Source organism: Haloprofundus salinisoli (assembly GCF_020097815.1).
GTDB lineage: Archaea > Halobacteriota > Halobacteria > Halobacteriales > Haloferacaceae > Haloprofundus > Haloprofundus salinisoli.
The window spans coordinates 1,641,667-1,695,411 of the sequence record NZ_CP083663.1 but is presented as its reverse complement, the minus strand read 5'-3'; the positions used below and the strand labels follow the sequence as shown (position 1 = coordinate 1,695,411).

Annotated in this window: 62 protein-coding genes and 2 tRNA genes (2 of these 64 cut by a window edge); 24 read left to right on the top strand and 40 right to left on the bottom strand. The window is 66.6% G+C overall.

Annotation, left to right across the window (positions count from 1 at the left end; translation table 11 throughout):
- Positions 1-262: the 3' portion of a M28 family peptidase gene (locus LAQ73_RS09045; protein WP_224267958.1), read on the top strand. 1,121 nt of this gene lie to the left of the window's left edge; 262 of the gene's 1,383 nt are visible here — the last part of the coding sequence; its start codon lies off the left edge, out of view; its stop codon occupies positions 260-262.
- On the opposite strand, the gene truA is transcribed toward LAQ73_RS09045, so the two are convergent.
- The 6 genes from truA to LAQ73_RS09015 form a co-directional block, all read right to left on the bottom strand.
- Positions 263-1,108 carry a tRNA pseudouridine(38-40) synthase TruA gene (gene truA, locus LAQ73_RS09040; protein WP_224267957.1) on the bottom strand — a complete coding sequence of 282 codons (846 nt, stop codon included), beginning with the start codon at positions 1,106-1,108 and terminating at the stop codon, positions 263-265.
- A 25-nt stretch (positions 1,109-1,133) separates the two neighbouring features.
- Positions 1,134-1,592: a universal stress protein gene (locus LAQ73_RS09035; RefSeq protein ID WP_224267956.1), complete on the bottom strand. Its 459-nt coding sequence runs from the start codon at positions 1,590-1,592 to the stop codon at positions 1,134-1,136.
- A gap of 72 nt (positions 1,593-1,664) precedes the next feature.
- Positions 1,665-2,195 (bottom strand): DUF7965 family protein, encoded by a 531-nt coding sequence (locus LAQ73_RS09030; RefSeq protein ID WP_224267955.1) that lies wholly within the window; start codon positions 2,193-2,195, stop codon positions 1,665-1,667.
- Positions 2,188-2,652, bottom strand: coding sequence for a hypothetical protein (locus LAQ73_RS09025; RefSeq protein ID WP_224267954.1), 465 nt, complete (start codon positions 2,650-2,652; stop codon positions 2,188-2,190). Before LAQ73_RS09025 ends, LAQ73_RS09030 begins: the two co-directional genes overlap by 8 nt.
- Before the next feature lie 99 nt (positions 2,653-2,751).
- The gene (gene hisS / locus LAQ73_RS09020; RefSeq protein ID WP_224267953.1) at positions 2,752-4,047 is read right to left on the bottom strand and encodes a histidine--tRNA ligase; all 1,296 of its coding nucleotides are present in this window, start codon (positions 4,045-4,047) and stop codon (positions 2,752-2,754) included.
- Positions 4,048-4,260: 213 nt separating this feature from the next.
- Complete coding sequence (locus tag LAQ73_RS09015; protein WP_224267952.1) at positions 4,261-5,178, bottom strand: DMT family transporter; 918 nt, start codon at positions 5,176-5,178, stop codon at positions 4,261-4,263.
- 123 nt (positions 5,179-5,301) lie between these two features.
- Here LAQ73_RS09015 and LAQ73_RS09010 point away from each other — a divergent pair, with 123 nt between their 5' ends.
- Positions 5,302-5,463: a DUF1059 domain-containing protein gene (locus LAQ73_RS09010; protein ID WP_224267951.1), complete on the top strand. Its 162-nt coding sequence runs from the start codon at positions 5,302-5,304 to the stop codon at positions 5,461-5,463.
- A 50-nt stretch (positions 5,464-5,513) separates the two neighbouring features.
- Here LAQ73_RS09010 and LAQ73_RS09005 read toward each other — a convergent pair whose 3' ends face one another.
- From LAQ73_RS09005 to LAQ73_RS08990, 4 genes are all read right to left on the bottom strand, one after another.
- Positions 5,514-6,107, bottom strand: a complete 594-nt coding sequence (locus LAQ73_RS09005) for a DUF7411 family protein (protein ID WP_224267950.1) — start codon at positions 6,105-6,107, stop codon at positions 5,514-5,516.
- Positions 6,107-6,469, bottom strand: a complete 363-nt coding sequence (locus LAQ73_RS09000) for a DNA-binding protein (protein ID WP_224267949.1) — start codon at positions 6,467-6,469, stop codon at positions 6,107-6,109. The genes LAQ73_RS09005 and LAQ73_RS09000 overlap by 1 nt, the downstream gene beginning before the upstream one ends.
- Positions 6,470-6,556: 87 nt before the next feature.
- Entirely contained in the window at positions 6,557-7,012 is a 456-nt protein-coding gene (locus LAQ73_RS08995; protein WP_224267948.1) for a 30S ribosomal protein S19e, read from the bottom strand.
- A gap of 93 nt (positions 7,013-7,105) precedes the next feature.
- Entirely contained in the window at positions 7,106-8,131 is a 1,026-nt protein-coding gene (locus tag LAQ73_RS08990) for a lysylphosphatidylglycerol synthase transmembrane domain-containing protein (protein ID WP_224267947.1), read from the bottom strand.
- A 173-nt stretch (positions 8,132-8,304) separates the two neighbouring features.
- Between LAQ73_RS08990 and thiL the strand changes: the two genes are divergently transcribed.
- Positions 8,305-9,186: a thiamine-phosphate kinase gene (thiL, locus tag LAQ73_RS08985; RefSeq protein ID WP_224267946.1), complete on the top strand. Its 882-nt coding sequence runs from the start codon at positions 8,305-8,307 to the stop codon at positions 9,184-9,186.
- Positions 9,187-9,209: 23 nt separating this feature from the next.
- On the opposite strand, the gene LAQ73_RS08980 is transcribed toward thiL, so the two are convergent.
- The 3 genes from LAQ73_RS08980 to LAQ73_RS08970 all read right to left on the bottom strand — a co-directional run bounded on the left by LAQ73_RS08980 (position 9,210) and on the right by LAQ73_RS08970 (position 11,949).
- Positions 9,210-10,370, bottom strand: coding sequence for a site-2 protease family protein (locus LAQ73_RS08980; RefSeq protein ID WP_224267945.1), 1,161 nt, complete (start codon positions 10,368-10,370; stop codon positions 9,210-9,212).
- 232 nt (positions 10,371-10,602) lie between these two features.
- Positions 10,603-10,851, bottom strand: coding sequence for a DUF7123 family protein (locus LAQ73_RS08975; RefSeq protein ID WP_117595281.1), 249 nt, complete (start codon positions 10,849-10,851; stop codon positions 10,603-10,605).
- A 300-nt stretch (positions 10,852-11,151) separates the two neighbouring features.
- On the bottom strand, positions 11,152-11,949 hold the full coding sequence (locus tag LAQ73_RS08970) for a molybdopterin synthase (RefSeq protein WP_224267944.1): 798 nt from the start codon (positions 11,947-11,949) through the stop codon (positions 11,152-11,154).
- Positions 11,950-12,107: 158 nt separating this feature from the next.
- Between LAQ73_RS08970 and pyrH the strand changes: the two genes are divergently transcribed.
- On the top strand, positions 12,108-12,827 hold the full coding sequence (gene pyrH, locus LAQ73_RS08965; protein WP_224267943.1) for a UMP kinase: 720 nt from the start codon (positions 12,108-12,110) through the stop codon (positions 12,825-12,827).
- Positions 12,824-14,494: a lysine--tRNA ligase gene (gene lysS / locus LAQ73_RS08960; RefSeq protein WP_224267942.1), complete on the top strand. Its 1,671-nt coding sequence runs from the start codon at positions 12,824-12,826 to the stop codon at positions 14,492-14,494. Before pyrH ends, lysS begins: the two co-directional genes overlap by 4 nt.
- 204 nt (positions 14,495-14,698) lie before the next feature.
- Here the strand turns inward: lysS and LAQ73_RS08955 are convergent, their stop codons facing one another.
- The gene (locus tag LAQ73_RS08955; protein ID WP_224267941.1) at positions 14,699-15,247 is read right to left on the bottom strand and encodes an LURP-one-related family protein; all 549 of its coding nucleotides are present in this window, start codon (positions 15,245-15,247) and stop codon (positions 14,699-14,701) included.
- Positions 15,248-15,453: 206 nt separating this feature from the next.
- Here LAQ73_RS08955 and LAQ73_RS08950 point away from each other — a divergent pair, with 206 nt between their 5' ends.
- Positions 15,454-17,241, top strand: a complete 1,788-nt coding sequence (locus tag LAQ73_RS08950) for a site-2 protease family protein (RefSeq protein ID WP_224267940.1) — start codon at positions 15,454-15,456, stop codon at positions 17,239-17,241.
- A 57-nt stretch (positions 17,242-17,298) separates the two neighbouring features.
- Here the strand turns inward: LAQ73_RS08950 and LAQ73_RS08945 are convergent, their stop codons facing one another.
- Both LAQ73_RS08945 and LAQ73_RS08940 read right to left on the bottom strand, forming a co-directional pair.
- The gene (locus LAQ73_RS08945; RefSeq protein ID WP_224267939.1) at positions 17,299-17,820 is read right to left on the bottom strand and encodes a PadR family transcriptional regulator; all 522 of its coding nucleotides are present in this window, start codon (positions 17,818-17,820) and stop codon (positions 17,299-17,301) included.
- Between the two features lie 96 nt (positions 17,821-17,916).
- A complete protein-coding gene (locus tag LAQ73_RS08940; protein WP_224267938.1) occupies positions 17,917-18,786 on the bottom strand; it encodes a formate/nitrite transporter family protein in 870 nt (289 codons plus the stop codon).
- 110 nt (positions 18,787-18,896) lie between these two features.
- Between LAQ73_RS08940 and LAQ73_RS08935 the strand changes: the two genes are divergently transcribed.
- The gene (locus tag LAQ73_RS08935; protein WP_224267937.1) at positions 18,897-20,447 is read left to right on the top strand and encodes a heme-binding protein; all 1,551 of its coding nucleotides are present in this window, start codon (positions 18,897-18,899) and stop codon (positions 20,445-20,447) included.
- A gap of 9 nt (positions 20,448-20,456) precedes the next feature.
- On the opposite strand, the gene LAQ73_RS17805 is transcribed toward LAQ73_RS08935, so the two are convergent.
- From LAQ73_RS17805 to LAQ73_RS08915, 4 genes are all read right to left on the bottom strand, one after another.
- Positions 20,457-20,885 carry an HVO_2922 family protein gene (locus tag LAQ73_RS17805; RefSeq protein WP_317988501.1) on the bottom strand — a complete coding sequence of 143 codons (429 nt, stop codon included), beginning with the start codon at positions 20,883-20,885 and terminating at the stop codon, positions 20,457-20,459.
- Positions 20,886-21,042: 157 nt separating this feature from the next.
- A complete protein-coding gene (locus LAQ73_RS08925; RefSeq protein WP_224267936.1) occupies positions 21,043-21,381 on the bottom strand; it encodes a DUF7344 domain-containing protein in 339 nt (112 codons plus the stop codon).
- A gap of 264 nt (positions 21,382-21,645) precedes the next feature.
- Positions 21,646-21,990: a helix-turn-helix domain-containing protein gene (locus LAQ73_RS08920; protein ID WP_224267935.1), complete on the bottom strand. Its 345-nt coding sequence runs from the start codon at positions 21,988-21,990 to the stop codon at positions 21,646-21,648.
- Positions 21,991-22,091: 101 nt separating this feature from the next.
- A complete protein-coding gene (locus LAQ73_RS08915; protein ID WP_224267934.1) occupies positions 22,092-23,144 on the bottom strand; it encodes an aldo/keto reductase in 1,053 nt (350 codons plus the stop codon).
- 244 nt (positions 23,145-23,388) lie between these two features.
- Here LAQ73_RS08915 and LAQ73_RS08910 point away from each other — a divergent pair, with 244 nt between their 5' ends.
- A complete protein-coding gene (locus LAQ73_RS08910; protein WP_224267933.1) occupies positions 23,389-25,536 on the top strand; it encodes a glycoside hydrolase family 32 protein in 2,148 nt (715 codons plus the stop codon).
- Positions 25,537-25,554: 18 nt separating this feature from the next.
- On the opposite strand, the gene LAQ73_RS08905 is transcribed toward LAQ73_RS08910, so the two are convergent.
- Complete coding sequence (locus LAQ73_RS08905) at positions 25,555-26,874, bottom strand: glycoside hydrolase family 68 protein (RefSeq protein WP_224267932.1); 1,320 nt, start codon at positions 26,872-26,874, stop codon at positions 25,555-25,557.
- 54 nt (positions 26,875-26,928) lie between these two features.
- Positions 26,929-27,144, bottom strand: a complete 216-nt coding sequence (locus LAQ73_RS08900; RefSeq protein WP_224267931.1) for a hypothetical protein — start codon at positions 27,142-27,144, stop codon at positions 26,929-26,931.
- Positions 27,145-27,253: 109 nt separating this feature from the next.
- On the opposite strand from LAQ73_RS08900, the gene LAQ73_RS08895 reads away from it, so the two are divergent.
- From LAQ73_RS08895 to LAQ73_RS08875, 5 genes are all read left to right on the top strand, one after another.
- The gene (locus tag LAQ73_RS08895) at positions 27,254-28,153 is read left to right on the top strand and encodes an acyltransferase (RefSeq protein ID WP_224267930.1); all 900 of its coding nucleotides are present in this window, start codon (positions 27,254-27,256) and stop codon (positions 28,151-28,153) included.
- 97 nt (positions 28,154-28,250) lie between these two features.
- On the top strand, positions 28,251-29,387 hold the full coding sequence (locus tag LAQ73_RS08890; RefSeq protein ID WP_224267929.1) for a PQQ-dependent sugar dehydrogenase: 1,137 nt from the start codon (positions 28,251-28,253) through the stop codon (positions 29,385-29,387).
- Between the two features lie 194 nt (positions 29,388-29,581).
- Entirely contained in the window at positions 29,582-29,914 is a 333-nt protein-coding gene (locus LAQ73_RS08885; RefSeq protein ID WP_224267928.1) for a DUF7577 domain-containing protein, read from the top strand.
- Positions 29,915-29,956: 42 nt separating this feature from the next.
- Positions 29,957-30,691, top strand: a complete 735-nt coding sequence (locus LAQ73_RS08880; RefSeq protein WP_224267927.1) for an Nmad3 family putative nucleotide modification protein — start codon at positions 29,957-29,959, stop codon at positions 30,689-30,691.
- Positions 30,679-30,837, top strand: a complete 159-nt coding sequence (locus LAQ73_RS08875; RefSeq protein WP_224267926.1) for a hypothetical protein — start codon at positions 30,679-30,681, stop codon at positions 30,835-30,837. Before LAQ73_RS08880 ends, LAQ73_RS08875 begins: the two co-directional genes overlap by 13 nt.
- 150 nt (positions 30,838-30,987) lie before the next feature.
- Here LAQ73_RS08875 and LAQ73_RS08870 read toward each other — a convergent pair.
- Positions 30,988-31,058: transfer RNA gene (locus LAQ73_RS08870), tRNA-Gly, on the bottom strand.
- Between the two features lie 130 nt (positions 31,059-31,188).
- Between LAQ73_RS08870 and LAQ73_RS08865 the strand changes: the two genes are divergently transcribed.
- Positions 31,189-32,022 carry an NAD+ synthase gene (locus LAQ73_RS08865; RefSeq protein WP_224267925.1) on the top strand — a complete coding sequence of 278 codons (834 nt, stop codon included), beginning with the start codon at positions 31,189-31,191 and terminating at the stop codon, positions 32,020-32,022.
- A gap of 2 nt (positions 32,023-32,024) precedes the next feature.
- On the opposite strand, the gene LAQ73_RS08860 is transcribed toward LAQ73_RS08865, so the two are convergent.
- Positions 32,025-32,726, bottom strand: coding sequence for an enoyl-CoA hydratase/isomerase family protein (locus LAQ73_RS08860; RefSeq protein WP_224267924.1), 702 nt, complete (start codon positions 32,724-32,726; stop codon positions 32,025-32,027).
- Positions 32,727-32,785: 59 nt separating this feature from the next.
- Between LAQ73_RS08860 and LAQ73_RS08855 the strand changes: the two genes are divergently transcribed.
- The gene (locus LAQ73_RS08855; protein WP_224267923.1) at positions 32,786-33,499 is read left to right on the top strand and encodes a DUF7114 family protein; all 714 of its coding nucleotides are present in this window, start codon (positions 32,786-32,788) and stop codon (positions 33,497-33,499) included.
- A 55-nt stretch (positions 33,500-33,554) separates the two neighbouring features.
- Positions 33,555-33,626, top strand: a tRNA-Thr gene (locus tag LAQ73_RS08850).
- Positions 33,627-33,673: 47 nt separating this feature from the next.
- Here LAQ73_RS08850 and LAQ73_RS08845 read toward each other — a convergent pair.
- Positions 33,674-34,276: a metal-dependent hydrolase gene (locus tag LAQ73_RS08845; protein WP_224267922.1), complete on the bottom strand. Its 603-nt coding sequence runs from the start codon at positions 34,274-34,276 to the stop codon at positions 33,674-33,676.
- Positions 34,277-34,489: 213 nt separating this feature from the next.
- Here LAQ73_RS08845 and LAQ73_RS08840 point away from each other — a divergent pair, with 213 nt between their 5' ends.
- The 3 genes from LAQ73_RS08840 to LAQ73_RS08830 all read left to right on the top strand — a co-directional run bounded on the left by LAQ73_RS08840 (position 34,490) and on the right by LAQ73_RS08830 (position 37,077).
- Complete coding sequence (locus LAQ73_RS08840) at positions 34,490-35,122, top strand: DUF2238 domain-containing protein (RefSeq protein WP_224267921.1); 633 nt, start codon at positions 34,490-34,492, stop codon at positions 35,120-35,122.
- A 93-nt stretch (positions 35,123-35,215) separates the two neighbouring features.
- Positions 35,216-35,890 (top strand): potassium channel family protein, encoded by a 675-nt coding sequence (locus tag LAQ73_RS08835; RefSeq protein ID WP_224267920.1) that lies wholly within the window; start codon positions 35,216-35,218, stop codon positions 35,888-35,890.
- A 329-nt stretch (positions 35,891-36,219) separates the two neighbouring features.
- The gene (locus LAQ73_RS08830) at positions 36,220-37,077 is read left to right on the top strand and encodes a dihydrodipicolinate synthase family protein (RefSeq protein WP_224267919.1); all 858 of its coding nucleotides are present in this window, start codon (positions 36,220-36,222) and stop codon (positions 37,075-37,077) included.
- Positions 37,078-37,089: 12 nt separating this feature from the next.
- On the opposite strand, the gene LAQ73_RS08825 is transcribed toward LAQ73_RS08830, so the two are convergent.
- The 4 genes from LAQ73_RS08825 to LAQ73_RS08810 are packed head-to-tail and all read right to left on the bottom strand — an operon-like array spanning position 37,090 to position 40,476.
- Entirely contained in the window at positions 37,090-37,812 is a 723-nt protein-coding gene (locus tag LAQ73_RS08825) for a TOBE domain-containing protein (protein ID WP_224267918.1), read from the bottom strand.
- 52 nt (positions 37,813-37,864) lie between these two features.
- On the bottom strand, positions 37,865-38,737 hold the full coding sequence (locus LAQ73_RS08820; RefSeq protein WP_224267917.1) for an ATP-binding cassette domain-containing protein: 873 nt from the start codon (positions 38,735-38,737) through the stop codon (positions 37,865-37,867).
- Positions 38,734-39,417, bottom strand: coding sequence for an ABC transporter permease (locus tag LAQ73_RS08815; RefSeq protein WP_224270744.1), 684 nt, complete (start codon positions 39,415-39,417; stop codon positions 38,734-38,736). Before LAQ73_RS08815 ends, LAQ73_RS08820 begins: the two co-directional genes overlap by 4 nt.
- 27 nt (positions 39,418-39,444) lie before the next feature.
- A complete protein-coding gene (locus LAQ73_RS08810; RefSeq protein WP_224267916.1) occupies positions 39,445-40,476 on the bottom strand; it encodes an ABC transporter substrate-binding protein in 1,032 nt (343 codons plus the stop codon).
- Between the two features lie 133 nt (positions 40,477-40,609).
- On the opposite strand from LAQ73_RS08810, the gene LAQ73_RS08805 reads away from it, so the two are divergent.
- Positions 40,610-41,713, top strand: coding sequence for a putative sulfate/molybdate transporter (locus tag LAQ73_RS08805; protein WP_224267915.1), 1,104 nt, complete (start codon positions 40,610-40,612; stop codon positions 41,711-41,713).
- 122 nt (positions 41,714-41,835) lie between these two features.
- Positions 41,836-42,351: a DUF7384 family protein gene (locus tag LAQ73_RS08800; protein ID WP_224267914.1), complete on the top strand. Its 516-nt coding sequence runs from the start codon at positions 41,836-41,838 to the stop codon at positions 42,349-42,351.
- A 138-nt stretch (positions 42,352-42,489) separates the two neighbouring features.
- Here the strand turns inward: LAQ73_RS08800 and LAQ73_RS08795 are convergent, their stop codons facing one another.
- Positions 42,490-43,161 (bottom strand): non-canonical purine NTP pyrophosphatase, encoded by a 672-nt coding sequence (locus LAQ73_RS08795; RefSeq protein WP_224267913.1) that lies wholly within the window; start codon positions 43,159-43,161, stop codon positions 42,490-42,492.
- A 191-nt stretch (positions 43,162-43,352) separates the two neighbouring features.
- On the opposite strand from LAQ73_RS08795, the gene LAQ73_RS08790 reads away from it, so the two are divergent.
- A complete protein-coding gene (locus LAQ73_RS08790; RefSeq protein ID WP_224267912.1) occupies positions 43,353-43,604 on the top strand; it encodes a DUF7999 family protein in 252 nt (83 codons plus the stop codon).
- A gap of 52 nt (positions 43,605-43,656) precedes the next feature.
- Here the strand turns inward: LAQ73_RS08790 and LAQ73_RS08785 are convergent, their stop codons facing one another.
- The 8 genes from LAQ73_RS08785 to LAQ73_RS08750 form a co-directional block, all read right to left on the bottom strand.
- Entirely contained in the window at positions 43,657-43,932 is a 276-nt protein-coding gene (locus LAQ73_RS08785; protein ID WP_224267911.1) for a DUF5808 domain-containing protein, read from the bottom strand.
- A gap of 96 nt (positions 43,933-44,028) precedes the next feature.
- On the bottom strand, positions 44,029-45,636 hold the full coding sequence (locus tag LAQ73_RS08780; RefSeq protein ID WP_425601130.1) for a bifunctional N(6)-L-threonylcarbamoyladenine synthase/serine/threonine protein kinase: 1,608 nt from the start codon (positions 45,634-45,636) through the stop codon (positions 44,029-44,031).
- A 56-nt stretch (positions 45,637-45,692) separates the two neighbouring features.
- On the bottom strand, positions 45,693-46,004 hold the full coding sequence (locus LAQ73_RS08775) for a 30S ribosomal protein S24e (RefSeq protein WP_224267909.1): 312 nt from the start codon (positions 46,002-46,004) through the stop codon (positions 45,693-45,695).
- A 144-nt stretch (positions 46,005-46,148) separates the two neighbouring features.
- The gene (locus tag LAQ73_RS08770; RefSeq protein ID WP_224267908.1) at positions 46,149-46,679 is read right to left on the bottom strand and encodes a GTP-dependent dephospho-CoA kinase family protein; all 531 of its coding nucleotides are present in this window, start codon (positions 46,677-46,679) and stop codon (positions 46,149-46,151) included.
- A 7-nt stretch (positions 46,680-46,686) separates the two neighbouring features.
- Positions 46,687-46,884, bottom strand: coding sequence for a transcription elongation factor subunit Spt4 (gene spt4 / locus LAQ73_RS08765; protein ID WP_224267907.1), 198 nt, complete (start codon positions 46,882-46,884; stop codon positions 46,687-46,689).
- Complete coding sequence (locus LAQ73_RS08760) at positions 46,884-47,456, bottom strand: DNA-directed RNA polymerase (protein ID WP_224267906.1); 573 nt, start codon at positions 47,454-47,456, stop codon at positions 46,884-46,886. Before LAQ73_RS08760 ends, spt4 begins: the two co-directional genes overlap by 1 nt.
- A gap of 1 nt (position 47,457) precedes the next feature.
- Positions 47,458-47,832 carry a PIN domain-containing protein gene (locus LAQ73_RS08755; protein ID WP_224267905.1) on the bottom strand — a complete coding sequence of 125 codons (375 nt, stop codon included), beginning with the start codon at positions 47,830-47,832 and terminating at the stop codon, positions 47,458-47,460.
- Between the two features lie 21 nt (positions 47,833-47,853).
- Entirely contained in the window at positions 47,854-49,083 is a 1,230-nt protein-coding gene (locus LAQ73_RS08750; protein WP_224267904.1) for a translation initiation factor IF-2 subunit gamma, read from the bottom strand.
- A 212-nt stretch (positions 49,084-49,295) separates the two neighbouring features.
- On the opposite strand from LAQ73_RS08750, the gene LAQ73_RS08745 reads away from it, so the two are divergent.
- A complete protein-coding gene (locus tag LAQ73_RS08745; RefSeq protein WP_224267903.1) occupies positions 49,296-50,258 on the top strand; it encodes a DUF5787 family protein in 963 nt (320 codons plus the stop codon).
- 25 nt (positions 50,259-50,283) lie between these two features.
- On the opposite strand, the gene LAQ73_RS08740 is transcribed toward LAQ73_RS08745, so the two are convergent.
- On the bottom strand, positions 50,284-51,108 hold the full coding sequence (locus LAQ73_RS08740) for an MBL fold metallo-hydrolase (RefSeq protein ID WP_224267902.1): 825 nt from the start codon (positions 51,106-51,108) through the stop codon (positions 50,284-50,286).
- Positions 51,108-52,523 carry an ATP-binding protein gene (locus LAQ73_RS08735; protein ID WP_224267901.1) on the bottom strand — a complete coding sequence of 472 codons (1,416 nt, stop codon included), beginning with the start codon at positions 52,521-52,523 and terminating at the stop codon, positions 51,108-51,110. Before LAQ73_RS08735 ends, LAQ73_RS08740 begins: the two co-directional genes overlap by 1 nt.
- Positions 52,524-52,903: 380 nt before the next feature.
- Between LAQ73_RS08735 and LAQ73_RS08730 the strand changes: the two genes are divergently transcribed.
- On the top strand, positions 52,904-53,745 hold the 5' portion of the coding sequence (locus LAQ73_RS08730) for a thiolase family protein (protein WP_224267900.1). It continues 292 nt past the right edge of the window; 842 of the gene's 1,134 nt are visible here — the first part of the coding sequence; its start codon is at positions 52,904-52,906; the stop codon falls past the right edge of the window.

The window sequence follows — 53,745 nt, the reverse complement described above, 5'->3', positions numbered from 1 at the left end:
CGAGGGCGTCCCGGCGTTCCAGCTCCACAGCGACAGCGGCGAGCGCGGCCGCGGGTGGGGCCACACCCACGCCGACACCCGCGACAAGGTCGACGACCGAAACATCCGCGAGCACGCCATCCTGACCGCGCTGCTCGTCGGGGACCTGGCGACGGCGGACGCCCCGCGGCTCGACCTCGACGACCTCGCCGCGACGTTCCGCGAGAACGACTTCGAGGTCGGGATGCGCGCGGCCGGACTGTGGCCCGACGGCTGGGAGTAGTTACGCTCCCGTCCCGTCGAGCACCGTCTCGCAGACCCGCGCTCTGACCGCGCCCGCCACGCGCGACGCGCCGAACACCTCGTGCACCGTCTCTATCGCGGCTTCGTCGCGCTCGAACGCGACGCCCGGATAGTCGACGCCGGTGAGGACCAACCCCGCGGCGGGCGCGGGCGGAACACCTTCGCGCCCCTCCAAAGAGTCGGCGGCGAACGCCCGGTCGATTCTCGCCATCGGAGCCCCGGAGCCGACGATGCGGACGAGCGAGACGACGCGGCGGACGAGTTCGCGGGCGAACCCCGGCGCGGAGATGGTGAAGACGAGAAACTCGCCGTCGCGCCGCAGCGACCCAGACAACTCCCGAACCGTGTTCCGGTCGTCGGGCGTGAGGTTCCGAAAGTCGTGGTCGCCGCAGAGCGCGTCGAGCGCCGCTCGTGCCCGAGCGTCGTCGACGGCAGCGTACGGCTCGGGTGTGCGATAGCCGTCTCCGTCTGATTTCGGCGCGTAGAGATGATAGGTGTACTCGCGGCGATCGGCGTCGTGAGTCGCGTGAAAGCCATCGGAAACGTCCGCCGCGGCCCACGCGCGGACCGTCCCCGGCAGTTCGCTGTTGACCGCTCGCGGCGTGCACCAGTCGGGGCAGTCGAAGGCGACGGTCTGTGCGACCGCCGAGACGCCAGCGTCGGTGCGCCCCGCGGCGGCGTAGCCGGACGGCCGGTGGCGCGTCTCGTCGTAGACGCCGAGTTTCGCCAGCGCGTCGAACAGCGCGCCCTCGACCGTCGGCACGTCGGGTTGGCGCTGGAAACCGTAGTAGGGGCGGCCGTCGTAGGCGACGCGGAACGCACGCATGACCGACGGTTCGGACGAGAGAACTTTAACGAGGGTGGCTCGTGTCGTCGCTCTCGTGCTCGCCGCCGCGGACGGTCAACACCGGAACGGGGCAGTTCCTGACGACGCGCTCGGCGACGCTCCCGAGCAGCACGCGCCTGATGCCGCGGCGGCCGTGCGTGCCGACGACCACGACATCGACGTCGTGGTCGGACGCGTAGTCGACGATCGCGCTGGCCGGCGAACCGTGTCCGACGGCCGTCACGACGGAGACGTTCGCGGTCGTACCTGCCTCCGCGACGGCGTCGACGGTCTCCTGTGCTTGTGCTTCGAGCAGGTCGAAGACGGGTTCCGAGCGGATGTCGACGTCGGCGTACACTCTCGTGTCGACGACCGAGAGCGCGTGGAGCGTCGCGTCGTACTGGTTTGCGAGGTCGAGCGCGCGGTCGACCGCTGCCTCCGACGGGTCGCTACCGTCGGTGGCGACGAGGATAGTGTCGTACATCGAGTGTCACCGTGCGAGGCTACGACACGGAGATACGTGTGTGTTGGCCGGTCGAAGTCGGATCGACGGTCGCTACGACGCTCTCCGGAGGACATCGACCGCGCGGAACAGCGCCACGTCGACGAGGCCGAACGCGCCGCCGACGGCCGCACCGACGACGGCCGAGACGAGCGCCGCCAGCAGGCCGATGGCGAGCACCGCGAGCACCGACGCGCCCTGCGCGACGAGCAGAACCGAGAAGAGGACGAGCGGAGCGAGGAGGAAGCAGACGCCGGTGGCACCACCCCAGAGCGTCGCTCGCGTCGCCGCCGTGCGGGTGTCGAACCCGTCGGCGAGCGCGCGGCGGTTGGTCCACCACGTGAGCGCCCAGAGGTACGCGAAGACGCCGAGTCCGACCGCGGTGTTCAACCCCGACAGGAGGTCTCGAAGCGACCCTCCCAGATGGAGCGCGACGACGAGGGCGACGACCAGCGCGGTGACGTGAAACGTCGCGAGACCCCAGACGGCCAGCGCCGGTACCGGACGAGCTTCTTTACCCCGTTCGTCCGAGTTCCGGCCGGCGTTCGGCGCTCTGCCGCGGTCGTCCGCGGACGGTTCAGCCATGCGCCAGCACCTCCCCGAACCCGACGAGCGCGAGCAGGACGACGCTCGTGAGGGCGTACGCGACCCGCAGACGGTTCGTCGCGGCCGCGTCGACGTCAGAGCGCGTCGCCGCGAACGAGACCGACAGCGTCCGAGCCGCCGACCCGGCGAGAAACGCCGCGAGAAGCCCCAGCTTGAGCGCGAGCGTCGTTCCCCACGCCGTCTCGACGCCGGAGACGGCGAGTCCGAGCGCCCCGAGGTTCCCGACGCCGCCGGCGACGACGGCACCGAGCGCGCCCCAGAAGAGCCACTCGTACGTCTCCGCGACGGCGAGGGCGGTGCGCGCCGACTCGATGCGACCGTCCGAGACCGCTCGGCGACTCGCCGCCCACGTCAAAACGGCACCGCCGACGGCGACGCCGACACCGGCGACGTGGAGCAGGCGGACGAGGAGGGCGGTCGGATGCGAGAGGACCATCGGCGGCGATACGTGTCATCGTGGTATAATAATTCCGCAGAAGATAGCTTCGGTCGTCGACCGAGTTCCGAATCGGGACGCTTCGGGAGACTGCCCGCCTCAGACGTAGTCGTCGTACGTCGGCGCGTCGCGGTCGCCGGGGAACTCGTCGACCGGTGCGGTCGTCTGCTCGCCGCTCTCCATATCCTTGACCGTCACTTCGTCGTTTTCGAGGTCCTGTTCGCCGACGATGACGACCGTCGACGCGCCGATGCTGTCGGCGTAGCCCATCTGCGCGCCGAAACTCCGACCGGAGACGTCGGTCTCGACGGTGTTACCCGCCGCGCGGAGATCGCGGGCGACGCGGCTGGCGACGGATCGGGTGTCGCCGACCGAGAGCACGTAGTACTCCGTCGAGGCCGCGTCCTCGGGCCAGACGCCCGCGCGCTGGAGTAGGAGGTTCAGCGGCGCGTGGCCGGGGGCGACGCCGACCGCCGGAGTGGGCTGGCCGCCGAAGCTCTCGATGAGGTCGTCGTAGCGGCCGCCGCCGAACACCGAGCGGCCGACCTCGCCGGTCGAGTCGAAGCACTCGAAGACGACGCCGGTGTAGTAGTCGAGGCCTCGGGCGGTCGTCAGCGAGACGGTGCAGTACTCGCGCGCGCCGAAATCCTCGGCGGCGGCGAGAACCTCGCGGAGGTTGTCGACGGCCGCTTCCACGTCGTCGCCGCCGAACTCGGCGATTTCGTCGAGGTCACCGCCCGTCACGAGGGCGTCGAACTGCTCGGCGTCGTCCCACGAGAGCCCGGCGTCGGTGAGCAGGCCGAGATACTCGGTCTCGTCGACTTTCGCACGCTTGTCGACGGCGCGGATGGCGGCGTGCGTGTCGACGTCGGGGCGGAGCGCCGTGAGGAGGCCACCGAGGATGTCGCGGTGGGAGACGCGGAACTCGAAGTCGTCGGCCGTCAGACCGAGGTCGGTCAGCGCGTCGGCGGCGAACGCGAGAATCTCGGCGTCGGCCTCGGGTTCCGCGGAGCCGAAGATGTCGACGTTCGTCTGGTAAAATTCCCGAAAACGGCCCTGTTGGACCTGCTCGTAGCGCCAGAACGGACGCGTCGAGACCCACTTGATGGGTTTCGACAGCGCCTGCTGCTTGGCGACGACCATCCGCGCGACCGTCGGCGTCAGTTCGGGCGTCAGCGCGACCTCGCGGCCGCCCTTGTCGGTGAACGCGTACAGCTCGTCGACGATCTCCTCGCCGGATTTGTCGACGTACATCTGCGTCCGTTCGAGCGCGGGCGTGCCGATTTCGCGGAAGCCGTAGCGCTTCGCGGCGTCTTCCATCGTGTCGATGACCTCCCGGCGGGGAGCCATCTCGTCGGGGTAGAAGTCACGAAATCCCTTGAGGCGGTCGTACATGCACGGTGGTTTGCGGAGCGGTCGCTTGAAGGCTGTCCTTTCGACGGCGAGTAGTTCCGGAGGTGAACGTTCAACTGTGGTGACGAAGCCACTTCCGCGGGTGCGCTAACGACCCGACGCAAGGCGGCCGAGGCGGGTGTGCGACGCGCCGCTCGCGAAACCGAAATCGGGTCGCCTGCCAGCCACTCGAAATAGCCGTTCGAAATCAGTCGCTCAGAACCAGCCGACAACGCCGCCGAGCGCTCCGGAGTCGAGCGCGATGAGACCGACGCCGCAGACCGCCAGCGCCGCGGCGACGAGCCGCGTCCCGAAGAACTCTTCGCGGAGGAGAACGCCGCCGAGCACCACAGCAACCACCGCCTGCGTGTTGATGATGGGGGAGGCGATGCTCGCCGGCACTGCCGCGAACGCCAGCGACGTGACGTGTTCACCGAGTGCGACGAGGAAGCCGCCGACGGTGAGTTCGCCGAGCGTTCGCCGCGTCAGCGCGCCGTCGGACCACGACCGGACCGCAAAGGGGAGGACGACGACGGTGACGCCGCCGAGGAGGACGACGACCCACAGCTGCGGCTGGAGGCTCAGTTCTTGGAGTGCGACGCGTTTTCCCACGTCGCTGACGGCGTAGCAAGCGGCACTCAGCAGCGCGAGCTGCGCCGCAGTCGACGACGAGGCGGCGCGGATCGGGTCCGACAAGCGTCCACCTCGATAGTTGGCGACGTAGACGGCCAGCGTCGCCACGAGGACGCCGAGCACCTGAATCGGAGCGAGTCGCTCGTGCAGCAGCAGTATCTCGATCGGGAGGACGAACACCGGAACCACCTTGTTTATCGGTGCGACGTAGGAGACGTCACCCGCGTCGAGCGCCCGGAGGAAGATGAGAAACGCCGCTCCCGTCATACAGATGGTTCCGACGAGAACACCGAGCGCCTCGGCGCCGAGCGACGCGAACGACGGCGTCTCCGAGGGCGAAACCGACGTGAGAAGCACCGGAACGTACCAGGTGATAGCCGCCACGTTGACGAGGACGGTGAGAACCGAACCGGGGACCCCGTCGAAGTACCGCTTGAGGACGAACAGGTAGATTCCCCAAACGAGGGCCGCGACGAGCGAGTACGAGATTCCCGAGGTCACGGCTACCGCTCGCCTCTACGACGACATGAGCGGTTCGATTGCCACTGCTCGGGGCTCTGGATCCGGATGCTGGTACATTCAGGCCGAACGCTCTCCGTACCTGCGCTCCGACCTCGAACCGTTATGTCATACGGATACGGCTGCATCGTCGGCGACTGCCTGTTCGACACCACTGCCGACACCGAGGACGAACTCGTCGACGAGGCCCACCAGCACAACGAGGAACACCACCCCGACCTCGACGTCGGCGAGGAGCGGATTCGAGCGGATATAGAGACGAAGTAGGGCGAAGCAGCGCGAGCGACCAGACCGATCCGGAGAAAGCCCGCTCGCGTTCAGTCCAGTAGCCCGTGGACGTACGTCTGCTCGTGTTCGGGGAAGACCTCTCCGACCGCGTCGGAACCGTGCGTTTCGACGAGCAACTGCCGCAGTTCGCCCTCGTAATCGGCTTTCGGTACCGTCTCGCTCGGACCGACTTCGATGTCGAGCGTCTCCTCGACGAGTCGGTCGACCGCCCGACGACCGAACCCCGACAGCGGCGCGAGGTAGTCGACGTCGTAGCGGTCTTCGAGGCTCTGTGCCTGCGCGCGTGAGATGGTCGGCACGCGGTCGTCGCGGCGCGTCCCGTCGGCGATAGCGTCGTACCCGAGCCCCGCGACGGCTTCCAACGCGGCTTCGTGAACCTGTTGAATACCGTTTCGCGGGTAGCCGTCGGCGTGCATCTGCTCGACGGCGTCGGCGGCGATGGCCTCGTCGAGTTCGACCGTCTCGAACGGGTAACCGAGCGTCTCCGCGGCCGTCTTCGCGTGCGTCCAGTCGTCGGTGAACCCGAAGTGTGCGGTCACGAGGCGCACCTCGTAGAACGAATCGAGCGTGAGCGCGGCGAGCGTCGAATCCTTGCCGCCGCTGTACAGGAGGGCCAGTTCCATCAGCGACGGCGGATGTTGAAGCGCTTCTTGTCGGGCTGGAGTTCCTTCAACAGCTGTTTCATCTGCTCCTCGTCGATTTTCGACTGGATGCGGCCGCTCTGTGCGAGCGCGACGAGCTGCTGTTCGACCTGCTCGGCGAACTCGGGTTTACTCATCTGGACGGCGTTGAGCCGTTGTCGCGCGCCGTCGGTGAGATACTGGCGCAGTAGCGCGTCCTTCTGCGCCTGTGCGCGCTCCTCGGCGGCTTGCTGGGCTTCCTCGTTGCCCTGCTGTTGCTGCTGGCCTTCCGCTTGGTCCTGTAGCTCCTGCAGGCGTTCTCGGCGGAGTTCGTCGAGCCGTTCGTCGTCGGGATTTCCGCTCATACCCGAACTTTTCGCGCGCGGCAGAAAACGATTACGGACGGCCTGACGGCTGGCGGTCTCGAATCTCTGGAAAAGCGTGTGTGGCCTCTACGCGTAGCGTTCGAGTTCCGGGCGGTCGAGCGACTCGAAGGTCGAGGCGGCGGCGTCGTCGAGGAACGCGCGGCCGTCGTCGCTGATGCGGCGACCGTCGCCGCCGGCGCTCTCGACGAGACCCTCTTCTTCGAGCTGCTGGAGGATGACGCGGATGATCTTCTTGCTGCCGGTGCCTGTGTGGGCCTTGGCGACGCGGTAGCGCGTCGAGCCGCGCTTGCGGCCGCCGTACTCGACGGCGAGCCGTTCGACGCCGAGCGGCCCTTTCGTGGCGAGTTTCCGGAGGATACTGGCCGCGCGGACGAACCAGAAATCGTCGTTCTGCGGCGGAAGCTCTCGGTTCGAGCCGGTTTTGGCGAACTGAATCCAGTCGGGCTGTTCGATGCGGTCCTCGAGTCGGTCGGCGACCTCCTGAATGAGGTCGTCCGCCGGAACGTCATAGAGGGTTACCATGGCTACGAGTTCTGTGTAGCGCTGTTTAAAAGCATCGTATTGGCGTCGTCGGCCCCGTCCGACGGGCTTTCTCGACCCGACGCGGACGGCCGATCAGGAGCCGTTGAGACCCAGAACGCTGACGACGACGCCGCCGATGAGCGTCGGCAGCCAGTACACCGTCCCGCGGTAGATGACGATGGCCGCCAGAATCGCCGACTCCGTCACCGCGGGGCCCGTCGCCGCCAGCAGCAGGACGAGGAGGACGCTCTCGATGCCGCCCGCGCCGCCGGGGAGCGGGGTCACACCCGCAATCGCGCCGATGGGGACGACGAACAGCATAATCGACGGCGAGACGGGCGTGCCGACGGCGTGAAACGCCAGCCAGAGGCCGAGCATCTGTGCGAGCCATCCGGCCGCCGAAAGCGAGACGGCCAGCAGCAGTCCGCGCGGGTTCGTCGCAACGCGCTCGATAGCGGTGAAGAAGCGACTGATTCGTCCTTCGATGCTCTCGGCGGTCGGTTTCGAGACGCGCGGGACGAAGTCCGCGACGCGTCGGATAAGAGGCGTGAGCACGCTGACGGTTTTGTGTTCGAGTTGGTACCGTCGCTGCCAGCCGACGTACACGAGACCCGGAATCACCGTTGCGAGGACGACGACCCCGATGACCGCCAGTTCGAGGTTCTGACCGAGTGTCGTCTCCGTCGCGAAGTACACAGCACCCGCGAGCGCGAGCGTTATCGACGGGACGAAGTTGAGCGTGTCGACGCTGGCGATGGCCGCGAGGCCGGTCTCGTACTCGGCGTCGGAGGTCTGCGAGATGAGCAGCGCCGTCACCGGCTCGCCGCCGGCCTGTCCGAACGGCGTGATGTTGTTCGAGAACATCGCCCCCGAGAACACGAGAAACGACTTCAGCGCCGAGATCTCCACGCCGAGCACCGAGAGGACGGTCCGAAGCGACAGCCCCCACGCGAACAGCCAACCGAGCGTCGCGACGATGACGAGGGCGACGAATCGGATGTCGGCATTCTCCAACTGAGTGACGAGGTCGTCGACGCCGATGAACGAGAAGAGAACCGCGAACACCACCAACGCACCGGCGAAGCCGAGCACGGTGGCTCGGAGGTTCTCCCTGGACATATCACCCCGAACGTCAACAGACGGCATTAAGCCACCGGAATCGACAGCAGCGGTAGCGATAGCCTACGCCTCTCTTCGGGTTTGGTAGCCGTGATACTGTGCGGCTGACTCTCACGGGTGCGTGACGCCGGACGCCTCGGTGGATTTTTCGCACCGACGACGAAAGGCCGAACATGGACGAGCGGACAGCGCTTCGAACGTTGGCTGCGGAACTCCCGGCGGCCGGTGACGACGCCGCGGTCGTCGACGAACTGGTCGTCACGACCGACATGCTCCACGAAACGACGGACTTCCCGGCCGGAACGACGCGCTACACCGCCGGGTGGCGGTCCGTCGGCGCGTCGCTCTCGGACGTCGCCGCGATGGGCGCGGACGCCGTGGCGGCCGTCGCCGCGTACGCCGCACCCACGTTCGACGCGGACGAACTGAGTGCGTTCGTCCGCGGTGCCCGCGACGTCTGCGAACTCGTCGGTGCCGAGTACGTCGGCGGCGACCTCGACACGCACGACGAGTTCACGACGGCGACGACGGCCATCGGCCGAACGGACGACCCGGTGCTCCGGTCCGGCGCGAACCCCGGCGACCTGCTCTGTGTGACCGGCACGCTCGGGCGGTCGGCGGCCGCGCTTCGCTACTTCGAACGCGGCGACGCGGAGCGGGGTAACGACCGCTTCAGGTTCGAACCGCGAGTCGCCGCGGGCGTGGAACTCGCCGGCTACGCGACGGCGATGATGGACTCCAGCGACGGCCTCGCGCGGTCGGTCCACCAACTGGCGGAGGCGAGCGACTGCGGCCTCTCCGTCGACTCCGCGCGGATTCCGGTCGACGCCGCCGTCTCCGACGTGACCGACGGCGAGAGCGACTACTGGGAGTCGGCGCTGCACTTCGGCGAGGACTTCGAGCTGGTGTTCACGCTCCCCGAATCCGCGCTCGAACGGGCGGCGGCGGCTTCAGTGACGCCGATTACCCGCATCGGACGCGTCGCCGAGTCGGGTGCGGGCGTAACGCTCGACGGCGAGCCGCTTCCGGACCGCGGGTACACCCACTCGGCGTAGCGCCGCCGGACCCGTCTCGATTCTCAGGCGCCCATCAGCTGAATCGGCACCAGCATGAAGCACAGCAGGCCGAGCGCGAACGTGAACACGCCGACGAGTTGGCGCTTCCAGCCGATGCCGGATTCGTCGATGGGGTGGGCGGGGCCGTTGATGGCGATGAACAGCGAGAACAGACCCCAGAAGGCCCAGAGTCCGACCGACTCTTGCAGGCCCAGGTCGCGGACGTAGTAGAGGTAGCCCGCGAGGCCGAACAGGCCCAAAGGAACGAGCGTCGCCACCGTCTCCTGTCGCCGACCGAGCATCGCCCGAACCATGTGGCCACCGTCGAGTTGGCCGACCGGCAGCAGGTTCAACACGGTGAAGAACATCCCGACCCAGCCGCCGATGATGACGGGGTTCACCGTCTGTGGGTAGCTGTAGTCGCTCGGTTGGCCGAGAAGCGTCGCGATGAGGTCCAACAGCAACGGATTGTTGAACTGGATGACCTCGGTGCTCCCGACGAAGACGCGCTCGGGTATCGTAATCGGTTCGAGCGACAGGCCGATAGCGGTGACGAGAACCGTCGCCGCCAACCCGGCGAGCGGTCCCGCGACGCCGATGTCGAAAAGCGCCTTTCGGTCGGGCATCTGCCCGCGCATTCGGATGATAGCCCCCATCGTCCCGAAGGGGAAGATAAACGGGATGAGATACGGCAGCGAGACGTCGACGCCGTGGTAGCGACCCATCACGTAGTGGCCGAGTTCGTGCGCGCAGAGGACGCCGAGCACGGCGGCGGTGAAGGGCCACGCTTCGAGCGCGACCAGCGGATTCTCCTGAATCTGGCTTATCGGGATGTAGTACCACGCGTACGCGCCGACGAACAGCGTCGAGGCGACGGTGGCGACGAACAGGAGCAGATTCTTCCAGGGCACGCCGTCGACGCCGACGGACAGCGGTTCGGCGACGAGTACGTCGAGTCCGTCGTTCGTCCGTGCGAGACGAACGTCGTACCCCGCTTGCCGAAACGAGGGCCACGCCTCTTCGAGCAGTGAGCGACGCGAGACGAGCGACTCGCCGTAGTACAGTAGTCGGTCGTCGTCCGTACGTACCTCACGAACGTAGAACACCGAGTCGAGTTGTTCGAGCGAGGGACCGTCTGCGGGGGCGGCCGCGGGGCCGTACGGAGGGCTGTCGGCCTCGTCCATCTGATACTACGTCTACCGCACAGAGGGGTATAAATCCGGTGTCGGCGTGCGCCGGCCGCCCGACGCCGCAGGTGGGTGTCGACGACGCTCGGAGACGCGGTGTGTGTCGTCAACGGAACTGGAGAAAACAGGTTGTCGTCGCCCGGAGACGAGAGGTTGCATGGTTCGCGAGTGGAGCCGGAAGGCGGGGACCGTCACCGAGACAAGTCGCGCGGGGACCGAGTTGTTTTGCTTACGAGGTGGGGGCGACGCGCCACGTGGTCGCGCTCGTGTACGACCACTTCTCGATGGTGAGTTCGTGGGTGGAGTCACGGAGCTTCACCATCAGCGCGCCGATCTCTTTAGGCGAGAGACCGACCTCGTCCGCGATGAACTTGCCCTTGAAGTACAGTTCCCCGTCTTGGGCTTTCTCGACGAGGTACTGCTTTAGTCGGGTTTCCTTCGAGCGTCCGTCGGTGGAGGGGTTCGCTGTTGCGCTCATTTTTGTTCTGACCTCGTTTCCCACATCGCCGGTGGAGATGTTATAAAGGCAGGAACGTTAGCCACAGTTCGGCCTCTTTCAGGCTGAAGCGACGCAAATGATTCGTTTCACGACGTTTTTTCTGCGCCGTAGAACTTTTACAAATCTATCTGAGACATTTATCCTCAAGGAATTTAGATAAAACGAACCGCCTCAATATCTGGTTCCTTGACCGTTTCAGGGCAACAATTTCCGGTTTCAGCGTTCCCAACCGCTCAGAAACAGTGGTTCGACGAGGAGAATGTTGCCTCGACGCGAAAGTCACGACGATCTGTCGTGAACCCAGAAGTCCGACTCGACGGTGGTCTCCTTCTTGAAGATGGGGACCTCGTCTTTCAGGCGGTTGATGCCGTCTTCGACGGCGCGGAACGCCTCGGTTCGGTGGCCAGCGAGGACGACGACGAAGACGATGTCCTCGCCGTCCTCTATGACGCCGGTGCGGTGGTGCATGAGCACGCGCTCGACGCCGCCGCGTGATTCGATGTCGCGTCTGATCTCCGCGAGGCGCTCCTCGGCGACGCCCTCGTACTTCTCGAACGTCAGCCGCGTCGTCCGCGGGTCGCCGTCTCCGTCTTTCGCTCGAACACGGCCCGTGAAGGTCGCAATCGCGCCGGCGCGCTCGGCGCGCGGATCCTGCTTGACTCGCTCGACCAGCGACTCCAGCGTGACGTACGGTTCGAGCGCCTCGATGCGGGTGCAGAGGTCGTCGACGTCGACGTCGTCGACCGAGGGTGCCGAGAGGAGCGTATCGCGCGAATCGTCTCCCGACGCCGAATCGTCGCCGAGAACTGCCGTCGGCAGACGGGACGACTCGAACCCGGCGAGGAGCGCGAAGTCGTACGACGCGGCGAGGTGGTCGAGCAGTTCGTCGCGCGAGCGGTCGCGGCCCGCGCCGACCCAGATGCCGTCGTCAGAGAGGCCGTACGACGCCGCCGAATCGGGCGCGGGGTCGCTGCCGTCGGGGAGCCGTTCGACCGTCGCGACGCGTCCGTCGAGTCGCGCGGCGAGCCGCTCGGTGAGCGTCGTTGCGTCCGGACCGACGACGCAGAGTGTGCGCATACCCGGAAGACGGGGGACCGAACGGCTTTAGTGTTGCTCAGGAGGTGTCGGCGGCACGCTCCACGCGTCGCCGCCGGTAGCCGAGACAGGTGCTCTCGCACCGCGGAACGTGGCGGAGTTGATAACCCTTAAGACCGAATCCCAGCAATCCGATTGCAATGAGAGTCGTCATTTCTATCGGCGGGAGCGTTCTCGCGCCGGAGCTCGACGCCCGTCGGGTCGAAGCACACGCCGCCGCAATCGAGTCACTCGCCCGCGAAGGCTGCGAGCTCGGCACCGTCGTCGGCGGCGGCGGGGTCGCTCGCGAGTACATCAACGCCGCACGCGGCCTCGGCGCGAACGAGGTCCAGTTGGACCAGATCGGCATCGACGTGACGCGCATCAACGCCCGTCTGCTCATCGCCGGCCTCGGCGCGGGCGTCAACCCCGCTCCGGCGCACAGCTACGAGGACGCGGGCGAGGCCATCCGTCGCGGCGACATCTCCGTGATGGGCGGCGTCGTTCCCGGCCAGACCACCGACGCGGTGGCCGCGGCGCTCGCCGAGTACGTCGACGCGGACCTGCTCGTCTACGCGACGAGCGTCGACGGCGTCTACAGCGCCGACCCGCGCAGCGACGACGGAGCGGAGAAGTTCGAGGAGCTCACGCCCGAAGAGTTGGTGAAAGTTATCGCCCCGATGAGCACCGACGCCGGGTCCTCCGCACCCGTCGACCTGCTGGCGGCGAAGCTCATCGAACGCGCGGGAATGCGAACCATCGTCCTCGACGGGACCGAGCCGCAGCGACTCGAACGCGCGGTGCTCCGCGGCGACCACGGGGGAACCGACATCGTCCCCGCCGGTGAGGGTACCGAACCGACGTACTGGTCCCAGCGATGAGCACAGACGACAGCAACGACTCGGACCCGACGGCCGCAAACGAAGGCGAAGCGGACGAAAACGGCGAGACTCGCCACGCCTTCTGGGCCGACGAGGTGGCCGACGAGATTCTCGCGCGCGGCCCCGACGAGCCCATCGTCATCAAGGGCGGTATCTCCCCCTCGGGCGTCGCGCACCTCGGTAACTTCAACGAGATTCTCCGCGGCTACTTCGTCGCCGAAGTGCTGCGCGAGCGCGGTTACGAGGTCCGTCAGGTGTTCACGAGCGACGACAGGGACCCGCTCCGGAAGCTCCCCCGAAAGCTCGCCGACAGAGACGGCAACATCGTCGGCCTCGGCGACGTCGACGCGGGCGCGCTCGGCCAGAACCTCGGCAAGCCGTACACCGACATCCCCGATCCCTTCGGCGAGGCTGAGTCGTACGCGGCGCACTTCGCGGCGCTCATCGAAGCCGACGCCGAGCGCCTCGGCGTCCCCGTCGAGATGATCTCGAACACCGAGCTCTACGCCGACGGCACGTTCGAGCCAGTGGTTCGGCACCTCCTCGAGAACGCCGACGCCGCCCGGGAAGTGCTCGCCGAGTACCAGAGCAAGGTCGATGACGACTACGTCCCGTTCAACCCCGTCTGCGGGAACTGCGGGAAGATAACCGAGACGGTGACGGGAATCGACCTTGACGCCGGCACCGTCGACTACGTCTGCACCGACATGACCGCCGGTGACAACGTCATCTCCGGCTGCGACCACGAGGGGACGGCGACGTTCCGCGAGGGGAAACTGCCGTGGCGCTTCGAGTGGCCCGCCCAGTGGCAGGTGCTCGGCGTCGACTTCGAGCCGTTCGGGAAGGACCACGCCGAGGGCTCGTGGCCCAGCGGCGAGGACATCGCGCGCAACGTCCTCAGCATCCAGCCTCCCGTCCCGATGACGTACGAGTGGTTCACGCTCAACGGAGAACCGCTCTCCTCGTCGGCGGGCAACATCGTCACTGTCGCCGAGGTGCTCGAACTCGCCGAGCCCGACGTCCTGCGGTACTTCTTCGCGCTCAACCCGCGCCGCGCCCGCGACTTCGACCTTCGGCGCTTGGACCTCCTCGTCAACGACTTCGACCGCTTCGAGCGCGTCTACTTCGGCGAAGAGACAGACGAGAACCTCGAAGCGCTGGCCGAGCGCGCCTACCCCTTCCTCGTCGACGAAGTGCGCGAAGAGCGCGTCCGTCTGCCGTACACGTTCGCCGCGGTGCTGGGGATGGTCGACGACCCCCAACTTCGAGTACAGATGGCGAAGAACGAGGGCCACATCACCGACGAGACGCCCGAGTGGGCCGTCGAGGACGCGATGGAGCGCGTCGAGAAGGCCCGGACGTGGGCCGAGCGGATGGACAACGAGTACAACTACCGCCTTCAGACGGAGCTGCCCGACGTCGACCTCGACGACGACGTCGCCACGGCGCTGTCGGACCTCGCGGACTTCGTCGAGGAGGGCCACACCGGCGAGGAGATTCAGGGCGAAATCTACGAGGCCGCCAAGGCACGCGACGTGCAGACCGGCGACCTCTTTCAGGCGGGCTACCTCCTGTTCTTCGACCAGACGCAGGGCCCGCGCCTCGGCGAGTTCCTCGGAGAACTCGAAGAAGAGTTCGTGGTGAAGCGTCTTCGGCGAGCCGAGTGAGGCGAGGGCTCGTCACGAGCACCGCGAAGTGATGGCGGTCACAGCGTGGCGGCGGGAGTTCTGCCAGACTCTCCACCGCGAGCGAGGCCGAGGGCCGAGCGAGCGGGCCGAGGAGTGAACGGAGCGAAGCGAAGTGAACGACGAGTGCTTTTGGTCGAGCTTTTGCCGAGGGGCGGCTTCGCCGCCCCGCAGCGCAAAAGGTCGCTAGTTGTCCTCTATCGCGTCGATGACCACCGACCCGACGACGACGAGTCGCGGGTCGAGGTCCCCGCTCGTGAGCGAGATACTGTACCGGTCGCGGAACGAGAACTGCTCAGAGATGGTGCCGTAGACCTCGCTTCCGTCCGGCGAGGTGACCGAGTACGAGAACGGAAGCAGCGTCGTCACGAGTCGGCGAATCGCCGCCATGAGATGGTTGTCCTCCTTGACGAGCGCGACGACGTTGCCGTCGGCGTCGTGCAGTTCGTACTCGTGTTTCAGAAACGAACTGACGCGGCGCTTGACCGCACCGATTGGTTCGTCGGTCTGGCTGTCGACGATGTCGTAGGCGGCGTTCACGTCGAGTATCTGGCTCGCGCGGACTCGAATCCGCTCCTCGCCGGTCTCGGCGTCGGTGAAGCGGAAATCCTCCTTCAAACGGAGTTTCTTCTGTTTGGAGGTCAGAATCGGCTCGGAACCGCTGTTCTCGTAGATGTCGTACTTGTTCCCGATACCGAACTTCTGGCGAACCTCGTAGGCGTTCGAGTCGAACACGACTCTCGTGTCACGGAGTACGGCTATATCTCTTCGGAAGGTGGTCGAGAAACGTACGGCGGAGTCGGCGGCGTCCGGTACGTAACGAAATCACCGACCCAGACGCTGCATCGGCCGGAGAGTCGGCGTAGCATCGGTGTTTCGACGGCGTCGCTTCGCCGAGGCAATCCGAACGTCTTTCCCGCTACCCTTCCTTTCTTGGGCCAATGAACACGCTGCTGTGGATACTTATCGGCGTGATCCTCTACACGGTACTCGCCCTCGTCTTGCGACAGCTCGGCATCCTCCCGAGTTCGGTGAAGATGCAAGGACCCCTGATGACGATACACACTCGTCGGGGCCGCGCGTTTCTCGATTGGCTCGCCACCCCGAAGCGGTTCTGGCGGGCGTGGAGTAACATCGGCGTCGGCATCGCCCTCGTCGTGATGGTCGGCACGTTCCTCCTCCTCGTGCTCCGCGGCGTCCAGATTCTACAGAATCCCCCCGCACCGACGGCGGTGAACGCCCCCCGAAACGTGCTCGTCATCCCCGGCGTCAACGACTTCCTCCCGCTGTCGGTCGCCCCCGAGATCGCGTTCGGTCTGCTCGTCGGCCTGGTCGTCCACGAGGGCGGCCACGGCCTGCTCTGCCGGGTCGAAGGTATCGACATCGAGTCGATGGGCGTCGTCCTCTTCACGATTCTCCCCATCGGCGCGTTCGTCGAACCCGACGAAGAGAGCCAACGGAAGGCGAGTCGCGGCGGGCGAACTCGGATGTTCGCCGCGGGGGTGACGAACAACCTGGCCATCACCGCGATCACGTTGGTGCTGCTGTTCGGCCCGGTGACCGGGGCCATCGCGGCGGCCCCCGGTGCGGCCGTCGGGAGCACGTTCCCGAACTCGGCGGCCGCCACCGCCGGAATCGACGCCGGCGACCGAATCGTCGGCTTCGACGGCGCGAACGTCACCTCGGACGTGGACCTCCAGAACGCGCTCAGAGAGAGCGACGCCGCGAACGTGACGGTGACACTCGCGGACGGAACCGAACGGTCGGTGCAGCGGTCGCTTCTGGTGACGGCGATGTCGCCGAACTCGCCGTTGGCCGACGACGGCAGCGCCGGGGTCGAGACGAACGACACCGTCGTCGCCGTCAACGGAACGGCGGTCAACACCGAGTCGGGACTGCATCAAGCGGTCGTCGACAAGCCGATCGTCACGCTCACCGTCGAGAACCAGCGCGGCGAGGAATCGAACGTGACCGGCCCGATGGGCGTTCTCCTCGGCGTCTCGTCGAACGGACCGCTGAGCGAGCAGACGGGCGTCCCCGGCGGCGAACAGGTCGTCGTCACGAGCATCGACGGCGAACGGACGCTCAACTACTCGGACGTGCAGGCGGCGCTCGACGGCGGCCAGCCGGGTGACGAGGTGAACGTGACCGCCTACGTAGACGGACAACTGCAGACGTACACCGTGACGCTCGCGGAGGCGAACGACGGCACCGGCCGCGGCCTCGTCGGCGTGACGCAGGGCCCCGAGTTCAGCGGTATCAGCGTCAACAGTCTCGGCGTCGTCTCGTACCCCGCACAGCAGTTCCTCGGCATCCTCGGCGGCGACGTGCAGGGGGGACTGTTCTCGCAGGTGCTTTTCATCCTCTTTCTACCCTTCGCGGGGACGGTCGTCCCGGGATTGGAGACCAACTTCGCCGGCTTCGTCGCCGCGAACACGAGTTTCTACACCATCAGCGGCCCACTTGCGGCTCTCGGCGGCGGCGTCTTCATCCTCGCCAACGTCCTGTTCTGGGTCGGGTGGATAAATCTCAATCTCGCGTTCTTCAACTGCATCCCGGCGTTCCCGCTCGACGGAGGTCGCATCCTCCGCACCTCGACGGAGGCGGTCGTCTCGCGGTTGCCGGTCGAAGGAAAGCGGCAACTGACGAGTACGATCACGACGAGCGTGGGTCTGCTGATGCTCGTCAGTCTCCTGCTGTTGCTGTTCGGGCCGCAACTGCTCACCTGAACTCGCGGCCGTTTTCGAGAGACGAGAGACGAGAAACCACCAGCGTCGCGAGCGCGCTCAGGAGTCGAAGTCGATACCGTACCGCTCGTAGAACGCCTCTGGTGTGTCGTCGATTCGCTCGAACGTGCCGAAGTCGCGCTCGTGGTGACGAATCAACTGCTCGATGATCCACGAACTGAACGTCTCGTCGAAGCGCCACGCGTCCTCGGGGCTCTCGACGTCGAAGCGACCGTCGGTGGCGAACGCGACGTAGACGTGGTAGAACCCGAGGATGACGTCGGCGAACTCCTCGGCTTTGCCGCCGGTCTCGACTCGCTTCTCGCGGAGTTCTTCGCGGCCGCTGTCGGTCAGCGCGAAGTACTTCCGGTCGGGTTCGTCCTCGCGGTCGACCCGCTCGGCCCAGCCTTTCTCTTCGAACTTATAGAGAATCGGATAGACGGAACCGTACGACGGCTCCCAGTGTCCGCCGCTTATCTCGCGTATCTCCTTGAGAATCTCGTAGCCGTACCGGGATTTCTCTCCCAACAGCTCCAAAACCAGATACGAGATGAGGCCTTTCGGTGGGCCGCTTTTCCGCATTGGTTGCCCATCAAAGGGACGTTGTGAAAGCGTTTCGGTTACCCTGGTTCGTTCGCCGCCGGTCACAGACGCCGAGTCGTCGACGCCGCGGCGGGTTCAGGGCTGCTCGGTCGTGTCGTCGCCGAAACCGGACGTCGACCCCGCTTCGTAGTCGACGTCGACCTCGTCGCCCGCTAGGGCGACGTGGCCGTAGTTGAGAAGCGCGACGAAGACCACGCCGCCGACGGCGTTTCCGAGCGTCGTCCACGTTAGAAAGTGCACGAACTGCCCGAGCGTGACGCCCTGTCCGAGAAACATGGCGGCCAGGACTTCGGTCGTTCCGAGCAGCGCGTGGTGAAACGGCGCAAACCCGATGGTGGTGGCGACGACGAGCACGATGACGACACAGGCGATGGTGTCTCGACTCGCCGCGACAAGCCACGTCAGAAGCCCCATCAGCCACCCGGCGACGACGCCGCTTGCGGTGATGACCCACCACGGGAACGGCAGCAGTGCCGCCGCCAGCGACCCGAACGCCGCCGGGTCGACGATGTTCATCGCCGGGCCGATGGCGGCGATGAGGCCGGCGAAACACAGACAGCCGACGAGGTTGGCGGCGAGCACGATACTCCACAGTTCGAGCAGATCGCGGACGGAGGCGCGGTCGGTCACCACCGGGAGCACGGCCATCGTCGTGTGGGCGGTGAACAGTTCGGTCTGGCCGATGATGACGAACAGAAAGCCGACCGCGGAGACGCCGCCGAGCGTCAGTTGTTTCACCAGCGTCGAGGGGAACGTCGGCTGGAACGTCAGCGCCATCCCCATGAACAGTGCGCCGAAACTCACCGTGAGACCCGCGGCGAACCCGGAGATTGCGACGCCTTTGGCCGGGCGGTTCATCTCCGTGAGCGCGTTTTCCATCTCCCGCTCGATGATGTGGCGGTACGAGAGCGTCGCACCCGAGGGGTCGTCTGTTGTCGATGGCATCGAGTAGTCGGGTCGACTAACGCTCTCTGACGCAAAACCAGTTGGGTCGAAACCCGGGAAATCGGCGACGACTCAAAACGCCCTTAGTCGGCCGGGTCCAACGCCGAGATATGCCTCAAGCGCCGCAGACCGAGGAAGGCTGGTACGCGCTGCACGACTTCCGGAGCATCGATTGGGACGTGTGGCGCGACGCACCCCAACGAGAGCGCGAACGCGCCGTCGCGGAAGCCGTCGACTACCTCCAGTCGCACGAAGCAGTCGAGGACGCTGAGGAGGGCGCGTCGGCCGTGTTCTCTATCGTCGGTCACAAGGCCGACCTCCTGATACTGCACTTCCGGCCGACGCTCGACGCGCTGTCGACGGCCGAACGCCGCTTCGAGCGAACCGCGCTCGCCGGGTTCACCGACCAGCCGACATCGTACGTCTCGGTGACCGAAGTCAGCGGCTACGTCTCCGACGAGTACTTTGAAGACGGTGCCGACGCCGTCGACGAGGGGCTCCGGCGCTACATCGAGGGGAAGATGAAACCCGACATCCCCGACGGTGAGTACGTCAGCTTCTACCCGATGAGCAAGCGTCGCGGCGAGAAGTACAACTGGTACGACCTCTCCTTCGAGGAGCGCGCGGAGCTGATGTCGGGCCACGGCGACGTAGGCCGCGAGTACGCGGGGAAGATCAAGCAAGTCATCGCCTCCAGCGTCGGCTTCGACGACTACGAGTGGGGCGTCACCCTGTTCGGCAGCGACCCGACGGATATCAAAGACATCGTCTACGAGATGCGCTTCGACGAGGCATCGTCGCGCTACGGCGAGTTCGGCCAGTTCTACGTTGGGCGGCGGTTCCCGTCGACGGACCTCGGCGCGTACCTCGACGGCGAATCGGTGCCGACGAGCGAACACGCCGGCGAATCGCCGCACGGTCACGGCGAGAGCGGTCGACACCACGGCCACGGTAAGGGCGGCGGTCATCACCACGGCGGCGACGGTAACGGGAGTCACCACAGCGACGACAGTCACCACCACGGCGGCGCCAGCGGCCACCACCACGGGGAGTCGGACACCACAGACGAAGGCGATGCGGATGACATCCGCGGCGAACTCACCGACCTGAACATCTACGCCGGGAAGCCTCACGGCGAGGACGTGTACGCGACGGTGCTGTACTCGGAGGCCGACACCGACGAGTTGTTCGAGGAAGTCGAGGGTCTCCGCGGTAACTTCGAGCACTACGGCACGCACGTCAAGACGGCCGTCTACGAGGCGAACGAGCGCGGTCGGTCGGCCGTCGTCAGCATCTGGGAGACGCAAAGCGCAGCGGAGACGGCCGGCGGTTTCCTCTCGGAACTGCCGGGCATCGTCTCGCGCGCGGGCGAAGAATCCGGATTCGGCACGATGGGGATGTTCTACACGGTCAAATCCGAGCATCGAGGAGAGTTCGTCGACAAGTTCGGCACGGTCGGCGGCCTCTTAGACGAGATGGACGGCCACCAAGAGACGGACCTGATGGTGAACGTCGAAGACGAAGACGACATGTTCATCGCCAGTCAGTGGCGCTCGAAGGAGGACGCGATGGGTTTCTTCCGCAGCGACGAGTTCCGCGAGACTGTACAGTGGGGCCGTGACGTGCTGGCGGACCGGCCGCGGCACGTCTTCCTCGCCTGAGTCGACGGCTCACCGCGTCAGGAGCGTCGCCCCCGGTGCGTTTCGCCGGACGCTCTTGATGCCGTTTTTCGCGGCCGACTTCGACGAGTAGCCCTCGCCACCGTCGGCGATGATGTTCCCGTTACGGTGGCGGAGTCGCCAGCGCCACTCGTCGGCTTTGTCGCGGTACAACTCGAACGTCGCCGCCGCCTCCGGTTCGGACTCGTCGGTATCGGTCTCGCCGTCGACGTCGGGTTCACGGTCCGTTTCGGGTGTCTCGACCGTCTCGGGTGCCCCGACGGCCTCGGTCGTTTCGGCCGACTCCGTTCGGCTCTGGTCGCCCGCGTCTTCGCTCGTCATCGACGCGTTCGCTGCGGATTGGGAGTCGGAGTCGAACTGGCCGATCGTTTCGCCGTCGGCGACGACCGAAACCGAGACGTGGACGTGTGAGTCGGTCATACAATATCCGATGACGCCGATGAACGTATTACTTTCCGACGCTTGTCGAGGGTGCGTAGTGGAAGTATACGGGCGGGAACGCCCGCCGCCGTCGGCCGTCGAATTCGAAGCGAAACGGAGGGGTCGAAGGAGAGACGAACGCGCGGGCTCGGGGACGCTATCGCTCGGTACGGTCCATCGACCGCGCGAAGGCGAGATACGGTTCGAGTTCCGACCTCGGGTCGGTCAGACGGAGACGGCGGGTCCGTTCGTCGTACTGGACGAACAGCGACGCGGTCAGTTTCGGTATCACGGTGTGGTGCAGTTCGAGGTGGAGACGGCGGCGGTTATCGAACGGTGTGATCTCCCGGCGGAGGAGTCGGTCGACGAGTCGTTCGTACTGGATGGCACTGTCCGAATCGTACAGGACGTACAACACGCCCCGCCGCGAGGGGTCGGCGAGCAGTTCGAACGCCGTCGACGGGGAGAGTGAACGCTCGGAATCGTCTGCGGACATCACTTTTGTGAACAGTGATCCGCGTCGCGGCACGGACCGAGGTGTTTCACCGAGCAGGTACCGGTGGTCGTTCTTCGCTGGAGGGGGCTCGTTCTTCGTTGGAGAGGGGACGACATACTGTCAATAGAATACCACAATCTCCGTTGATATATAATTGAGCCTTGTTCGAGAGGTCGTAGAAATAACCAGCGGGGTCGCCGACTCGCGCTTCCTCGTCGTCCGACTTGCCATCGAGAGCGTCTTTGCGATGAAATTCGTTTGTCCTCAACGGAAGCGTTCGGAAGCCGCGTGCGTCGAGATACCGAAGTAGTCTGCGACCTCGCCGAGCGTCGTATCCCGCGGGATGTTGAAGGAGCCCATCTCGAACGTCGCCACGAGCGCGTCCAACTGCGGCGTCGAGAGGTCGTACTGTACGGCTCTCGGCTGAGTGTCTTCGGCGATGTCGTCGAGTTCGAAGTCGAGGTCGTGGGCATTGCAGTACGCGCGGAACTCCGCGAGCGACTCGCGACTGTCGAGCCGGGCGGTGAGCGACCGCTGTTCGTCCGCCCGCTCGGCCGCGAGGAGGGCCGCGCGTCCCGCTTCGAGACCGTCGACTCCTCGGGAGTCCACCGAACGGCGTCAGCCGTGAGCGAGTAGGGGAGGATAGTACACCGCTACAGTCTCGAATCGTGATTCTCGGCGGGCGAGAATTTCGTATCGTGGTTGAAGGTTTATCGACCGGCGTTCTGCTTGCCGGTGCCCACCAGATCCGCGCCGTCCACCGAAGAGCGGAGGCTGTCCATGCCGTCGTCGCGGGTGATTCCGAAGTTCTCTCGGTAGAGTTCCTCGACACGGTCGACCTCCGCCTCGGAGAGCGGCGGGGTTTCGGAGGCGGCGGCCCACTCGTCGATGTCGTCCGTCGTCCGGAACGTCGGCGTCACCGACGCGACGGCGTCGTGGCTGAGCAGCCACTGGATGGCGGCCTGCCCCATCGTGCGCTCGCCGTCGTGTTCGAGGAACCGAAGCGCCTCGACTTTCTCCCACCCCGTCTCGTACCACTCGTCGGGGCGGAACCCGCGGTGGTCGCCGGCATCGAGTTCGGTGTCGGGCGTCACCTGCTCGTTCAGAAGCCCCGAAGAGTGGGGCACGCGGGCGATGACGGCGGTGTCGGCGTCCTCGCGCGCGATGGTGTCGAGGAAGTGTCGGCCGGGGGTCTGCTCGAAGACGTTGAAGACGGTCTGGATGGCGTCGAAGTCGAATTCGACGGCGCGGTCACCTTCGGCGAGCCAACCGATGGAGGGGCCGAGCGCCCAGCCGAGCGCGTCGACGGTTCCCTCTTCCCGGAGTGATTCGAGGGTTTCGACCACGTCGGGCGTCACCTCGTCGACGTTCGCGTTGTGCAGTTGGAGGAAGTCGACGTAATCGGTGTCGAGACGCTCCAGACTCCGTTCGACGCAGGTTCGAATCCACTCGGAGTCCAGTCGCTTCGGCAACTCGCCGTGGCCCGCCTGCGGGTGGTTGTAGAAGTCGTAGCCGATTTTCGTCGACAGCGTCACCTCGTCGCGGTAGTCGGCCAGCGCCTTCCCGATGAGCTTCTCGCTGTCGCCGTGGCCGTAGACGTCGCCGGTGTCGAAGTACGTGATTCCCTGGTCGAGGGCGTACTCGACCATCTCGACGGCCTGGTCTTCGGTCCGGTCGCCCCACCAGTCGGTGCCGACGACCCACGCGCCGAAGCCGACTTCGCTCACTTCCACTCCCGAATCGCCCAGCGTTCGGTAGTTCATACCGCGCGCTAAGGCGAGACGACACTTATCGGAACCGGTTCACCCGTCGAATCGGGGGGTGACGAGCGGATTGTCCGGTGGGCGGAGCGCCTCGGCCTCACGTCCGTCGAGAGCCAGTCGCAGGGCCACGTTCGAAGTTAAACCACATACTGCGATATCAAATGGCGCAAGAGGGAGAGGGCGACGCCAGCAACCGCTGCGAAGTCGGCAACGCTTAATCGCTCAGCGACGTCACTCGTAGAGGATGGAGACGCTCCCAGTACGCGTCGCGTGTATGTACGTGGCCGACCGCTCGTCGGAGCAGTGGGCGGCGTACGAGTGGTGTGCCGAGGCGGCGACGGCCGCCGACATCGTCTCGTTCGCCGCCGTCGCCGACGGTGCCGTCGACCTCGGTGCCTACGATGCGGTCTGGTGGCACCGCGATACCCCTCTCGACGACGGGCCGGCGGCGGTCCGTGAAAGCGCTCGATGCGTTCAGTCGTTTCTCGAAGACGGCGGCGGCCTGCTCCTCTCGCTTCACGCGCTGTCTGCGGTCGAACCCCTCGGCATCGACGGCGTCCGCCCGGATGCCACCGGCGTCGAGGACGTGCACGGCCCGTCCGGGTTCGCGCGGAAGGCGCTCTACGCGGACCACCCCGCTTTCGAGTCGTTTGACGACCGGTTCCACCTGGCGTCGCCCGGCGACGACCGGCCGTTCGCGCGGTACGAGAGGCTCGTCCCCGAACGGGGCCAGGTTCTCGGCAGTTCGCTCCGCGGCGACGAGTTACTCGTCGGCCACAAGTCGCTGCTTTCGTGGCGCGTTGGCCGGGGAACGGTCGCCGGCAGCGGCGAACATCTCCACTTTGACCGCGAGGGCGGCGAGACGCACGCCCGCGACCGGTTCGCGCGAAATCTGCTGGCGTCGTTGGCCTCCGACCGACGGCCGAGCTTCACCGACCGCCCTGCCGACGTCGAGGGGTTTGCCGACGTTCGGGCGGCGCTGGCCGGCGACCACCACCGACCGGGCTACCACCTCGCCGCGCCCGCCAACTGGCTGAACGACCCGAACGGCCTCGTCCACTACGGCGGGCGCTACCACGTGTTCTACCAGTACAACCCCGCGGGACCGTTCCACGGGACGATTCACTGGGGACACGCGACGAGCGGGGACCTCGTCAACTGGCGCGACGAACCGGTGGCGCTCTCGCCGTCGCCGGATGGTCCCGACCGCGACGGCTGTTGGTCGGGGTGTACCGTCGTCGACACCGACGGGGCGCCGAGACTCCTGTACACCGGCGGCCGCGGTCGCGTCCAACTGCCGTGTCTGGCGACGGCCGCCGACGATGAGCTCCGGACGTGGGTGAAACACGCCGAAAATCCCGTCATCGAGCAAGCGCCGACGGACCCGCCGGTGCTGGCGACGAACGACTGGGACGCGGAGTTCCGCGACCACTGCGTCTGGCGACAGGACGGCGTCTGGTACCACCTCGTCGGCGCGGGCGCGCAGACCGGCGGCGGCGTCGTGCTGCTCTACCGCGGTGAGAGCCTCGACGAGTGGGAGTACGTCGGTCCGCTGTTCGGCCGCGAGGAACCCGACCCCGGGACGGTGTGGGAGTGTCCGGAACTGCTCGACTTCGGCGATACACAGCTCCTGCAGGTGTCGAACTACGACGAGCCCATCTACTTCGTCGGCGAGGCGGACCTCGACGCACCCGACTTCGACCCGACGAACGAAGGAGTCCTCGACTACGGCGACTACTACGCCCCGCAGTCGCTGCGCGCGCCCGACGGCCGCGTGCTGACGTGGGGATGGCTCCCGGAGGCTCGTGACCTCGACGCGCAGTGGCGCGCCGGCTGGTCGGGGGCGATGTCGCTGCCGCGGGAGCTGGACGTCTCCGACGGCGACATCGTCCAGCGGCCGGCCGCCGAACTGGCGAGTCTTCGCGGACCCGGCGCGCTCTCCGGCGACGTATCGCTGTCGGCGGGCGAGCGCCGAACGCTCGATCTGACCGGCAACAGCTACGAACTGGCGTTCGAGATCTCGCTCGACGAGGGAGCGACGTTCGAACTCGGCGTGTTCGAGTCGCCGGCGCTCTCGGAGCGGACGCTCGTGCGGTGCGACGGCGAGTCGGTCGTCGTCGACCGCTCGGCGTCGAGTCACGGCCCGGGGGCGAAGGACGAACAGCGGATGCCCGTCGAGGAGGACGAGCTCTCGCTTCGCGCGTTCGTCGACGGCTCTATTCTGGAACTGTTCGCAAACGAGCGTCGGTGTCTCACGAGTCGCGTCTACCCGACTCGAATCGACGCCGAGGGCGTGTCGCTGTCGGCGGTCGGCGGCGACGTGACACTACGGTCGGCGGGGGCGTGGGAGCTCGAAGCGACGTTCCCAGCCGGAAAGCGACGACAGTCCTGAGGCGACGGTTCGGACAGTCTACGTCCGCCGTCCGTACTCGCCTTCGTTCGGCAATCGCTCGCCGCGCTCCCACCACGGCTCCGGGAGTTTTTCGTTTGGCAGCGGGAGGTGGCCGTGGCCGAGCGTGCCCACCACTTTCGTCCGGTTGTCGTCGAGACGGATGCGAACCGTCGGCGCGAGCGTCCCGCCGAACCGACGCAGTTGCTCGGCCTCCGGAAGTACCGCGACTTCGTCGAGACTCGGCCGGTCGAACTCGAAGTAGTTGAAAAAGGAGGTGGCGAGCAGTTCGTCGCCGTGGTCGTACGCGAGCCAGGAGTACGCCTGAAACGGCGCGTTCGCCGGGTTCGTCAACACAAGTCCCGAGCCGTTGAGCGGTTCGTACTCGCCGCGCAGCGAGTCGGCGACGAAGCCGTACAGCGCGTCGTAGCCGTCGAGGTCGGGCGCGAACGTATGGACGTGGCTGGAGATGAAGAGGTAGTACCGGCCGTCGCGGCGGACGACGTGCGGGCGTTCGAGTTCCTGATTCACGCAGACGGCGTCGAGAAGCGGTGGGCGGAGTTTGAAGTCCGTAGGGTCGCCCGTCGGCGACTCGGCGATGCCGACGCTACCGTTGAACTCCTGTTGGGCGGGGTCGCCGCAGGCGTCGGAGCCCTCCAGGACGGGCGTGTTCGCCTCGAACAACAGGTAGGTAGTGCCCTCGTCCTCGAAGAACCACGGGTCGCGGAAGGTGTAGATCATCCCGCGGGACTGGGCCTCGATCTCGTAATATTCGCCGTCGGGTTCCAAAAGCACCTCGTGGGTCCACGTCCCGTCGATTCGGAGGCCGTTCTCGTCGGTTTCGACGGTGCCACCGCGACCGACTGCGAGGCGCTGGGTGTAAGTGAGTTCCTCCTCTCCTCGCGCGCCCGAGGCGGTGTAGTAGGCGTAGACGGTTCCTTGGTCGTACAGCGCGCAGCCGGCCCACTGCCGCGACCCGAGCGGACCGTTCTCGTCGACGTCGAAGACGGGTCCACCAGTTTCCCACTCCTCGCCGTCGCGCGAGTAGAAGTAGCGGATAGTCGCCACGTCGTGGCGCTTGCCGGGGAGCAGTTCCGAGGAGGAGGTGAGCGCGAAGATGACGCGGTAGCCGTCGATCTCGGCGATGGAGCTGTCGCGCTCGCGGAGGAACCACGTGTCCCAGATGTGGAGATCCGAGTCGACGGGTGCCTCCGGCGGGTAGATGATGGGTGCGACGGTGTCCTCGGAGCGTTCGATTCCGGCGGCGTGCTCGCGGGTCCACGCCGGGGTGCGGCGGCGCACGTCCTCGTCGGGAGAACGCCGCTCAGAGTCGTCTTGCATAGTGGAGGCAGGCGAACGCAGGTTCTAAGTGTTCCCGATAGTTCTCGGTGGAGGTCACAGTTGCGGGACTTCCGAGAACGTCAGTTCGCCGCCTTCAGTGATGCGTAGCAGTCCGTTTCTCGATTTGTTCGAGACGAACCACTCCCACTGCTCCGGTGCGGACTCGGTTTCGGCGTCGATTCGGTACGTTCCCGTCGCGTCGACGCACCCAGCGAGAACCGTGCCGGCCGTCACCGAAACGACGCCCCGCGAGAATTGTCGCCTGAACATAGTTCCGATGTGAATCGGGTCGACAAGAGTGTATCTCCGGTTCTCACGTGGTCTGACACGGCGCGCGCACACCCGAACCGATTTGAGCGACGATAGCCAACTTCGCCCGATGACAAAGCGTCACATCTCGCTCCCCCTCGCGGCCGAGGAAGGAGTTCGAGCCTTCATCGACGAGGTTGACGAACGACTCTCCGGCGAGGAGGACACCTGTGACGTGGTCCAAGACGTTCTTATCGACCTCTACGGCGACCGGGAGGCGTACGAACGCTGGCAGGCGGGAGAAGACGTGTCGAACGCCGAGCGCGTCCGCCTGCAGGGGTACGACCCGTGCAACTCGACGCTGGAGTCGGAGTACTACGCCGAGAAGGACGAGGAGATGTTCAAGCGCTCGAAACACCTCCAGTGGCTCTGGCGGCAGTTCGACGCGACGCCGATGGCCGACAACGTGGAGTTCGCGCTCCGCTTCCGACAGATGCTCGCCAACCACCTGTTCGAGGAGGCCGGCGAGAACCTCCGTCTGTTCAAAGGTATCACGATGACGTATGGTCACAACATCCGCGTCGGCGACAACACCGTCATCCACGACAACGTCCACCTCGACGACAGAGGCCGGTTGACCATCGGGAATCGGGTCTCCATCTCCGACGGCGTCCACCTCTACAGCCACGACCACGACATCGTCGACCAGACCGCAGTGAAGAACTTCCACACCGTCGTCGAGGACGACGCCCGCGTCACCTACGACGCGATGGTCCGCGCCGGCTGTAAAATCGGCGAGAACAGCGTCGTCGGCGCGCGGTCGGTCGTGCAAGGCGACGTGCCCGCCCACCACGTCGCCGTCGGGACGCCCGCCAAGAGCGTGAAGGTGAAGCCGGGGTGGGAGGAGGAGGCCGAACCGCTGGAGGCCGGCGGCGAGAACCGGCAGGCCGAACGCGAGATTCCGTACGACCTCCCCGAGGGTATCGACGCGTTCGACGAGTTCGGTCGAGATCTCGAATCGCCGAACTGAATCGAGCGTTCGGCCCTCGGAGTTCGAGAGAGGTTCGAACGTCGAAACGTGATTTTCTTGCGATAACTTTTGGTTGGCGAAGCCAGATATCCGAGATATGGACCGACGGACCTACCTCGGACTCGTCGGCGCCGCCGCCGCAAGCGGTTGCCTCGACGCCCCGACCACTTCAGACCCGCCCGGAAACGACAGCACCTCCAGCCCTCCGACCGGCAACGGCTCCTCGACCGACGACTCTCAGACCGACTCCCCGCCACAGAGCATCCAACACGAGACAGTGACCACGGGCCTCGAAATCCCGTGGGGAGCCGCGTGGCGCGACGGCGACCTCTATCTCACCGAGCGACTCGGGCGAATCGTCCGTATCCCCGGCGGACGGGGTGACCCCGAGGAGGTTCTGAGCGTCTCCGACATCGTCGACGACGGCGAAGGCGGACTCACGGGGTTGGTCTTTCACCCGAGCGAACCGGCGGCGTTTACCTACCACACCTACGCGGGTGGCGAGTACGAGTTCACGAACCGTATCGTGCGTCACGACGTCGAAAACGGCTGGGAGTGGGAGCCGATCGTCGACGGCATCCCCGGCGACATCATCCACGACGGCGGTCGCCTCGCCGTCTACGAGGACAGTCTCTTGGCCACCGTCGGCGACGCGAACGTCCGCGAACGGGCACAGGACACCGAGTCGCTCAACGGGTCGGTGCTTCGGGTGACGTTCGACGGTGACCCGCATCCGGACAACCCCTTCGACAACGAGGTGTTCACCTACGGCCACCGCAATCCGCAGGGTCTCGCCTTCCGCGACGGAGATATCTTCTCGACCGAACACGGTCCCGCCGAGAACGACGAGGTGAACGTACTCGAGGCGGGCAACAACTACGGGTGGCCCGACGTCGGTGGCACCGAGAGCACCGACGAGTACACCGGTGCAATCGCCGAGTACACCCCGACTATCGCTCCCGCGAGCGCGACGTTCTACGACGGCCCCTACCGCGAGTGGCAGGGCGACTTCTTCTTCGGGACGCTCGCTGGCGAACACCTGCGACGCCTCCGCATCGACGGCACCGAAGTCGTCGAAGACGAGACACTGTACGAGGGCGAGTTCGGCCGACTCAGGACGGTGTTTACCGGCCCGGACGACCACCTCTACGCCGTGACGAGCAACCGCGACGGTCGGGGCGAACCGCGCGACGGCGACGACAGGGTCGTTCGCTTCTTCCCCGAAGCGGAGTAGCCGACTCTGACTCCGACTTCGACTCCGATTCGGATGCACGAACTCGTCTCGGCCGACAGCCCCTCTCGTCGCACCTCTGACCTCTTCGTTCGGGCTTTTCGACTCCATCCTAGTCGACCGACGGCGCACCGTCGACAGCGTTTGTTTATAAAGTAAACCGAAGACACAAGTGCCATGATGACAAATGACACAGTATGCGTGCACTGTGGGGATGGATACTCGTGTACGTGCTCGGGTTGGTCGTCCTCCAACTGCTCGTCTACCGGTATCTCGGTGGCGAGGGCGGCGCGTTCGCCGAGGCCGACAGCGCCGGTGCCCGACGCGGCAGCGGGGGCGACGAACCCACAGAGCGTGAGATCGTCCGCGACCGAACGGGAGCCGTAAACGTCGGACCGCCGATGTCGACGGCGACGGCGGAGGCGTTCCGCGAGTCGACGACAGAGCGCGTCTGTCCGCACTGCGGCGTCGAGAACGAACCGGACACGACGTTCACGTTCTGTCGGAGCTGTGCGCAGCGACTCGGGTGAGCGAAACGCCGCCGATTTGTCGCCGCAGTCCGTAGCGACGGCGTGGCCCAAAGCATCGCCATCAACGTCGCCGCGAACACGAATCTACCCGGGTTTCGCGGGCCGGTGTACCCCGATGGCCGGTTCGAGTACGTCCCGATTCCCGAACGAGAAGAGACGGCGGAGACAGTGCCGACGTACGGTGACCTCTCGTTCGGCTTCGACCTGCCGGCGTCGGTGCACGACACGCCGGTCCACCTCGACCCGGCGTTCTCGGGCGTCCACGGCTCGACGCGACACACTTACGGCGACGAACACGGCGTCAAAGCCGGGCCGCTGTCGAAGTTAGTGCCCGGCGACTCGCTGTTCTTCTACGCGACGTTGAGTCTGGAGGGCGACTCACCCGCCTCGAACCGCGTCGTCCGCGACGACTGGGGTACCTACCTCATCGGCGAGTTCCGCGTTCGCAGGGCGGTGACCGGCGAACAGTACCACGAGCTCTCGCCGGCCGACCGCGAACGATTCGCCGAGAACGCCCACGTCAAGCGCGACCCCTTCGACGCGAAGGTGCTCGTCGAAGGCGGCGAGGGGTCGGGATTGTTCGAGCGCGTCGTCCCGCTGAGTTCGCGCGAGGCGGGCGCGACGGCGAACCGACTCGTCACGGAACTGTCGAACGACTCCGGGAAAGGGCCGTGGTGGCGGCGGCGCTTCTGGTACGACGAGGCGGCGACGGCGGAACTTCGGGCACTGGTGGACAATGGCGAGCGAGAGACGGACGACGCGCCGTGGTTCGAATAGCGGCGCGGAACGCGTCGAAGCGCACGGACGAGCGGATGACCGAGTCCCGCGACCAGGACCCCGCGGTAGACGGACTCTCCACCGAGATGGCGACGGTGTTCGACAAAACTGCGCCGACCGGGAGTTCACCGAGTGAAGCGAGGTGAACGACGGTCGGTAAACGACCAGATGAAGTGCGCCGACCGGGAATCGAACCGAAGCCAGACGGTCGTTCTCGCTGCGCTCGAACGCTTCGACTAGCAGGGTTCGGATTCCCGTCGCAAAAACACGCTATTCGCGTGCGCTCACAGCGGTTATGCGCCGACCGGGAATCGAACCCGGACCGGTGGCTTGGGAAGCCACTGTCCTACCATTGGACCATCGGCGCTCACTGCGTCGCGTGCACCAAAAATACCGGACGGGAACACTTCAAGATAGCGTTTCGCGGAACTGGACGCGCGTCCAGCAAATTCCGCGAAGAGATGCCTATTAGTCACCGACGCGTCTACGAGTAGTCGATGAGTAGCGAGACGCCGATTCTCGACGACACTGCACCGCTGGACCTCCGGCTCTCGGAGTCCGAACTCGAAGCGACGCGCGAACACATCGTCGCGTTCATCCGGAGCGTCGTCGACGACGCCGGCGCGGAGGGCGCGGTGCTCGGTCTCTCGGGGGGTATCGACAGCACGTTGACCGCCCACCTCGCCGTCGAGGCGCTCGGCGAGGAGGGGCTTCACGGCCTCGTGATGCCGAGTTCGGTGAACACCGAGGAGAACATGAGCGACGCCGAACGGGTCGCACAGATGCTCGGAATCCCGTACGACGTCGTCGAGATACAGCCCATCGCCGAGCGGTTCTTCGACGCTTTCCCCGAGGCGGCCGACGACCGGATGGCCGCCGGTAACGTCTACGTCCGCACCCGCGGCGTGCTGGGCTACTTCGTCGCTAACCACGAGAGCCGCATCGTCCTCGGCACGGGCAACCGCAGCGAGGCGATGACGGGCTACTTCACGAAGTACGGCGACCAGGCCGTCGACTGCAACCCCATCGGCAACCTGTACAAACAGCAAGTTCGCCAACTCGCCGCCCACGTCGGCGTCCCCGAGGACCTCGTGATGAAGACGCCCTCCGCGGAAATGTGGCTCGAACAGACGGACGAAGATGAGATGGGCGTTACCTACGACACGCTCGACGCGATTCTCGCGCTGCACGTCGACGGCCCGCTGTCGACGGCGGCGACCGCGCGGCATCTCGGCGTGACCGAAGCACAGATAGAACGGGTCGAACAGTTGGTCGTCCAGAGCGCCCACAAGCGGTCGATGCCGCCCGCACCCGACGCGCTCCAGTTGTAGTACTACTCTCTATCCGCCGCGATGTCGGCGGCGTGCGCCCGCACGAGGTCGCCGAACGCCTCCGCTTCTGCGGCCTCCTGTGCTTCTCTCTCCCGCCGGTCTCGCATCCGCGCTTTCACCACCGCCAGCGCGTCCGCTTCGTTGGCGGCGAGGCGCTCAGCGACCCCCATCGGATTCTCCTCGATTCGGGAGACCAACCCGGTCTGCAGTGCCTCCTCGGCGTCGATCGTGCGCCCCGAGAGTGCGAAGTCGAGCGCGTCGCCCTCGCGCATGACGCGCGGGAGGCGGACCGTGCCGCCCCACGCGCCGAACAGGCCGAACCGGACGCCGGGTTCGGCGAACGTCGCCTCGGGCGTCGCTAGACGGAGGTCGCAGGCTAACGCGAGTTCGACACCTCCGCCGCGGGCCGCGCCGTCGATACCAGCGACGACGACGGAATCGGCGGCTTCGATGGCGTTTGCGACGCGCTGACCGTGGCGGGCGAACGCTTCGGGGTCCGAGAGTGAGGTGACTACGTCCAAATCCGCCCCGGCGCAGAACGCCGGTCCCTCGCCGTGGAGGTAGACAACCGGCACGCCGGCGGCGTCGGCACCAGTGACCGCGGCCTCCAGCGCGTCCAAGTCCTCAGGGCGGAGCGCGTTGCGCCGTTCGGGTCGATCGAGGGTGACCACGCGGAGGCGTTCGCGGTCGGTGAAGCGAACCATACCGGGGCTGCGGGGGAGTTTCCAAAGGTCTTTGCCTTTCCCGTCGTTACCGTCCGTTGATGGACGACGCCGTGCGGACCCGCGATGCCGCGCGCGAAGCGCTTTCGGATATCGACCCTCCGCAACTGTTAGACGCGTTAGATGCGCGCCTCGCGGACGCGTCGATGCTGCCGGGGGCGCTCGCACTGGTGAGCGCACGGGCGCTCGACCCCGACGTGGACGCCGAGGCGCTCGCCGAACGCGCCGCCGGCGTCCAACTGATCTACGAAGGCCTCCGTCTCACCCGTGACCTCGCCCGCGAGGAACCGTGGGCCGACGACGCCTCGGAACGACAGAACGGCACCGACGGTCTCATCGCGGGTATCGAGGCGGACATGCTCGTCCTCGCGGCCGACGTGCTCGTCGCTCGCGGCTTCTTCGTCCTCGCGCGGACCGAGGCGGCGACGCGCGCCGTCGACACCGTCCGGACGTTCGGCCGCGACCAGACGCTCGGCCGTCGACCGACTTCGAGCGCCGCCATCGACGGCGAGCCCGACCGTGACGTCGAATCCTTCAACCGGCGACTGGAAGCAGACGTGCTCGACCTCGCGGTGCTCGCCGGCGCGACGGCCGTCGGACAGGCGATACCGGAGTCGCTCTCGGCGTACGCCGCCGACCTCGCCGCCGAATACGGGACGTCGTTTCCCCCCGCACCGGCGACGCTTCCCGATGCGGCGGCCGAGCGACTGGCGGCCGGTGGCGACGATCCCGTGCCATCGCCTACCGATAGCTGACCCGAATCGAAACGCCTAAAGACGAATCGGGCAAACGACTGATTGCGCAGTAGGCGCCTGGGTAGCTTAGCGGTAAAGCGCGTCCTTGGTAAGGACGAGAGCCCGGGTTCAAATCCCGGCCTAGGCTTACTGTCGATTCCACTTCTGTGAGACGTTTCGTCGCCGAGCGGCCGCCTACCGAAAGTCTTCGACGAAGCGCTCGGGGACGTACGCGAGCAGTTCGGCGGGTAGCACGTCAACGAGGTGTTCGGCCATGGGTACGAGCGTCTTGCGCAAGAGCGTGTACACCGCCGAGATGGCGAGGGCGACGCCGACGACGGTCTGTTCGGGGCCCGCGAGGACGAGCAACGCGGGCACACCGAAGGCGGCCCCGAGGAGGAAATCCTCGGGCGCGCCGTCGTAGCGAATCCACCGCTTGGGCGCGATCCATCGACCGCTGAAGTGGTTGTACACCGCCCGGTCGGAGGTCGCTTCCCACGGCTTGAGTTCGAGGCCGCCGCCGACGATGTCCATCACGGAGTGGATCGCCGCCGCCGCCAGAAAGAGGGCGACGGCGAGCGCTATCGGCGAGGCGACGAGCGCGGCGACACCCGCGGCGAAGAACGCGGCGAGCGGGAAGTAGACGGGGAAATGTAGCGTCTTTCGGTGTCCGGCGTAGAGGTCGAAGTCGGGAAACAGTCCGCCGAGACCGGCGGCCGCAACCGGGAGGAGGCCGCCGTCGGGGGCGACGACGAGCGCGAGCACGACCCCTATCAGGGCGTGCGTGGTGGCCATCATCGACCCCGAATATGGCATATGAGGCAAAAACCGTGTCGGGCACCGTGGAAACGCAGCGCACGCACGACACGTGTAGAGCACGGCACGTGTGGGAGCACAGCACATGTGGGAGCACGGCACGTGCGAAAACCGAAAAACGTCGGCTGCTCTCTGAAGTCGTGCTCACTACGTCGCCGGAACAACGTTTAGCGCGGACGCCGAAGACACAGCACGATGACGCTGTTTTCCCTGTCGGCGCGTCGGCAACGGCGACTCAGTCGCGGTCTCCAACTCGTCATCGGAGCGGCGCTGGTCGTCGGCCTCCTCCAGCGCAACCTCAGCGTCGTCGCCAACGCGGCGATAGCGCTCTCAGTGACGTTTCTGCCGGCGCTCTTGGAACGCGACACCGACATCAACCTCGGTGCGGGCGTCACGCTCTGGGTGACGCTCGCCGTCTCGCTGCACTCGCTCGGGATGCTCGGACTCTATACCGCGATACCGTGGTGGGACAACCTCACGCACACGCTGTCTGCGACGGTCGTCGCCGGTGTCGGTTACGCGACCACGCGCGCACTCGACGAGCACACCCGTGCGGTGTTCTTCCCGCCGCGGTTTCTCTCCGTGTTCATTCTCGTCGTGACACTCGCGTTCGGCGTGTTCTGGGAGGTGCTGGAGTTCAGCATGCGCGTGGTCACCGACCTGCTGGGCATCCAGGCGGTCCTCATCCAGTACAGCCTCGAAGACACGCTGATGGACCTCGTCTTCGACGCCGTCGGAGCGGTGCTCGTCGCGCTGTTCGGCACGCAGCGACTCTCGGCGACGGTCGAATCGCTCGTGGGACGCCTCGAACGGAGGCGCGGACGGTGAGCCGACGAGACACTGACGGTGAGGAGGCATCGACACCACGACGAGTCCCGGACGGGACGTAGCTTTTTGAGGCGGAGCACGGTATACTGACTCATGCGATTCGTTATCGTTGGGTACGGCCGGGTCGGCTCTCGAACCTCGCGCATCCTCAAGGAGGAGGGCCACGAGGTCGTACTGGTCGAGAACAACCGGGAGAAAGTCGAGCGCGCCCGAAAATCCGGATTCGAGGTCATCGAAGGCGACGGCAGCAACGAGGCCGTCTTGGAGCGCGCCGGACTGGACGATGTCGTCGCCGTCGGCGCCATCACGGGCGATCTGAACACGAACTACGCGGTCTGCATGATCGCCAAAGAACACGGCTGCCGGACCGTCCTCCGCATCGACGCCGACTACCGCGAGGAGATCTACAAGGAGTACGCCGACGACGTCGACGAGATAATCTACCCCGAACGACTCGGCGCGGCGGGCGCGAAGACCGCCCTCCTGGGTGGGAACTTCAACGCCATCGGCGAACTCACCGAGAACCTCCAGCTGTCGGCGGTCACTATCCCCGACGGCTCGCCGGTCGTCGGCAAGCGCGCCAGCGAGATCGACCTGCCGTCGACCGCCCGCATCTACGCTCACGGCAACGACCGGGAGGCGATGACGATTCCGTTACCGCAGACGACCGTCGAAGCAGGCGACAGAGTCGCGCTCATCGTCGAACAGGAGTCGCTCGAAGACGTTCGCAGACATCTACTCGGAGACGCGGCTGTCGAGAGCGCCTGAGTCGAGTCGCGACGGCGAAAACGCGGTACGTTCGCCCGGAGTCGGCCGCGGGGGACGACCGTCCGGAGCGAACTCGGATGCAGTCGGGTGGGGTTCGGCGTGCATCCGGGCGCGAACGGGTGGGAGGATGGGAACAGATGCCGTCTACGCGCCCGGATGAACGGTGCCTGTGGACCGACTTAAACCCGCGTCAGACGGGCGTGCGACTGTCGTACGACGCCGGATTCGGACGTTTCGTCTCCCTGAGGCGTTCTCTGCGCGACGGCCGAGAAAGCGGACCGTGCGACCCCGACCCAAAGCTACAATTTCGCCGCGCGTGACCGGTCGCTATGGAAGGAATCGGACCGCCGCTTGCGACCCCGTTCACCGAAGACGGCGACCTCGACGAGGAATCGCTCAGAGAACTCGTCGGCTGGGTCGAAGCCCGCGGCGTCGACTTTCTGGTCCCCTGCGGGTCGAACAGCGAAGCCGAACTGATGAGCGCCGAAGAGCGCGCCCGCGTGGTCGAGCTCGTCGTCGGGGAGGCCTCCGTGCCGGTGCTCGCCGGCACCGGCCATCCCGGCCTGCGCGAAACGAAGCGACAGACGCAGTTGGCCGCCGACGCGGGTGCCGACGGCGCGCTCGTCGTCACGCCGTTTTACTTCCCGCACGACGAGGCGGCGCTGGAGGCGCACTACCGCGAGGTGGCCGACGACGCCGAGATTCCGGTGTACCTCTACAGCGTCCCGCCGTACACGAACGTCGCGCTCTCGCCGGAGGCCGCGGGTCGTCTGGCCGACCACCCGAACGTCGCGGGCATGAAAGATTCGAGCGGGAACCTCGAAGCGTTCGGCCGCACCCGTCGACTGGCGGGCGACGAGTTCGAGTTCTTCGTCGGTGCCGGCAGCGTCGCCGCGCACGCGCTCGACGCGGGTGCCGACGGCGGTATTTTGGGTCTGGCGAACGTCGCGCCCGAGGCCTGCGCCGAGATATACGAGCGCCACCGCGAGGGCGACACCGAGGGGGCGCGCGAACTGAACGCCGGTCTCGTCGAGTTGAACCGCGCGGTGACGGCGGTCCACGGCGTCCCCGGACTGAAGGCGGCGATGCGCGCCCGCGGCGCGCCCGCCGGCTACGCCCGCGCGCCGCACCAACCCGTGGACGACGAGGTGCGCGAGGAACTAGAGTCATTGGTCGCGGAACTGTAGCGCGTCCGAGCCCTATTTTTCGTCGTCGACCACCGTTGCTCGCGTCGCCGTGGCTTTGAACGACGCGACGACGCTTGCCCCTTCGGCGAGCCCCAGGCGTTCGACGCTCTCGGCGGTCACGAGCGCGAACAGCGGCGGCTTCGTCCCGATGTCGACGACGGCGGTGGCGACGGTCTCGCCGGCGTCGAGGTCGGAGACCACGCCGTCGAAGCGGTTTCGGGCGCTCGTCGCCGACGACAGGGGCGCATCGTCGGGCGCGTGGAGCGTGACGGCGTCGGCGCGGACCCCCACCTGCACCGGCGTTCCGGCGTCGACTCCTCGGACCAACCGCCCCTCGGCGTCGACGACGAGCGCGCGGACCGACCCCGCGTCCGTGTCCACGATACCAAGTTCGCCGTCGACGCTGGCGATTCGGCCGTAGAGGACCGCCTCGCGCGCGCCCGTCGTCCCCGAGAGCGCCGCGCGCAGGCGGGCGAACCGGTCGAGCAGTGCTCCGGCCTCGTCGGTGAGTTCGCTCCCGCCGCCGTCGGCCCCGCCGCGTCGGCGTTCGACGAGCGAGCCGAAGGCGGATTCGAGCGTCTCCAGCCGCGAGAGCGCGCGGGCCCGCGAGCGGCCGAGGGCGGCGGCGGCACCGCTGACCGAACCGTGGTCGTCGACCGCTCGGAGCAGTTCGACGTCGTCGTCGTCGAAGGTGACGCCGCCGGCCGCGAGGTACGCCTCGAACGCGCCGTCCATACCCCCCGTTCGCGGGCCCCCGTAATCAGTCCACCAGTACTCGGGAGTCGGGTCAGTAGACGAGTTCGCCCGCGATGAACTGGCTGGCGCGGTCGTCGCGCGGCGACTCGAACACCCTCTCGGTGGGTCCGTGCTCGATGCAGGCTCCGTCGAGAACGACAGCCGTCTTGTCGGCGACGCGACGCGCCTGCGCCATGTCGTGTGTTGCGAGCGCGACGCCGATACCGCGCGCTTTCGCTTCGCGCATCGCGTCTTCGATGACCGCCGTGTTTCGGGGGTCGAGGTTCGAGGTCGGTTCGTCGAGGAGGAGGACGTCGGGGTCGACCGCGAGCGCCCGCGCGACGCCGACGCGCTGGGCCTCGCCCGACGAGAGCGACTCCGCGTGTTCGTCGGCCATCTCGACCATCCCCACCGTTTCGAGCGCGTCGAGGGCGGCGTCGGGCGGCGACCACCGCCCAACTGCTCTCGCGAGCGAAGCGCGCAGCCGAGACGACCGTCCCCGTCTGACGCCGAGGCCGTAGGCGGCGTTGTACGCGACGGACGCCGAGAACAGCGAGCGGTCCTGCGCGACGAGACCGATGCGTCGCCGGAGCCGAAGCCGTTCCTCGTCCGACAGCGCCCACGCGTCGCGGGTCGTAGCGTCGAGTCGCCCGTTCGTCCGGACGTCGGCGACGCCGCCGTCGGGAGCGTTAGTCGGGCTCTTGGCGACGTCTCCGAGTCCGATACGACCCTCGTCCGGCCGCGAGAACAGCGCCAGGAGGCGCAGCAACGTCGTCTTACCGGTTCCGGAGGGCCCGACGATGGCGAGCACTTCGCCGGGTTCGACGGAGAGCGAGACGTCTTCGAGGACCGGCTTCCCGTCGAAGCCGCGGGAGACGCCGTCGGCGACGAGACGGAGGCGGTCCGTCGCTTCCTGTTCGCTCACGCTCGCCCCCCGTCGCGGATACGACCGCCGAGCGCGTTGACGACGAGCACGAGCACCAGAAGCACCGCGCCGAGCGCGAGTCCCGTCTCGTAGTTGCCGCGGCGGGCCTCCACGGTGACGGCCGTGGTCAGCGTCCGGGTGAAGGAGGTCTGTTCGGGCGGGTAGACGATGTTCCCGCCGACGATGAGCACGGAGCCGACCTCGCTGATGGCGCGACCGTAGCCGGCCAAAACGGCCGTGACGATGCCGTAGCGCGCCTCGCGGAGAACGAGCAACCCCACGTCGGTGTTCGTTCCGCCCGCGGCGAAGGCGGCGTCGCGCAGATCGCCGCTGACCCCCTCGACGGCGGAGATGGAGACGCTGAGCACGACGGGCGTCGCGAGGATGGTCTGGGAGATGATCATCGCCTGCGGCGTGAACAGCAGTTGGAGGTCGCCGAGCGGGCCGGCGTTCGAGAGCGTCAGGAGGACCACGAGACCGACGACGACGCTCGGAAACCCCATCCCGGTGTTGATGACCGTCGTGAGGAGGCGCTTACCGGGGAAGTCGCCGAACGCGACGCCGATGGAGACTGGAAGGCTGACGAGCGTGCTGATGCCGACAGCGACGGTGCTCACGTACAGCGACACGAACGTGACGCTGACGAGGTAGTTCAGGTTCAGGTCGCCGAACGCCGAAATCACGGTTCTGTCTGAGGGGGCACCCGACTAATAATCCGCCGGGACCTGCTGGTCGGCCCAGTAGAGGAACTGTTTGTCGCGCCGCGAGAGCGACTGACTCTCCTCGGCGCTGTACCCCTGCGGGACGTACTGTTCGAAGTTCGGCTCCTCCGAGAGCGCGTTCGGGAAGAACAACTGCGACCCGTTGTCGGTGTAGCTGTCGATGGCGTTCTGGCCTTCGGGACTCGTGAGAAAGCCCACGTACGCCATCGCCAGTTCGTAGTTGACGGTGTCGTGTTGGGCGGGGTTGACCGGGATGACGCCGTAGGGGTTCTGGAGAATCACCGGGCCGTCCTGCAGGGGACCCTGCACGTGGACGGCCAGACTGATCTCGTTCTGCATCGAGAGATACGTCCCCCGGTCGGCGAGGGTGTACGCGCTCGACTGACTCGCCTGGTTGAGCGTGTCGCCCATCCCCTGGCCGATGGCGCGGTACCACTGTCCGCCGGGTTCGACGCCGGCCTCCTCCCAGACGAGGAGCTCTTTCTTGTTCGTCCCCGAGTCGTCGCCGCGGGAGATGAACGTCGACTGCGTCTCGGCGATAGTCGAGAAGGCCTCGGTCGCGCTCCCCGTCCCGTTGATGCCCGCCGGGTCGTCCTCGGGGCCGACGATGACGAAGTCGTTGAACATCACGTCGCGGCGGTTGACGCCGTGACCCTGCTGGAGGAACTCGTCTTCGGCACCGCGCGCGTGGACGAGAATCACGTCGGCGTCGCCGGCCGCGCCCGTCTCGATGGCCGCGCCGGTCCCCTGCGGGATTGTGTTGATCCGGGCGTCGAACTGCGCTTCGAACATCGGGTTCAGGTCGTCGAGCAAACCCGTGTCGTAGGTACTCGTCGTCGTCGCGAGCGTGAGCTCCTGTTGACCGCCCTCGCCGTCGCTTTGGCTACCGCTGTTGGTCTGGTTTCCCGCGATGTTGCTTTCAGTGTTCTCCGGCGGATATTGACTCGAACAGCCGCTCAGTCCGAGAACCGCCCCGACACCCGCTGCTTGGACGAACCGCCTCCGTTGTATCTTCATGGATTCATCGATGGAGAGCGGCTGATTAAGTGTTACCCTCCGATGTTAACCAATTTCGGTTCCGGCAGTCGCTTGGCGTGAGGAGGATTAGTTACCGACAACTCTCATCACGTGCCCCGTATAGACTCAGACGATGGCATTCGCGGGCGTACGGAGCGAGAGAGCGCTTCGGTTCGACGCCGGAGAAGTTACCGGCGCGTTAGGTGATTCGGTTACGGTTCTCCCGATAGTCGTCGCGCTCGGCGCGCTGACCCCGATGTCGCTCCCGCACGTTCTCGTCGCCTTCGGCCTCTTTCAGCTCGTCTGGGGGCTCGTCTACGGCCTGCCGCTGTCGGTCGAACCGATGAAAGCGCTCGCGGCGCTCGCTATCGCCGGAGCGCTGAGCTACGGTGAACTCGTCGCCGCTGGGCTCGTCGCGGGCGCGGTGCTCCTGTTGGCGGGTCGGACGAGCGCCATCTCGTCGGTCGAACGCTACGTCGGTGAACCGGTCGTTCGCGGCGTCCAACTCGCCGTCGCGCTGCTCTTGGCGCAGACCGGTGTCGAACTCGGTCTCGGAAATCCCGCGCTCGCGGCGCTGGCCGTGGCGCTCACTCTCGGCGTCGTCGCACTCGGACGGCCGCGGGCGGCGACGCTCGTCGTGCTCGGCGTCGGTGGAGCGATGGCGGCCGCGACGGCGGGCGTTCCGGCGGCCGAACTCCCCGACCTCTCCGTCTTCCCCGCGGGCGGACCCACGCTCACTCTCGGCTCGCTGGAGGGCGCGACGGCGCAGTTGGCGATGACCGTCGGCAACGCCGCCGTCGCCACCTCGCTTCTCTGCTCGGACCTCTTCGACGCCGACGTGTCGGCGGACGACCTCTCGACGAGCATGGGCGCGATGACGCTTCTCTCGGTCCCCTTCGGCGGATTACCGATGTGCCACGGCAGCGGCGGCCTCGCGGGCAAGTACGCCTTCGGCGCGCGGACCGGCGGAGCGAACGTCGTCCTCGGCGTCGTCTACGTCGTCGCCGCGCTGTTCGCGGGCGTCGTGCTCGCGTTCCCGATGGCACTTCTGGGTGTCCTCTTGGTGCTCGTCGCGGTCCAGTTGGGACGAAGCGCGACACAGACAGAGTCGCTCGCACTGACCGTCCTCGTCGGCGTCGGCGGCGTCGTGACGAACGTCGGCGTCGCGTTCGTCGTCGGGGTGGCGGCGTGGCTCGTGGCGTCAAAGTACGACGGTACGGGAACCGACGACCGATAAGCGTCTTGTGGTGGCCGCCCCACGTTTCGATATGACCTGGGCCGACCTCTTCGAGCGAGCGACCGAGTACGAGGCGACCGAACGCGACGCGCGAGAGGAACTCGAACGAAGGCGGAGCGACGATGGCTAACGGAGCCGGAGCGGACGAAGGGCCCGGGACGACCGAGTGCCCCGAGGCGTCTCCCGCCCGCGTCGTCGCCGACGCCGACGTGCTCGCGGCGGACCTTCTCGTCGGCAGTGACTCCCGACGGGCGCTCGACTACCTCCGCGAACACTCGTGGACGACGCTCGTCGCAAGCGACGCGCTGTTGGACGACGCCGAGACCGTCGTCACCGCGCTGGCAGATGCCGATATCGCCGCCGACTGGCGAGCGAAAATCGAGACGCTGTGCGAACCGACGGAGCACACCGACGGCGACCACCCGGCGCTGGGGTCGGCGTACCACGGCGGCGCGATGCATCTCCTGACGCTGGACCCGCGTCTGCAGACGGCGCAGGCGGGCGCGACGCTGCAGAGACGCGTCTCGATGAGCGTCCGTCACCCGAAGGCGTTCGCGACGCTGTTCGACGCCGAGAGCCTCTATCGGGAAGTCGTCGGCGGGGAGTATCCCGGCCCGGACCGCGACCCGCGAGGATAGACGGCCGTATCACTGGTTGTCGGTCGGTAATGGCGGAAAACGGGTGAAGAGTTCCGAACAAGTGGATACATAGTACGGTTTCAGATGATTTCCAGTTGAGTTTCGTATTCGAGCGCGAGCCCTCCGAGGTTTGCTTCGCTATCGCTCAGCAAACCACTCCCCGAACTTCGCCAACGCCCGACCCCGGTGCGAGATAGCGTTTTTCTCCTCGGTGCTCATCTCGGCCATCGTCTTCCCGTCGTGTTCGAAGATGGGGTCGTAACCGAACCCGCCCTCGCCGCGCGGGGCGACGAGACGGCCGCGGACGACGCCCTCGAACAGCTTGACCGGCAGCGGTTCGGTCTCCTCGGCGTCGCGCTCCGCGCCCGTCGCGGCAGCGGCGACGCGGTCGTCGCGGTCCACCGGGTCCGGCGAGGCGGCGAACGGTTCGCCGTCGCAGTAGGCGAGCACGCAGCGAAACGCCGCTTTTCGGTTCTCCTCTTTTTCGGCGATTCGCCAGACGCGTTCGACGCCGAGGGTGTCCTCGGCGTACGAGGAGTACGGCCCCGGGAAGCCGCCGAGGGCATCGACGAACAACCCCGCGTCGTCGACGAGGACGGCGTCGCCGACGTCGGCGGCGGAGCCGTCTGCTCGTCGCGTCTGTGAGGCGACGGTGTGGCGGTACGCCTCGCGCGCGCCGTGTGCCGCGATGCGTCCCAAATCGTCGCTCTGGATCTCCGTGTAGTCGAAGTCGACCTGGCCGACCGACTCGCCGAGGTACGACGCCGCCTCTGCGACTTTCCCCTCGTTCGTCGTCACGTAGTGGAGCATATCCGAGGAGGGGGTCGCCCGTCGCAAAGAGGCGTCGGTCTCGCCGAGGCGATACGGGGTGCGAGGCGCGTGAGTTCGGCGTACGAAAAACTGTGACATTATTTGTCACTAAATGAGAGCTACAGAGCTCTCAGTATCAGATGGTAAGAAAATTATCAGCATTTAAGCAATTGCGATTAAATAGGGCGGGTATGTCCGGGGCACGGCAGCAGTACGCTACGGAGCTGGTGACAGTCAGGAAGGAGATGAACGCGCACGGCGCGATGACCGTCGAGGCGGTTGAATCGAACGCCACGCGACACATCGCGGAGTACGAAACCTCGCAGTTGCAGTCGACGCTGCAGCAGCTGCCCGCCGGGGCGTCGGTTCCGCTGGAACTGCGTCCGGTCGGCACGCGCGGTAACGTCTGGCGCGCGACGGGTCTCGCCCGCTCACGCCAGTAACGACTCGACGAACGGTCGTCCGCTCGTCGAAAAACAACGGGAGGAACGCGGCTCAGTCGTCGTCGACGACGACTTCGACCGGCCCATCGTCTTCGTACTCGGCTTCTTCGCGGCTCTTGCGCTCCTGGAAGACCAGCACCGCCGCGACGAGGAGAACGACCCACGAGCGCCAGTTGGCGAGGTTGAGCGTGTAGCCGACGCCGAACGGTTTCTTCACGAGCATCCGGTCGCCGGGTTGCCAGTACGAGGACAGCATCCGACCGGCGCTCGGACGTTCGAAGTTGTACGGGACGCCGAACAGTTCGCCGGTTTCTGGTTTGTCCGCCATACGAGTGCGATACACTCGCCTCTGATAAATCGTTTTGGCTGCGTCGTCGCGTGTGCGAATCGAGGCGTGCGGTGGAACGGTAGCGGCCCGACTCGGTCAGCGGTAGCGTCCCCGCGACTCGACTCCTCGAAGCCGTGCGAGTACGTCTTCGTCGCCGTCGGCGGCGTATCCCGTCTCGAACGCCTCCAGAAGCGGGTCGGGGTCGGCGGCGGTCCCCTCGATGCTCTGCTCGAAGACGTGCAGGTCCATCGCGTGGTCCTCGACGTGGCCGGTGTGAAAGCCGAGGCCGAAGTCGATGAGGAACGTCCGGCCCGCCGCGGTCGCCCTCTCGGCGACCCGGACGTTTCGCGTCGTCGGGTCGCCGTGGACGATTCCCACGCGGTGCAGCGCCGCGAGATGTCGGCCCACGTCGGCGACGGCGTCGGGGTCGAGCGTCGCCGCGAGATCCGCATCGCCGACGCGCTGGAACGTGATGGTCGACTCGCGCACGTCGACGTCGCGGACCAGCGGCGTCGGGACGCCCGCCCGCCGCGCCTCGCTCGTGAGTCGCGCCTCCGCGACCGTCCGCTCGCGGCGGAGGCGCGCGTCGAGTTCCGGATGGCGGTACGCCTTCGGGAGGCGGCGCTTCACGACGCGGTCGCCGTCGAACTCGACGGTCGCTTCCGCGCCCCTGACGGCGCCGTCGCCGTCGACGACGCGGGCGACCGACTCCGTCTCGCCGCGCCACGTCACCGGCACCTGGTCGGGTCGGAAGTTCGGGTCGATGGCGGAGTCCTCTATCTCGAGGGTGTCGCCGGCGGCGTACATCTTCGCGCCCAGGACGGCGATCATCCCGGCGTTGTCCCGGAGGAAGCGCGGGTCGGGCGCGTAGAACTTCGCGCCGCGCTCCTCGCACATCGATGTCAGCATCTCCCTGAGACGCTGATTCTGGCCGACGCCGCCGCCGAGAACGAGTTCGTCGGTGCCGGTGAGCGAGAGCGCGCGCTCGGCGACCTCGGTGAGCATGCCGAAGACGTGCTCCTGCAGCGAGAAGCAGATATCCTCGACCGCCTCGCCCTCGTCGGAGGCGTCCTTGGCGGCGCTCATGATGCCCGAGAAGGAGAAGTCCATCCCCTTCACCGTGTACGGAAGGTCGATGTACTCGCCGTCTGCGGCCGCCCGTTCGACCTTCGGTCCGCCGGGGTGGGTCCAGCCGACGTGTCGAGTGAACTTGTCGATGGCGTTGCCGACGCCGGTGTCCATCGTCTCGCCCAAGACGCGGTAGCGGCCGTTGTGATAGCCCAGGAGATGCGCGTTCGCGCCCGAAGCGTTGAGACACACGGGCGAGTCGAACCCCGACTGGTGGCGGCCGATTTCGAGGTGGGCGACCATGTGGTTGACGCCGACCAGAGGCACGTCGAGCGCGCCGGCGAGCGCTCTCGCGGCGGTGCCGACGATGCGGAGACACGGACCGAGGCCGGGGCCCCGCGAGAACGCTACCGCATCGACGGGCGTCGCCCGTTGGGCCGACGAGCTTCGCTCGTCAACATCGATCGGCGCGCCGTCGCCCTCGCTGGTCTCCTCGGCTCGCTTCAGAACGGTTTCGACGACGCGCGGGATGGCCTCGCTCATGTGCTCGGCCGCCTCGCGCGGGTGAATGCCGCCGCTATCGGGTTGGTACGGATCGGATTCGATAAGAGTGGAGTCGCGTTCGGTATCGTGCAGCGCAGCGCTCGCGGCCCACGCCGTCCCTTCGATACCCAGAACGCGCACGTTTCAGATTACGCTTCCTCGGCTTCCGCGTCGGCGTCGTCGGCGGTGATCTTGTTGCGTTCGAGCATGTACTCCTGCTCGACGTCGCGGGCGAAATCGGAGCTCTCGTACACTTTCGCGTAGCCGGCGGTCTTGCGCATGCCGAACTTCGTGTCGAGTTCGTGGACGACGACTTCGTCGGAGTTCTTGTCGAGTTTCGCCGCGAGGCTGTCGCGGACCGAGAGACGCGAGGGCGTCGCCTCGTCGTGCGTCATCGTGAATCGAACGTCCGTCCGGTGCAACATCGGGTTCTCCTCCTCTTCGATGATTTCGATTTCCATAGTTCAGTTGCTCATAAATCCCGGCGAAGCAAGTAAAAGGATTTCGAAGGGGCGGGAGGCGACGGCGGAGTTTCGGCGAGCGACCGGTGAGCGCTACGCGAGCGACCGGTGAGCACTCAGCGAGCGTCTCGGCGGAGGCCGGGTTCAGACGCCGAGCGTCTCGAACGCCGCGTCCGTGTCGCCCGCCAACTGCGTCATCAGCTCGCGCGCGTCGGCTTTCGTCTCCGGAGTGACGGCCACACCGACCATCCCCTCGTCGGGTTGGCCGTAGACGACGAGCGAACCCACGGGAGCGACCAGAATCGCGGGAAGCGTCGCCATATCCTCCTCGCCCTCTGTGACGACGACGACGGTGTTCTCGTCGCTCTCGACGGCGTCGCGGAGGGCGGCGAGCAGTTCCTCGGAGAGGGTCGCCGCGGGGTTCTCGACTTCGATGCGCGGGTTGTCGCCCGAGAGGACGCGGCGAATCTCGTCGCCGACTGCTTCGCGCTTCGTCTTCCCGTCGATGACGGCCACGTCGGGGTCGCGGTCGGCGGTCCGGAGGTGGTAGGTGACGACGTCACCGACGGCGACGATCGGGCCCGCAGTTTCGGAGAGCAGTCGCTCGCTGTCGGTGTAGACGGGGCCCAGCGGCTCTTTGAACGCTCCCCGGAGTTCGTCGGGGAGCCGCAACATCAGCGGCTCACCGGACCTTCAGCGCGTAGCCGCCGGGTTCGTCGACGTTCATCTCCCGGGCAATCTCGCTCTCTTCGGGGTGGGCGACGACGACGTACCCCGCCCAGTCCTCGGTGAGACTCGACGACCCGCAGCGGTCACAGCTCTGTGAGTCCGGTTGGTTGATGTAGTGGCACTCGCGGCAGGCGAGGCGGGGTTTGGCCATCAGTTACCCTCCGTCGTGGCCTGTCGTTCCTCTCGCTCGACCTGGAGCCAACCGTGCTTGCCGAGTCCGGGCTGTTTCGCCGTGAGACCGATCTTCGAGTCGCGCGGGTTGCGCTCGTCGATGCTCTTGGTGACGATGCGGACGCGAACGGAGTCGCCGACGCCGAGCGTGTCCGAGGACTCCGTCGAGGCCAACTGCTGGTTCTCGCCGTCGTAGGCGAGATACTCGTCCGAAATCTGCGAGACGTGCAGCAGGCCGTCGACCGGTCCGATACCGACGAACGCGCCGAACTCGACGACCTCGACGACGATCCCGTCGACGACTTCCTGCATGTGCGGGTCGTACGTTATGGCGTCGAACTCCGCCTCGTAGTAGACGCCCGGGCGGTTCGGGAGTACCGAGCCGTCGCCGATGTCTTTCACCTCGGCGATGCTGACGACGCTACCGACGTCCTCGTCCATCCGTCCTTCCAACTTATCCTGTAGCAGACGCTTCACCCGTTCGGGCGTCACGTCGGCGAGGTGCCGCGGGGGCACCTCGACCGTGTCCTTGAGTCGTACCCTCTTGTACATGTTATGGTTCTGTGATACTCAGTGTGTTCCGACCCCTTAAACCGATTACTCGAACGCCGCGTTCGAGCAGGCGGTCGCGCAGGGGGTGGTCGTTCGTGACGACGTACTCACAGTCGCCGCGCGCGCCGAGTTCGACCAGTGCGTCGTCGGCGTACGTCGCCTCGGTCTCGACTGTCCGACAGCGGTCGGCCGCCAGGTCCGCACCGACGCTCGCCGCGACGCTCTCCTCGCCGTTGCCCGCCGAGAGCTTCTCCAACTCGGCGACGACGGTCTCGGGGACGACGAGATCGACGGTCCCGAGACCGAACAGTCGGTCGAGTTCGTCGAAGACGCGGACGTCGAGTTCGACGGGCATCATGAGCGCGTTAGTGTCCATGGCGACGGCGACCATCCGTGGTTATTCGACGAGCGTTCCGATGCCGATGAGTCGCCAGCGCGCGCCGACGCGGCGGTTGATGGCTATCTTCGCGCCGGCGGCCGCGCAGACGGGGCGCTTCAGCGACACCTCGCACTCGCCCTCGCGGGCGCTCGTCACCGCGCCGACGGTCGTCGCCGTGCCGACGGTCAGCATCAGCGGTTCGCCCGTCGAAATCTCGTCGATCTCGTCGTCGCCGCCGACGACGCGTTCGAGCAGGTCGACCTCCATCTCGAACGCCTCGCGGGTCGGCGGGAGGGTGCCGGGCGTCCCGGCGACCTGTCCGGCCAGCGCGTCGCCCTTCGTGAGACTCGGGTCGAGACCGGTGCCGACGCCGAGCAGACCGCCCGGCGTCGCCGTGTCGAGCATCTGGCTGCCCGCCTGCAGCGACCGGACCGTCGTCGAGATGGGTTGCCACTCCGACTGGCCGCCCTCTTCGACCTCGCGGCCGGGGCGCAGCTCGATCTCGTCGTCGACGCTCAGCGTCCCGTCGACGAGGCTACCGCCGACGACGCCGCCGGAGAGGTTATCCCACGTCGTCCCCGGTCGGTTGATGTCGAAACTGCGCGCGACGAACATCCGCGCGTCGTCGTTCGACGAGCGCTCGGGCGTCGGAATCTCGCGCTCGATGGCGTCGATGAGCAGGTCGAGATTGACGCCCTGCTGGGCGCTCACCGGGACGATGGGCGCGTCCTCGGCGACGGTGCCCTCGACGAACTCCTTGATCTGTTCGTAGTTCTCGACCGCGCGGTCGCGGTCGACGAGGTCGACCTTGTTCTGTGCGATGACGACGTTCTCGATGCCGATGATATCGAGCGCCATCAGATGTTCTTCGGTCTGCGCCTGCGGGACGTCCTCGGTGGCGCTCACGACGAGCACCGCCCCGTCCATCAGCGCCGCGCCCGAGAGCATCGTCGCCATCAGCGTCTCGTGGCCGGGTGCGTCGACGAACGACACCGTGCGAATCGGTTCGCTCGGTTCGCCGTTCTCGCACTCCTCTTCGACCGTGTAACACTCCGGTTCGTCCATTCCCGGACAGCGTCGGAACGTCGCGTCGGCGTAGCCCAGACGGATGGAGATACCGCGCTTCATCTCCTCCGAGTGCTGGTCGGTCCACGACCCGCTGAGCGCCTGCACCAGCGTCGTTTTCCCGTGGTCGACGTGGCCGACGAGTCCGATGTTCACCTCCGGTTGTTGTGTTTTCGTCACCATTGACCTCCTAAGAGCAATCTTGCGAAAGATTCGCCCCGTGCGAGTGATAAAGTTGCTGTTCTCACCGCGTCTGACGGTTCGTGACGTGTGAACAAACACCTCGACTTCGGTTTTGAGGGCCTCCGCGCACCGCCGCGCACTGCCGCACACTGCCGCGCAACGCGCCGCAGACGACCGGTCCGCTTTTGCGTCCCCGTCACCTCCCCTCCGCTGTGCAGGAGTTCGGGTTCGAGTTGGCCCTCTGTGCGTCTCTCGAAGAGGCGACCGACTCGCTCGTCGCCCGCCAGCTCGGGGCAGCCGTCGCCTCGCCGGGCAGCCGCATCGTCGACACCGTTCTCGTCGAACCCGGCCCGGGGTTCGCCGCCCGCACGCGAATCACCCCGTACTCCATCCCCGCGCTCGCAATCGAGAGCGACGTAGGCGTCGGCCGCGCGACCTACTGGAAGGACGCCTTCGACTGCCATCCCGAGACGGCCCGCGGCGTTACCGACCGCGCCGTCGAGCTCGGCTTCTTCGAGTCCGAACGCCGCGGGAGCCGACGATACGTCCGCCGGACGACGCGCTACCCCGAAAACTGGTTCTCCCGCTTGGTCGGCATCGAGAACAAGCCCGACCTCTCGCGGCCGGGCGACCTCGAGCGCCAACTCAGGGTCGATGTGAGTCTCGCGCTGTTCGACGAGGTGATTCTCGCCACCGAGAGCTACGTCACCCGCGCGCACCTGAACCGCATCCCCGAGGAGGTCGGCGTCTGGCGCTTCGACCCCGACACCGGCGAGCGTGAAGTCGTCCGCGAGGCAGCAACGTTGCCGGTCGCCGACCCCGGCGTCGAACTGCTCGACGAGCGGCCGCTTCGGACCGACGTGGCCATCGTCGGCACGGGCGAGAAAGCGCGGAAGCGGCGACGCATCGCCGAACGCGCCTACGGCAAGGGGTGGCGAAACTACGAGTTGCCGCCGTGTGCGCGGATGAACCCGACCGACGACGGACGACCCCGCTGCGAACATTTCGGGTGCGTCGTCGATCCCGGCAGCGACTGCGGCGAGTCGTGTCCGGGGTTCGAGGAAAGCGAGGGTTCGGAACTGGAGTTGGACGCGATTCGCGCCGGGCGGTCGTCGTGGGTACGGGAACCGTCGGGCGTCGCGCGACGACAGAGCGGGTTGGACCAGTTCGGATAGTCGACGGCGGACGAGAAATCGGCGGTCAGAGGTCGTACTGCTCGCCGTCCGCCGCCAACGGCTCCTCGAACGCCTCGTCGACGGGGTAGAAGTGCGACGTGTGGACCAACCGGGTCATCTTCGCGTTCAGCTCCTCGGCCATCGAGAGCGCGCCCTCGCGGGTCATGTGTTTGTGACCGAAAGTTCGCGGGACGCCCTCGTCGTCGCGGTGACGGCCGCCCGCCGGGTGGTGCTCGCAGAGCGACGCCGGGACGAGGGCGTCGGCGAGAAACAGGTCCGGGTCGGCGAGCGCCGCCCGGGAGTCCTCGGAGATATCGTAGTTCGTGTCGCCCGACAGCGACAGTTTCGCGTCCGTCTCGGGGTCGGAGACGACGAGGCCGTAGCAGAGCAGCGGCGGATGGTCGACGGGGACGAGCGTCACGTCGAAACCGCAGACGCGAAACGGTTCGAACGGCGTCGCCGCGTGGACGGTGATGCGGTCGAGGTAGTCGAACTTCGAGCGAACCGTCTCGGCGACGCTCTCGCCCGTCTTCGGGTCCGTCTCGTCGGCGGCGTACACCGGAAGGTCGTCGAAGATTCGGTAGGCGTTGCCGAGGCCGTCGAGGTGGTCGAAGTGGATGTGGGTGATGACCATCACGTCGGGCAGCGGCACGTCGTGGGAGAGAAACTGGCTGCGGAAGTCGGGACTGGCGTCGACCAGAAGCGACTCGCCGGTCTGCTCGTTCTCGACGTGGACCGAAAAGCGCGAGCGTTCGACGCCTCGCTCGCGCGCCGTCCGGCAGGTGTCGCAGTCGCACCCGACGGTAGGCGTGCCCGTCGTGTCACCGGTTCCGAGGAGGGTGACGCGCATCAGTGCTGGTGGTCGTGTGCGTGGTCGTGGTCGTGACCGTGGTCGGAGGCGTCCGCCGACCCGGCGTTGCCCGCGATGAGCGAGTCGGAGTCGGGGTCCATCATGTCCATGTTCTTCAGGTTGTCGCGCTCTTCGAAGTCGGCGACGGCGTCGAGGATATCCTCCTGGGTGAGCGACATCCGCTCTTCGGTCAGCGCCTCGAGGACGGCTTCGCGGAGGACGAGCCGGAGGTCGCTGCCGGTGAGGCCCTCGGTCCGGTCGGCGACCGACTCGGGGTCGAACTCCGCGATCTCCATCCGCTGGGTGATGACGCGGAGGATGTCCGCGCGCATCTGCCGGTCGGGTTTGGGGAAGTTGACGATTTCGTCGAAGCGCCGCCACGCCGCCGCGTCGAGCTGGTCGGGGTGGTTCGTCGCCCCGATGAGCAACACGTCGTCGCGGATGAGCGAGATGTCGTCGATGCTCTTCAGCAGCGTGTTGACCGCGCGCTTCAGCGCCGCGTGCTCGTCCGAGCGGCGCGTTTTGGCGACGGAGTCGAACTCGTCGATGAAGAGGATACACGGGGAGAGCCGCTTCGCCACCTCGAACGTCTTCTCGACGTTCTTGGCCGTCTCGCCGAGATACTGCGAGGTGATCATCGAGAGTTTGACCTCGACGAACGGGAGGCCGAGTTCGTGGGCGAGCGCGCGCGAGACCGTCGTCTTGCCGGTCCCGGGTGGGCCGACGAACAGCAGTTTCCCGATCTCGCGTAGGCCGATTTCGGCGAGGTAGTCGCGGTGTTCGATGGCTTTGACGATCTTGCCGATCTCGCCCTCCTGGTCGGCGGTGAGCACGAGGTCGTCGAGCGTCATCTCGATCTCCTCGGGCGCGCGGACGTGGACGAGGTCGAGCATCTCGGCGTCGCCTTCCTCGTCGTCGGTGTCGAAGTACGCTTCCAGGAGGCTGTCGATCCAGACGCGGTCGGCGTGGATGGGGCGGTTCTGCTCGCGGGCTTCCTCTCGCGTCACGTCGATGTCGTCGCGGTCCTCGGCGGCGAACGCCAGCGTCGGATTCGTCACGAGGCGCTCGCGGTCGGCGCGCTTGAGATACCACTCCAGCGCCATCTCCGGTTGGGTGAACGAGAGCGTGCCGGAGAACTCCGTCCGGTCGGTGAACAACAGGTCCGAAACCGCCTCCCAGGGACGTTCGACGCCGGTAGCCGTCCGGGCGTCGGTTTCGGTGACCGAGAGCGGGCGGTCGACGCCGCCGAGCGGTTCGACCTCGGCGGAGTCGGTGTCGGCGGCGTCCCCGTCGCGCTCGGCCCAGAAGACGCGCCGATAGCGCGGCGGGAGGTCGTTCTCGTCCAACTCCCGGTTTTCGTTGTAGACGTGAGCCGTGAGAAGGAATTCGACGACTTCGAGAGCCGGGGTACTCATCCCCGAGAATTAGCTGCCAGAGAATCTTAATACCGTCGAACCCCGCGCGAACGCCCCGCTTTCGAGCGCCGACCGGACGCCCCGCTCCGACATCGGAGCGAGATATGTGTCCGAAAGTTCGTCAAATTATACGATATTATTCGAGTGGAAGGACTATAACATCACTATATTGTATTAATACCGCTCTATTTCGGACAGGTGGTCAGAATTCGTGCGTGAAATTTTCACAGTTCCGCCGACGTTGCGCCGGAGCTGTTCGCCGTCGACGACCGACTCGGGCGTCCAGACTGCGACGACGCGTCAGCCGGTTCCGGATAAACTCGATTTCTCCGGCCCTCGGTTCTCCCACGTTTATCAGGATAGACCCCGGAGGGACAGGTATGCCAACACCAGTCATCGCGGCCGCGCGGCGGACCGCACAGGGTAAAGGCGGCGGCGTCTTCGAGGACGTTCGCAGCGAGGATCTCTCGATTCCGCTCATCGACACCATCCTCGACGAGACGGGGCTCTCCGGCGACGACGTAGACGACCTGATGTGGGGCGTCGCCCAGCAGCGCGGCGAGCAGGACAACAACGTCGCACGCGTCATCGCGCTCCTCTCGGAACTCGGCGAGAACACACCCGCGACGAGCATCAACCGCTGGTGTGCTTCCTCGATGCAGGCAATCATCAGCGCCAGCGACGCCGTCGCCGCGGGCAATCGAGACGTCATCATCGCCGGCGGTGTCGAGAACATGTCTCGCGTGCCGATGGACGGTGACTCCTACCAGCACCTCCACCCGGAGCTCTCCGAGCGCTACAACGTCTTCCAGCTCCAGATGGGGATGACCGCCGAGAAAGTCGCCGAGGAGTACGGCGTCAGCCGCGAGGAGCAGGACGAGTACGCGCTTCGGAGCCACGAGCGCGCCGCGGCGGCGACCGACGAGGGCTACTTCGACGACCAAATAGTGCCCATCGAAACCGAAGACGGCGTCGTCGACGAGGACGAGGGCATCCGCCGCGACACCTCCTTGGAGACGCTCGCAGACCTCTCACCCGCGTTCACCGGCGACGGCACCGTGACGGCGGGCAACTCCTCGCAGATTTCGGACGGGGCGGCGGCGACGCTCGTCACCAGCCGCGAGTTCGCCGAGGACCACGGCCTCGACGTGATGGCCGAAATCGGCACCAACGCCGTCGCGGGCGTCGACCCGACGGTGATGGGTATCGGCCCGGTCCCGGC

Excerpts from the sequence above, each read along its gene's own strand:
- truA (WP_224267957.1), bottom strand. The coding sequence starts at position 1,108 with ATGCGTGCGTTCCGCGTCGCCTACGACGGCCGCCCCTACTACGGTTTC.
- LAQ73_RS09035 (WP_224267956.1), bottom strand. The coding sequence starts at position 1,592 with ATGTACGACACTATCCTCGTCGCCACCGACGGTAGCGACCCGTCGGAG.
- LAQ73_RS09030 (WP_224267955.1), bottom strand. The coding sequence starts at position 2,195 with ATGGCTGAACCGTCCGCGGACGACCGCGGCAGAGCGCCGAACGCCGGC.
- LAQ73_RS09025 (WP_224267954.1), bottom strand. The coding sequence starts at position 2,652 with ATGGTCCTCTCGCATCCGACCGCCCTCCTCGTCCGCCTGCTCCACGTC.
- hisS (WP_224267953.1), bottom strand. The coding sequence starts at position 4,047 with ATGTACGACCGCCTCAAGGGATTTCGTGACTTCTACCCCGACGAGATG.
- LAQ73_RS09010 (WP_224267951.1), top strand. The coding sequence starts at position 5,302 with ATGTCATACGGATACGGCTGCATCGTCGGCGACTGCCTGTTCGACACC.
- LAQ73_RS09005 (WP_224267950.1), bottom strand. The coding sequence starts at position 6,107 with ATGGAACTGGCCCTCCTGTACAGCGGCGGCAAGGATTCGACGCTCGCC.
- LAQ73_RS09000 (WP_224267949.1), bottom strand. The coding sequence starts at position 6,469 with ATGAGCGGAAATCCCGACGACGAACGGCTCGACGAACTCCGCCGAGAA.
- LAQ73_RS08995 (WP_224267948.1), bottom strand. The coding sequence starts at position 7,012 with ATGGTAACCCTCTATGACGTTCCGGCGGACGACCTCATTCAGGAGGTC.
- LAQ73_RS08990 (WP_224267947.1), bottom strand. The coding sequence starts at position 8,131 with ATGTCCAGGGAGAACCTCCGAGCCACCGTGCTCGGCTTCGCCGGTGCG.
- thiL (WP_224267946.1), top strand. The coding sequence starts at position 8,305 with ATGGACGAGCGGACAGCGCTTCGAACGTTGGCTGCGGAACTCCCGGCG.
- LAQ73_RS08980 (WP_224267945.1), bottom strand. The coding sequence starts at position 10,370 with ATGGACGAGGCCGACAGCCCTCCGTACGGCCCCGCGGCCGCCCCCGCA.
- LAQ73_RS08975 (WP_117595281.1), bottom strand. The coding sequence starts at position 10,851 with ATGAGCGCAACAGCGAACCCCTCCACCGACGGACGCTCGAAGGAAACC.
- LAQ73_RS08970 (WP_224267944.1), bottom strand. The coding sequence starts at position 11,949 with ATGCGCACACTCTGCGTCGTCGGTCCGGACGCAACGACGCTCACCGAG.
- pyrH (WP_224267943.1), top strand. The coding sequence starts at position 12,108 with ATGAGAGTCGTCATTTCTATCGGCGGGAGCGTTCTCGCGCCGGAGCTC.
- lysS (WP_224267942.1), top strand. The coding sequence starts at position 12,824 with ATGAGCACAGACGACAGCAACGACTCGGACCCGACGGCCGCAAACGAA.
- LAQ73_RS08950 (WP_224267940.1), top strand. The coding sequence starts at position 15,454 with ATGAACACGCTGCTGTGGATACTTATCGGCGTGATCCTCTACACGGTA.
- LAQ73_RS08945 (WP_224267939.1), bottom strand. The coding sequence starts at position 17,820 with ATGCGGAAAAGCGGCCCACCGAAAGGCCTCATCTCGTATCTGGTTTTG.
- LAQ73_RS08940 (WP_224267938.1), bottom strand. The coding sequence starts at position 18,786 with ATGCCATCGACAACAGACGACCCCTCGGGTGCGACGCTCTCGTACCGC.
- LAQ73_RS08935 (WP_224267937.1), top strand. The coding sequence starts at position 18,897 with ATGCCTCAAGCGCCGCAGACCGAGGAAGGCTGGTACGCGCTGCACGAC.
- LAQ73_RS17805 (WP_317988501.1), bottom strand. The coding sequence starts at position 20,885 with ATGACCGACTCACACGTCCACGTCTCGGTTTCGGTCGTCGCCGACGGC.
- LAQ73_RS08925 (WP_224267936.1), bottom strand. The coding sequence starts at position 21,381 with ATGTCCGCAGACGATTCCGAGCGTTCACTCTCCCCGTCGACGGCGTTC.
- LAQ73_RS08915 (WP_224267934.1), bottom strand. The coding sequence starts at position 23,144 with ATGAACTACCGAACGCTGGGCGATTCGGGAGTGGAAGTGAGCGAAGTC.
- LAQ73_RS08910 (WP_224267933.1), top strand. The coding sequence starts at position 23,389 with ATGGAGACGCTCCCAGTACGCGTCGCGTGTATGTACGTGGCCGACCGC.
- LAQ73_RS08905 (WP_224267932.1), bottom strand. The coding sequence starts at position 26,874 with ATGCAAGACGACTCTGAGCGGCGTTCTCCCGACGAGGACGTGCGCCGC.
- LAQ73_RS08900 (WP_224267931.1), bottom strand. The coding sequence starts at position 27,144 with ATGTTCAGGCGACAATTCTCGCGGGGCGTCGTTTCGGTGACGGCCGGC.
- LAQ73_RS08895 (WP_224267930.1), top strand. The coding sequence starts at position 27,254 with ATGACAAAGCGTCACATCTCGCTCCCCCTCGCGGCCGAGGAAGGAGTT.
- LAQ73_RS08890 (WP_224267929.1), top strand. The coding sequence starts at position 28,251 with ATGGACCGACGGACCTACCTCGGACTCGTCGGCGCCGCCGCCGCAAGC.
- LAQ73_RS08885 (WP_224267928.1), top strand. The coding sequence starts at position 29,582 with ATGCGTGCACTGTGGGGATGGATACTCGTGTACGTGCTCGGGTTGGTC.
- LAQ73_RS08865 (WP_224267925.1), top strand. The coding sequence starts at position 31,189 with ATGAGTAGCGAGACGCCGATTCTCGACGACACTGCACCGCTGGACCTC.
- LAQ73_RS08860 (WP_224267924.1), bottom strand. The coding sequence starts at position 32,726 with ATGGTTCGCTTCACCGACCGCGAACGCCTCCGCGTGGTCACCCTCGAT.
- LAQ73_RS08855 (WP_224267923.1), top strand. The coding sequence starts at position 32,786 with ATGGACGACGCCGTGCGGACCCGCGATGCCGCGCGCGAAGCGCTTTCG.
- LAQ73_RS08845 (WP_224267922.1), bottom strand. The coding sequence starts at position 34,276 with ATGATGGCCACCACGCACGCCCTGATAGGGGTCGTGCTCGCGCTCGTC.
- LAQ73_RS08840 (WP_224267921.1), top strand. The coding sequence starts at position 34,490 with ATGACGCTGTTTTCCCTGTCGGCGCGTCGGCAACGGCGACTCAGTCGC.
- LAQ73_RS08835 (WP_224267920.1), top strand. The coding sequence starts at position 35,216 with ATGCGATTCGTTATCGTTGGGTACGGCCGGGTCGGCTCTCGAACCTCG.
- LAQ73_RS08830 (WP_224267919.1), top strand. The coding sequence starts at position 36,220 with ATGGAAGGAATCGGACCGCCGCTTGCGACCCCGTTCACCGAAGACGGC.
- LAQ73_RS08825 (WP_224267918.1), bottom strand. The coding sequence starts at position 37,812 with ATGGACGGCGCGTTCGAGGCGTACCTCGCGGCCGGCGGCGTCACCTTC.
- LAQ73_RS08810 (WP_224267916.1), bottom strand. The coding sequence starts at position 40,476 with ATGAAGATACAACGGAGGCGGTTCGTCCAAGCAGCGGGTGTCGGGGCG.
- LAQ73_RS08805 (WP_224267915.1), top strand. The coding sequence starts at position 40,610 with ATGGCATTCGCGGGCGTACGGAGCGAGAGAGCGCTTCGGTTCGACGCC.
- LAQ73_RS08800 (WP_224267914.1), top strand. The coding sequence starts at position 41,836 with ATGGCTAACGGAGCCGGAGCGGACGAAGGGCCCGGGACGACCGAGTGC.
- LAQ73_RS08795 (WP_224267913.1), bottom strand. The coding sequence starts at position 43,161 with ATGCTCCACTACGTGACGACGAACGAGGGGAAAGTCGCAGAGGCGGCG.
- LAQ73_RS08790 (WP_224267912.1), top strand. The coding sequence starts at position 43,353 with ATGTCCGGGGCACGGCAGCAGTACGCTACGGAGCTGGTGACAGTCAGG.
- LAQ73_RS08785 (WP_224267911.1), bottom strand. The coding sequence starts at position 43,932 with ATGGCGGACAAACCAGAAACCGGCGAACTGTTCGGCGTCCCGTACAAC.
- LAQ73_RS08775 (WP_224267909.1), bottom strand. The coding sequence starts at position 46,004 with ATGGAAATCGAAATCATCGAAGAGGAGGAGAACCCGATGTTGCACCGG.
- LAQ73_RS08770 (WP_224267908.1), bottom strand. The coding sequence starts at position 46,679 with ATGTTGCGGCTCCCCGACGAACTCCGGGGAGCGTTCAAAGAGCCGCTG.
- spt4 (WP_224267907.1), bottom strand. The coding sequence starts at position 46,884 with ATGGCCAAACCCCGCCTCGCCTGCCGCGAGTGCCACTACATCAACCAA.
- LAQ73_RS08760 (WP_224267906.1), bottom strand. The coding sequence starts at position 47,456 with ATGTACAAGAGGGTACGACTCAAGGACACGGTCGAGGTGCCCCCGCGG.
- LAQ73_RS08755 (WP_224267905.1), bottom strand. The coding sequence starts at position 47,832 with ATGGACACTAACGCGCTCATGATGCCCGTCGAACTCGACGTCCGCGTC.
- LAQ73_RS08750 (WP_224267904.1), bottom strand. The coding sequence starts at position 49,083 with ATGGTGACGAAAACACAACAACCGGAGGTGAACATCGGACTCGTCGGC.
- LAQ73_RS08740 (WP_224267902.1), bottom strand. The coding sequence starts at position 51,108 with ATGCGCGTCACCCTCCTCGGAACCGGTGACACGACGGGCACGCCTACC.
- LAQ73_RS08735 (WP_224267901.1), bottom strand. The coding sequence starts at position 52,523 with ATGAGTACCCCGGCTCTCGAAGTCGTCGAATTCCTTCTCACGGCTCAC.